The 54591-nt window shown below is 63.6% G+C and carries 59 protein-coding genes and 4 pseudogenes; 43 read left to right on the top strand and 20 right to left on the bottom strand.

Annotated features, from left to right (window positions below):
- Window positions 1-123 precede the first annotated feature (123 nt).
- The 5 genes from CRO48_RS07120 (at window position 124) to CRO48_RS07140 (ending at window position 4799) form a co-directional block, all read left to right on the top strand.
- Entirely contained in the window at window positions 124-2196 is a 2073-nt protein-coding gene (locus CRO48_RS07120; protein WP_097137716.1) for a ParB/RepB/Spo0J family partition protein, read from the top strand.
- A gap of 181 nt (window positions 2197-2377) precedes the next feature.
- Window positions 2378-2794: a hypothetical protein gene (locus CRO48_RS07125; RefSeq protein WP_025292346.1), complete on the top strand. Its 417-nt coding sequence runs from the start codon at window positions 2378-2380 to the stop codon at window positions 2792-2794.
- A gap of 97 nt (window positions 2795-2891) precedes the next feature.
- Window positions 2892-3227: a type II toxin-antitoxin system PrlF family antitoxin gene (locus tag CRO48_RS07130; RefSeq protein ID WP_025292345.1), complete on the top strand. Its 336-nt coding sequence runs from the start codon at window positions 2892-2894 to the stop codon at window positions 3225-3227.
- 1 nt (window position 3228) lies between these two features.
- On the top strand, window positions 3229-3720 hold the full coding sequence (locus CRO48_RS07135) for a type II toxin-antitoxin system YhaV family toxin (protein WP_025292344.1): 492 nt from the start codon (window positions 3229-3231) through the stop codon (window positions 3718-3720).
- A 761-nt stretch (window positions 3721-4481) separates the two neighbouring features.
- Window positions 4482-4799, top strand: a complete 318-nt coding sequence (locus CRO48_RS07140; protein ID WP_025292343.1) for a DUF736 domain-containing protein — start codon at window positions 4482-4484, stop codon at window positions 4797-4799.
- A gap of 230 nt (window positions 4800-5029) precedes the next feature.
- Here CRO48_RS07140 and CRO48_RS07145 read toward each other — a convergent pair whose 3' ends face one another.
- The 4 genes from CRO48_RS07145 to CRO48_RS07160 all read right to left on the bottom strand — a co-directional run bounded on the left by CRO48_RS07145 (window position 5030) and on the right by CRO48_RS07160 (window position 7393).
- Complete coding sequence (locus CRO48_RS07145) at window positions 5030-5917, bottom strand: LysR family transcriptional regulator (protein ID WP_025292342.1); 888 nt, start codon at window positions 5915-5917, stop codon at window positions 5030-5032.
- A gap of 136 nt (window positions 5918-6053) precedes the next feature.
- Window positions 6054-6677 (bottom strand): ATP-dependent Clp protease proteolytic subunit, encoded by a 624-nt coding sequence (locus tag CRO48_RS07150; RefSeq protein ID WP_025292341.1) that lies wholly within the window; start codon window positions 6675-6677, stop codon window positions 6054-6056.
- Between the two features lie 45 nt (window positions 6678-6722).
- Window positions 6723-7082 (bottom strand): SRPBCC family protein, encoded by a 360-nt coding sequence (locus tag CRO48_RS07155; RefSeq protein WP_097137719.1) that lies wholly within the window; start codon window positions 7080-7082, stop codon window positions 6723-6725.
- The gene (locus CRO48_RS07160) at window positions 7079-7393 is read right to left on the bottom strand and encodes an ArsR/SmtB family transcription factor (protein WP_025292337.1); all 315 of its coding nucleotides are present in this window, start codon (window positions 7391-7393) and stop codon (window positions 7079-7081) included. The genes CRO48_RS07155 and CRO48_RS07160 overlap by 4 nt, the downstream gene beginning before the upstream one ends.
- Window positions 7394-7789: 396 nt before the next feature.
- Between CRO48_RS07160 and CRO48_RS07165 the strand changes: the two genes are divergently transcribed.
- From CRO48_RS07165 to CRO48_RS07175, 3 genes are all read left to right on the top strand, one after another.
- Window positions 7790-8635, top strand: a complete 846-nt coding sequence (locus CRO48_RS07165) for a DUF932 domain-containing protein (RefSeq protein ID WP_097137721.1) — start codon at window positions 7790-7792, stop codon at window positions 8633-8635.
- Between the two features lie 303 nt (window positions 8636-8938).
- Window positions 8939-9154 carry a transcriptional regulator domain-containing protein gene (locus CRO48_RS07170; protein WP_084717725.1) on the top strand — a complete coding sequence of 72 codons (216 nt, stop codon included), beginning with the start codon at window positions 8939-8941 and terminating at the stop codon, window positions 9152-9154.
- Window positions 9155-9200: 46 nt separating this feature from the next.
- Window positions 9201-9722 carry a DUF2285 domain-containing protein gene (locus CRO48_RS07175; protein ID WP_025292336.1) on the top strand — a complete coding sequence of 174 codons (522 nt, stop codon included), beginning with the start codon at window positions 9201-9203 and terminating at the stop codon, window positions 9720-9722.
- A gap of 190 nt (window positions 9723-9912) precedes the next feature.
- On the opposite strand, the gene CRO48_RS07180 is transcribed toward CRO48_RS07175, so the two are convergent.
- The 5 genes from CRO48_RS07180 to CRO48_RS07195 form a co-directional block, all read right to left on the bottom strand.
- Window positions 9913-10578 carry a DMT family transporter gene (locus CRO48_RS07180; protein ID WP_210201979.1) on the bottom strand — a complete coding sequence of 222 codons (666 nt, stop codon included), beginning with the start codon at window positions 10576-10578 and terminating at the stop codon, window positions 9913-9915.
- Window positions 10579-10612: 34 nt separating this feature from the next.
- Entirely contained in the window at window positions 10613-10789 is a 177-nt protein-coding gene (locus CRO48_RS32640; RefSeq protein ID WP_210201980.1) for a hypothetical protein, read from the bottom strand.
- A 36-nt stretch (window positions 10790-10825) separates the two neighbouring features.
- Window positions 10826-11401 carry a biotin transporter BioY gene (locus CRO48_RS07185; RefSeq protein ID WP_039996549.1) on the bottom strand — a complete coding sequence of 192 codons (576 nt, stop codon included), beginning with the start codon at window positions 11399-11401 and terminating at the stop codon, window positions 10826-10828.
- A 97-nt stretch (window positions 11402-11498) separates the two neighbouring features.
- Window positions 11499-12155, bottom strand: a complete 657-nt coding sequence (locus tag CRO48_RS07190; protein ID WP_097137723.1) for a GntR family transcriptional regulator — start codon at window positions 12153-12155, stop codon at window positions 11499-11501.
- 105 nt (window positions 12156-12260) lie between these two features.
- Window positions 12261-12548: a hypothetical protein gene (locus CRO48_RS07195; RefSeq protein WP_025292333.1), complete on the bottom strand. Its 288-nt coding sequence runs from the start codon at window positions 12546-12548 to the stop codon at window positions 12261-12263.
- A 472-nt stretch (window positions 12549-13020) separates the two neighbouring features.
- On the opposite strand from CRO48_RS07195, the gene CRO48_RS07200 reads away from it, so the two are divergent.
- The 9 genes from CRO48_RS07200 to CRO48_RS32090 all read left to right on the top strand — a co-directional run bounded on the left by CRO48_RS07200 (window position 13021) and on the right by CRO48_RS32090 (window position 19954).
- Entirely contained in the window at window positions 13021-13293 is a 273-nt protein-coding gene (locus CRO48_RS07200) for a helix-turn-helix transcriptional regulator (protein WP_025292332.1), read from the top strand.
- Window positions 13294-14346: a replication initiator protein A gene (locus CRO48_RS07205; RefSeq protein WP_025292331.1), complete on the top strand. Its 1053-nt coding sequence runs from the start codon at window positions 13294-13296 to the stop codon at window positions 14344-14346. It abuts the gene before it with no gap.
- On the top strand, window positions 14343-14945 hold the full coding sequence (gene parA, locus CRO48_RS07210) for a ParA family partition ATPase (RefSeq protein ID WP_097137725.1): 603 nt from the start codon (window positions 14343-14345) through the stop codon (window positions 14943-14945). The genes CRO48_RS07205 and parA overlap by 4 nt, the downstream gene beginning before the upstream one ends.
- Complete coding sequence (locus CRO48_RS07215) at window positions 14942-15196, top strand: hypothetical protein (RefSeq protein WP_025292329.1); 255 nt, start codon at window positions 14942-14944, stop codon at window positions 15194-15196. The genes parA and CRO48_RS07215 overlap by 4 nt, the downstream gene beginning before the upstream one ends.
- Window positions 15193-15711, top strand: coding sequence for a DUF2840 domain-containing protein (locus CRO48_RS07220; protein ID WP_025292328.1), 519 nt, complete (start codon window positions 15193-15195; stop codon window positions 15709-15711). Before CRO48_RS07215 ends, CRO48_RS07220 begins: the two co-directional genes overlap by 4 nt.
- Entirely contained in the window at window positions 15708-16253 is a 546-nt protein-coding gene (locus CRO48_RS07225; RefSeq protein WP_025292327.1) for a S26 family signal peptidase, read from the top strand. Before CRO48_RS07220 ends, CRO48_RS07225 begins: the two co-directional genes overlap by 4 nt.
- Before the next feature lie 68 nt (window positions 16254-16321).
- A complete protein-coding gene (locus CRO48_RS07230) occupies window positions 16322-16657 on the top strand; it encodes a DUF736 domain-containing protein (protein WP_025292326.1) in 336 nt (111 codons plus the stop codon).
- A gap of 5 nt (window positions 16658-16662) precedes the next feature.
- On the top strand, window positions 16663-17586 hold the full coding sequence (locus CRO48_RS07235) for a lytic transglycosylase domain-containing protein (protein WP_025292325.1): 924 nt from the start codon (window positions 16663-16665) through the stop codon (window positions 17584-17586).
- Between the two features lie 1135 nt (window positions 17587-18721).
- Window positions 18722-19954 (top strand): DUF3363 domain-containing protein, encoded by a 1233-nt coding sequence (locus CRO48_RS32090; RefSeq protein WP_084718246.1) that lies wholly within the window; start codon window positions 18722-18724, stop codon window positions 19952-19954.
- Window positions 19955-19957: 3 nt separating this feature from the next.
- Here CRO48_RS32090 and CRO48_RS07245 read toward each other — a convergent pair whose 3' ends face one another.
- Complete coding sequence (locus CRO48_RS07245) at window positions 19958-20872, bottom strand: LysR family transcriptional regulator (RefSeq protein WP_025292323.1); 915 nt, start codon at window positions 20870-20872, stop codon at window positions 19958-19960.
- A gap of 297 nt (window positions 20873-21169) precedes the next feature.
- Between CRO48_RS07245 and CRO48_RS32840 the strand changes: the two genes are divergently transcribed.
- From CRO48_RS32840 to CRO48_RS31590, 3 genes and pseudogenes are all read left to right on the top strand, one after another.
- Window positions 21170-21547, top strand: coding sequence for a carboxymuconolactone decarboxylase family protein (locus CRO48_RS32840; protein WP_097137727.1), 378 nt, complete (start codon window positions 21170-21172; stop codon window positions 21545-21547).
- An 18-nt stretch (window positions 21548-21565) separates the two neighbouring features.
- Window positions 21566-21931, top strand: a complete 366-nt coding sequence (locus CRO48_RS07255; RefSeq protein ID WP_097137729.1) for a hypothetical protein — start codon at window positions 21566-21568, stop codon at window positions 21929-21931.
- A 60-nt stretch (window positions 21932-21991) separates the two neighbouring features.
- Window positions 21992-22120, top strand: a pseudogene (locus CRO48_RS31590) (IS3 family transposase); the annotation flags it as partial.
- 231 nt (window positions 22121-22351) lie between these two features.
- On the opposite strand, the gene CRO48_RS07260 reads toward CRO48_RS31590, so the two are convergent.
- Window positions 22352-23371 (bottom strand): IS110 family RNA-guided transposase, encoded by a 1020-nt coding sequence (locus CRO48_RS07260; protein WP_097137732.1) that lies wholly within the window; start codon window positions 23369-23371, stop codon window positions 22352-22354.
- A 67-nt stretch (window positions 23372-23438) separates the two neighbouring features.
- On the opposite strand from CRO48_RS07260, the pseudogene CRO48_RS07265 reads away from it, so the two are divergent.
- A pseudogene (locus CRO48_RS07265) lies at window positions 23439-23609 on the top strand (IS630 family transposase); the annotation flags it as partial.
- Window positions 23610-23756: 147 nt separating this feature from the next.
- Here CRO48_RS07265 and CRO48_RS07270 read toward each other — a convergent pair.
- The 6 genes from CRO48_RS07270 to CRO48_RS07295 are packed head-to-tail and all read right to left on the bottom strand — an operon-like array spanning window position 23757 to window position 32783.
- Window positions 23757-24215: a MaoC family dehydratase gene (locus tag CRO48_RS07270; protein WP_025292314.1), complete on the bottom strand. Its 459-nt coding sequence runs from the start codon at window positions 24213-24215 to the stop codon at window positions 23757-23759.
- Between the two features lie 7 nt (window positions 24216-24222).
- A complete protein-coding gene (locus CRO48_RS07275; RefSeq protein WP_097137734.1) occupies window positions 24223-25872 on the bottom strand; it encodes a long-chain-fatty-acid--CoA ligase in 1650 nt (549 codons plus the stop codon).
- A 27-nt stretch (window positions 25873-25899) separates the two neighbouring features.
- Complete coding sequence (locus CRO48_RS07280; RefSeq protein ID WP_025292312.1) at window positions 25900-27660, bottom strand: acyl-CoA dehydrogenase C-terminal domain-containing protein; 1761 nt, start codon at window positions 27658-27660, stop codon at window positions 25900-25902.
- Between the two features lie 21 nt (window positions 27661-27681).
- Window positions 27682-29979 (bottom strand): 3-hydroxyacyl-CoA dehydrogenase/enoyl-CoA hydratase family protein, encoded by a 2298-nt coding sequence (locus CRO48_RS07285; protein WP_097137736.1) that lies wholly within the window; start codon window positions 29977-29979, stop codon window positions 27682-27684.
- A 1-nt stretch (window position 29980) separates the two neighbouring features.
- The gene (locus CRO48_RS07290; protein WP_025292310.1) at window positions 29981-31102 is read right to left on the bottom strand and encodes a thiolase family protein; all 1122 of its coding nucleotides are present in this window, start codon (window positions 31100-31102) and stop codon (window positions 29981-29983) included.
- 28 nt (window positions 31103-31130) lie between these two features.
- Window positions 31131-32783 (bottom strand): electron transfer flavoprotein-ubiquinone oxidoreductase, encoded by a 1653-nt coding sequence (locus CRO48_RS07295; RefSeq protein WP_047100005.1) that lies wholly within the window; start codon window positions 32781-32783, stop codon window positions 31131-31133.
- 38 nt (window positions 32784-32821) lie between these two features.
- On the opposite strand from CRO48_RS07295, the gene CRO48_RS07300 reads away from it, so the two are divergent.
- Together CRO48_RS07300 and CRO48_RS07305 are read left to right on the top strand one after the other, a co-directional pair.
- On the top strand, window positions 32822-33628 hold the full coding sequence (locus CRO48_RS07300; protein WP_245423454.1) for a TetR/AcrR family transcriptional regulator: 807 nt from the start codon (window positions 32822-32824) through the stop codon (window positions 33626-33628).
- A 276-nt stretch (window positions 33629-33904) separates the two neighbouring features.
- On the top strand, window positions 33905-34606 hold the full coding sequence (locus tag CRO48_RS07305; RefSeq protein ID WP_025292307.1) for an IS6 family transposase: 702 nt from the start codon (window positions 33905-33907) through the stop codon (window positions 34604-34606).
- A gap of 47 nt (window positions 34607-34653) precedes the next feature.
- Here CRO48_RS07305 and CRO48_RS07310 read toward each other — a convergent pair whose 3' ends face one another.
- The gene (locus tag CRO48_RS07310; protein WP_025292306.1) at window positions 34654-35286 is read right to left on the bottom strand and encodes a hypothetical protein; all 633 of its coding nucleotides are present in this window, start codon (window positions 35284-35286) and stop codon (window positions 34654-34656) included.
- Between the two features lie 91 nt (window positions 35287-35377).
- A complete protein-coding gene (locus CRO48_RS07315) occupies window positions 35378-35695 on the bottom strand; it encodes a transposase (protein WP_183754373.1) in 318 nt (105 codons plus the stop codon).
- A gap of 69 nt (window positions 35696-35764) precedes the next feature.
- Between CRO48_RS07315 and CRO48_RS07320 the strand changes: the two are divergent.
- Together CRO48_RS07320 and CRO48_RS31740 are read left to right on the top strand one after the other, a co-directional pair.
- Window positions 35765-36810: pseudogene (locus tag CRO48_RS07320) on the top strand (IS3 family transposase); the annotation flags it as partial.
- A gap of 162 nt (window positions 36811-36972) precedes the next feature.
- Complete coding sequence (locus tag CRO48_RS31740; protein ID WP_141402019.1) at window positions 36973-37260, top strand: NHL repeat-containing protein; 288 nt, start codon at window positions 36973-36975, stop codon at window positions 37258-37260.
- Window positions 37261-37278: 18 nt separating this feature from the next.
- Here the strand turns inward: CRO48_RS31740 and CRO48_RS07325 are convergent, their stop codons facing one another.
- Complete coding sequence (locus tag CRO48_RS07325) at window positions 37279-38220, bottom strand: LysR family transcriptional regulator (protein WP_025292303.1); 942 nt, start codon at window positions 38218-38220, stop codon at window positions 37279-37281.
- A 46-nt stretch (window positions 38221-38266) separates the two neighbouring features.
- On the opposite strand from CRO48_RS07325, the gene CRO48_RS07330 reads away from it, so the two are divergent.
- The 18 genes and pseudogenes from CRO48_RS07330 to CRO48_RS07410 all read left to right on the top strand — a co-directional run bounded on the left by CRO48_RS07330 (window position 38267) and on the right by CRO48_RS07410 (window position 54474).
- Window positions 38267-39250, top strand: a complete 984-nt coding sequence (locus CRO48_RS07330) for an aldo/keto reductase (protein ID WP_025292302.1) — start codon at window positions 38267-38269, stop codon at window positions 39248-39250.
- Window positions 39247-40233: a quinone oxidoreductase family protein gene (locus CRO48_RS07335; protein ID WP_097137740.1), complete on the top strand. Its 987-nt coding sequence runs from the start codon at window positions 39247-39249 to the stop codon at window positions 40231-40233. Before CRO48_RS07330 ends, CRO48_RS07335 begins: the two co-directional genes overlap by 4 nt.
- A gap of 78 nt (window positions 40234-40311) precedes the next feature.
- Window positions 40312-40479: pseudogene (locus CRO48_RS32845) on the top strand (helix-turn-helix domain-containing protein); the annotation flags it as partial.
- Window positions 40480-40518: 39 nt separating this feature from the next.
- Window positions 40519-41211 (top strand): LysR family substrate-binding domain-containing protein, encoded by a 693-nt coding sequence (locus CRO48_RS07340; protein WP_245423462.1) that lies wholly within the window; start codon window positions 40519-40521, stop codon window positions 41209-41211.
- A gap of 154 nt (window positions 41212-41365) precedes the next feature.
- Window positions 41366-43351, top strand: coding sequence for a conjugal transfer protein TraG (locus tag CRO48_RS07345; protein WP_025292299.1), 1986 nt, complete (start codon window positions 41366-41368; stop codon window positions 43349-43351).
- 10 nt (window positions 43352-43361) lie between these two features.
- Window positions 43362-43808 carry a ribbon-helix-helix domain-containing protein gene (locus CRO48_RS07350; protein WP_097137742.1) on the top strand — a complete coding sequence of 149 codons (447 nt, stop codon included), beginning with the start codon at window positions 43362-43364 and terminating at the stop codon, window positions 43806-43808.
- Window positions 43809-43862: 54 nt separating this feature from the next.
- Window positions 43863-44696 carry an IS5 family transposase gene (locus tag CRO48_RS07355; RefSeq protein WP_097137744.1) on the top strand — a complete coding sequence of 278 codons (834 nt, stop codon included), beginning with the start codon at window positions 43863-43865 and terminating at the stop codon, window positions 44694-44696.
- A 205-nt stretch (window positions 44697-44901) separates the two neighbouring features.
- On the top strand, window positions 44902-45894 hold the full coding sequence (gene trbB / locus CRO48_RS07360; RefSeq protein ID WP_025292297.1) for a P-type conjugative transfer ATPase TrbB: 993 nt from the start codon (window positions 44902-44904) through the stop codon (window positions 45892-45894).
- A complete protein-coding gene (locus tag CRO48_RS07365) occupies window positions 45891-46223 on the top strand; it encodes a TrbC/VirB2 family protein (RefSeq protein WP_025292296.1) in 333 nt (110 codons plus the stop codon). Before trbB ends, CRO48_RS07365 begins: the two co-directional genes overlap by 4 nt.
- A complete protein-coding gene (locus CRO48_RS07370; RefSeq protein ID WP_025292295.1) occupies window positions 46223-46504 on the top strand; it encodes a VirB3 family type IV secretion system protein in 282 nt (93 codons plus the stop codon). The genes CRO48_RS07365 and CRO48_RS07370 overlap by 1 nt, the downstream gene beginning before the upstream one ends.
- An 11-nt stretch (window positions 46505-46515) precedes the next feature.
- Window positions 46516-48972 (top strand): conjugal transfer protein TrbE, encoded by a 2457-nt coding sequence (gene trbE / locus CRO48_RS07375; RefSeq protein WP_025292294.1) that lies wholly within the window; start codon window positions 46516-46518, stop codon window positions 48970-48972.
- Window positions 48969-49739: a P-type conjugative transfer protein TrbJ gene (trbJ, locus tag CRO48_RS07380; RefSeq protein ID WP_025292293.1), complete on the top strand. Its 771-nt coding sequence runs from the start codon at window positions 48969-48971 to the stop codon at window positions 49737-49739. The genes trbE and trbJ overlap by 4 nt, the downstream gene beginning before the upstream one ends.
- A 20-nt stretch (window positions 49740-49759) precedes the next feature.
- The gene (gene trbK-alt / locus CRO48_RS07385; RefSeq protein WP_025292292.1) at window positions 49760-50047 is read left to right on the top strand and encodes a putative entry exclusion protein TrbK-alt; all 288 of its coding nucleotides are present in this window, start codon (window positions 49760-49762) and stop codon (window positions 50045-50047) included.
- Between the two features lie 3 nt (window positions 50048-50050).
- Window positions 50051-51409, top strand: a complete 1359-nt coding sequence (trbL, locus tag CRO48_RS07390) for a P-type conjugative transfer protein TrbL (RefSeq protein WP_025292291.1) — start codon at window positions 50051-50053, stop codon at window positions 51407-51409.
- Complete coding sequence (gene trbF, locus CRO48_RS07395) at window positions 51406-52095, top strand: conjugal transfer protein TrbF (protein WP_025292290.1); 690 nt, start codon at window positions 51406-51408, stop codon at window positions 52093-52095. Before trbL ends, trbF begins: the two co-directional genes overlap by 4 nt.
- Window positions 52092-53108 carry a P-type conjugative transfer protein TrbG gene (gene trbG, locus CRO48_RS07400; protein WP_025292289.1) on the top strand — a complete coding sequence of 339 codons (1017 nt, stop codon included), beginning with the start codon at window positions 52092-52094 and terminating at the stop codon, window positions 53106-53108. Before trbF ends, trbG begins: the two co-directional genes overlap by 4 nt.
- Window positions 53105-54256, top strand: coding sequence for a TrbI/VirB10 family protein (locus tag CRO48_RS07405; RefSeq protein WP_228222505.1), 1152 nt, complete (start codon window positions 53105-53107; stop codon window positions 54254-54256). Before trbG ends, CRO48_RS07405 begins: the two co-directional genes overlap by 4 nt.
- A 2-nt stretch (window positions 54257-54258) precedes the next feature.
- The gene (locus tag CRO48_RS07410; RefSeq protein WP_025292287.1) at window positions 54259-54474 is read left to right on the top strand and encodes a DUF2274 domain-containing protein; all 216 of its coding nucleotides are present in this window, start codon (window positions 54259-54261) and stop codon (window positions 54472-54474) included.
- Window positions 54475-54591 lie beyond the last annotated feature (117 nt).

Raw genomic sequence — 54591 nt, forward strand, 5'->3', positions numbered from 1 at the left:
TGTGCAGGCCGGGTGATCCCCCTCCGCCCGTCCGCCCTTGCGCCTTGCACCCCCCGGTCTCGGCGACGGCCAGGGTTGCAGCGCAGCGCTGCGCTCCAACCCAGACCAATGAGGAAAAAGACCATGACGACCAATGCACAGATCACGACCGTTGCCGAACATGGCGAAACGGTTTTCATCCCGCTCAACAAGCTCAAGAAGCACCCGAAGAATGCCCGCAAGACCCCGCATAGCGAGGCGTCTATCGAGGGGAAAGCGGCGAGCATCGCCGCCAAGGGGATGCTGCAAAACCTTGTGGTGGAGCCGGAAGCGAACGCGGAGGGGGAGCCAACCGGCTTCTATCTGGTCAGCGTCGGAGAAGGCCGCAGGCTGGCGCAGCTTCTGCGCGTCAAGCGCAAGGAGATCAAGAAGACCGAGCCGATCCGCTGCGTTATCGACACCGCGAACGACGCGGCAGAGATCAGCCTTGATGAGAACGTCAACCGCGAGAACCTGCATCCCGCCGATGAATTTGAACGCTTCCGCGAGCTTTCGGAAAATCGCGGATGGGGCGCGGAGGAAATCGCGGCCCGGTTCGGTAAGTCCGCGCATGTGGTGAAGCAGCGGCTTCGCCTCGGCGCTGTCAGCCCCAAGCTGATTCAGGTTTACCGCGATGGCGGGCTGACCATGGACCAGTTGCAGGCGTTCGCCATCACCGACGACCACGACCGGCAGGAGCAGGTTTTTGAAAACCTGTCCCATAATCGCGAGCCGTGGATCATCCGCCGCGACCTGACCGCCTGCAATGTGGCGGCTTCGGATCGGCGGGCGGTGTTCGTCGGCGCGGAAGTCTATACCGAGGCGGGCGGCAACATCATCCGCGACCTGTTCACCGAGGATCGCGGCGGCTTCTACGAGGATGCCGCGCTGCTGGACCGGCTTGCGCTGGACAAGCTGGAAAGGACCGCCGCCGAGGTTCAGGAGGCAGAAGGGTGGAAATGGGCTTCGGCCTATATCGACTGGCCTCACGCCCACGGCATGCGCCGCACCTATCCGCAGCCGGTGGAGCTTTCCGAGGAACAGGAAGCCGCCTACGAAGCCGCGCAGGAGGAACTTGAGCGCCTGTCAGCGGAATGGCAGGACGCAGATGCGGACCTCCCGCCCGAAGTGGATCAGCGTCTTGCGGAGCTTGAAGCCGAGATCGAGCGGATCGACGGGCTGCGCTATGCCTACGATCCAGACGAGATCACGCGAGGCGGCGTTTTCGTGGTTCTGAACCATGATGGGGAAGCCCGCATCGAGCGCGGTTTCATCCGTGCCGAGGACGAGGCCCCGGAGCCGGAGGAAGCCGAAAGCGCAGACGGCGGCACCATCATCGACGGGGTGCGCGTCAACGCCGATGGCGAAATCATCGGGGAAGACGGCGAATATGACGAGGACGGGAACCACATTTCCGCGCTCGACGCCGAGGACGAGGAAGCGGAGGAAGACGGCAAGCCCCTGTCGGACTCGCTCATCCGCGACCTGACCGCCCATCGCACCCTTGCCTTGCGTCTCGCCCTTGGCGAGCAGCCGGACATGGCCTTGATCGCCGTTATCCATGCCCTTGCCGCGCAGACCTTCTATCGCGGTGGAGGGGATGCCCACGCCCTCGAAATCCGCCCGATCAGCGCCAGCCTTGGCGGACATGCGGACGGCATCGAGGACACGGCGGCGGCGAAGGCGCTGGCGGATCGTCATGCCGGATGGGCGGCGGACATGCCCCGCGACGTGGCCGATCTTTGGGGCTTCATCGCCGGTCTGGACCATGCCAGCGTCATGGCGCTGTTCGCCCATTGCGCCGCGCAGACCGTCAACGCCCTCAAGCTGCCATGGGAGCAGAACAAGCGTCACGCCCATGCAACGGCGGACAGGTTGGCGACGGCGGTTGCGCTCGACATGACGGCGCATTGGACGCCGACCGTTCGGGCCTATTTCGGGCGCGTCACCAAGGCCCATATCCTTGACGCCGTGCGGGAGGCGCTTGGCGACGAGGCGGCGGAACGCATCGCGGACAAGAAGAAGCCGGAAATGGCGGAAGCGGCTGAACAGCTTCTGGCCGGAACCGGCTGGCTCCCGCCGATCCTGCGCACCGAGCGGCCCGCATGGCTGGCGGTGGACGAGCAGCCGGAAGCTCCCGCCATGGAGGACGAGCCTTTCGCCGTGGCGGCGGAATGAAGGATGGGCCGGGATCGCATCAGCGGTCCCGGCCTGCCACCCGGAAAAATCCGGCCGCGCGGCTTCCCCGCGCGGCCGGATGACCTCGACAGAACAGGAACACATCGGCACATATCGGAACGTGCAGCGGCCATCATGGCGATTGCACGAAAGGCGGTGCCGTCAGCAAAGGTGAAACATCATGGTCGCCGTCATGTTCATGAGCGTTGCGCTGGTCGTGCTTCTCTGCGTCCTCGCCTACAATCTCGCCGTCTATGCGCTGCCCTTTTTCGTAGGACTGGCCGCGGCACAATTCGCCTACGAGACCGGCGCTGGCCTGATCGGTGCGGGACTCGTCGGCCTGTTCTCGGCGGGTGCCGCCTTTGGCATTCTGGCCGGGCTGTTCGAGACGATCCGTTCGCCTGTCATCCGCCTGATCGTCGCGCTGATCTTCGCAGCGCCCGCCGCCGTCGCGGGCTATGCTCTGGTCTATGGCGTCACCAAGGAAGCCGTCCCGTCCGACATCTGGCGGCAAATCTTCTGTATCGCTGGCGGCGGATTCGTCGGCTTCTCTGCCTTGGCGCGGCTGGTTAACGGTGTCGGCCAGCCCGCGAGATAAGGGCTTGGAACCGACTGGCAGACCAAGGCGACGGCCAATCTTGACATGATAAGGAATATTCCTTACATTCCACTCGACCGATTTATGGAGGCCCGCCATGGGAGCGCTGCTGAAAGAAGAAAGCACCATCACCGCCAAGGGACAGACCACCGTGCCGAAGTCCGTTCGGCAGGCGCTGGGCGTTGACTATGGTGGACGCATTGCCTTTCTCATTGATGAGCAGCATCGCGTCTATGTCCAGAAGGCCGAGATTGAAGAAACCGCCGATCCCGTGATCGATCGCTTTCTCGAATTTCTCGCGCGGGACATGGCGAAGCACCCCGAGAAGTCTGTTCTTCCGTTCCCGCAATCCTTGCTCGACCGGGCTGTTACCCTGACGGCGGGCATGACGGTCGATCTCGATGCCGAGATCAAGGGGGACGTTTCGATCTGACATGCCGACGATCAATGGCTGGACGGTCCTCGCACACCCTCTCTTTCTCGATCAGTGGGAAAAGCTGATCGAGGCGGTCGACGCGCTCAAGGCGAAGAAACCGGACGATTATCAGAAATCCGCCGACGCCAAGTTGCTTGCGTCCTTGGTCCAGCTCGTCACCGTCAATGTGCCATCGGACCCGACAGCATCCATCTATCGGCAAGGCGCGACTCTTGGCGATGACCGCAAGCACTGGTTTCGCGCCAAGTTCGGCAATGGTCGTTTCCGGCTCTTTTTCCGCTACAGCAGCACCAGCAAGGTCATCATCTTCGCCTGGGTGAACGACGAAAACAGCTTGCGGACCTACGGCTCCAAAACGGATGCCTATAAGGTCTTCAAGGGGATGCTGGATGACGGCAATCCCCCCGACGATTGGGACGCGCTGCACAAAGAGGCTTCCGACGCCAAGGCCGTTGCACGGCTGGAAAAAGCCTCGCCCCCGAATCCATGACGAATGCTGTTGAACGTCACAGAATTGGGCGTTGCCCTCCGGGCCGGGCTTTCGGCTGCGCCGGAACCACGCCAAGGGCGCGTTTCCGCCATTCGGCTTCAATCCCATAACGCAAGGGGTGGCGGCGGACATTTCGCGGGAAGCTCCCATCCGGTTGGTGAGGCGGTCTCGGGAGCCGGTCACTGTCGCCACGGCAGCCCCATGATGACGTTAGGCTTTCCGTCCGCTTCGACGGGCGGGGCGGATCAGCGCCAGAAAGCTCGGATCATCCGCTTGGCGAGGGAGTGCGTGTCGCCCCGCAAACGGTTTTCCGGCCACACCGAGCACGCCAGCACCGGCGAAGGTCAGACGAAGCCGTGCCCGCCGACGCCCCGTTGGTATCATACGAACTTGGCCTTGACGTTGAGGGTCAGGGTGGAAAGGACCGCACCCAAGGCGACCGGCGCAGCGTCCCCGATCCCGGCGAGGCGCAGGACGGCCGCCATTGCCGTATTCCCGCGATTTCCTGAAACGGGCGCTCCATTCGCGTCCTCGATTGGCACGGTCTGACCGAAGACCGGCTTCGCCTCGCTCGTCTTCCCGCAACGTCCGTCGCCAACTTTTTTCCGCCGCCTTCGGCTTTGCATCGCGAACCAAAAAAGCCGTCGTCGGCCGCCTTCCACGTTGTTCCAGCCCCGAGGGGTGCGGGGCCGATCGTCCCCGGTCTCACGACCACCATCGAGGTCGCAATGGTGCGGCCCGACAGGAAAAGGAATACGACAATGGCGACCATCGGCACCTTCACCCAGAACGAGAACGGCGCGGGCTTCACCGGCGCGGTCAAGACCCTGACCCTCAACGTCAAGGCCAAGTTCGTCCTCAGCGAGGCCGACAGCGAGCGCGGCCCCGACTTCCGCATCTTCGCCGGCGCTACCGAGTTCGGCGCGGCCTGGAGGAAGACCGCCCGCGAGACACAGCGCGAATACCTCTCCGTCAAGCTGGACGATCCGAGCTTCCCCGCACCGATCTACGCCAGCCTGGTCGAAGCCGAGGACGGAAAGTCCCACAACCTCATCTGGTCCCGCCGCAACGGCGACTAAGACCGGCCCCCCGGAATTGCCCCGCTCAACCGAGCGGGGCTTCTTTTTGCTCATCTCCGCCGTCTTTCAGGAAACAAGGAGATCAGGATACACGGCTTTCCGGTTTTCAGGATTTGCGTATCCCGATTGGATCTTCTCCCCGTCCTCCGCTTTGCTCTGGCCGGGCGGATTGCTTGGGGGCGCTGCCCCCTGGCTTCGCCATGAACAAAGGAGAATGGCCCGCTTGGGGCTCAGCCATCCGGTTGGCGAAGTACCAGGCTCGCAAGAGCCAGCAGGTTGCGGAGAGGCTGACTCTGATTTCGCGGCGACCACACGGCCGAAAAGGGGATGGTTTCCGGCTCGTCGCGGATCGGCAGAAAGGCGACATTGGCGGTGTTCGCCGCAGCGCCTTCCTCGACGAAAATCGAGACGCCATGCCCGGCCGCGATCATCGACAGCAGCGCGCTACGTCCGACATCGACGCGGCGGATTGTTGGCGTCGGCCATTTTCCGGCCGAGCGCAGCACGATCAGATCGTGGACCTGCGGGCCGGTGCCGCCATGGCGGACAAGGAAGGTTTCACCCGCAAGCTGCCGCCATTCGACATCCTGCATTGCGGTCAATGCATGCCCTGCCGGCAACGCCACCATCAGGCGGTCGCGCCAGATCACGCGGGAATTTAGATCGGGGATTTCGTGGGTGCGGGCCATGAAAGCGAGATCGAGCCTGCTTTCGCGCACCATGAGTTGCGCGTCGCGCGCGGTGCCTTCGGTGATGTGCAGGCCGACGCCCGGATGGTCGGCGTGGAAGCGCTCCAGCAGCCGGTCGAGGCAGCAGCCGGGCGTGAGCGCATGGAGGCCGATGCGAAGCTCTCCGTCCTCGCCGCGCCCCTGCATCCCGGCGGTCTGGATGGCGCGATCAAGGATGCCGATGGCGTCTTCGACCTGATCGACGAAACGGCGTCCGGCTTCGGTAAGGCGTACCCCGCGCGTGTTGCGGTCGAAGAGAATGATGCCAAGGTCTTTCTCTAGTGTCTTGATCCGAGTGCTGACGCTCGACTGGCTGACGCCGAGCGCCAGGGCGGCGCGGTGAAAGCTGAGATACTCGGCAACCGCGAGAGTTTGAATCAATGCGGTCATAGGAATACGCCCGCGAAGCAATGTGGTTGGTTGAGTCGAATCGGTGCTCTTGTGAATCCGCCTCCTCATCGCCCATACTTCGGTCAGGAAGTGACGGTTATCGCGTCGGCTGCCGCGCGAGTTCCCCAACGCGCGGTCATGCGGTGATTTCTGGTGCTGAAACGATGTCGCGTTCCGTCAGGATGCGATCAATCAGACCCCATTCAAGCGCTTCCTCAGCGGTCATAAAGCGGTCGCGGTCCATCCCTTGCTCAAAATCCTCATAGGAGCGTTTGCAATGTTGGGCATAGAGTCGGGTCATGCGCTGCTTGGTTTTCAGGATTTCTTCGGCATGGATCAGCATGTCCGATGCCTGTCCTTGGAAGCCGCCTGACGGTTGATGAATGAGAATGCTGGCGTTCGGTAATGCGGCGCGCTCGCCGGGTTGGCCTGCCATAAGCAGGAAAGACCCCATTGAGCGGGCTGTTCCCATGCAGAGCGTATGAACCGGTGCTCGGATGTATCGCATGGTGTCATACATGGCGAGGCCGCTGGTGACGACGCCACCGGGGGAATTGATATAGAGTTGAATCGGCCTTTTGGGATGCTCGGCTTCCAGGAACAGCAACTGCGCGCAGACGAGCGCGGAAACGGTGTCGTTGACCTCGCCGTTCAGGAAAATGATCCTCTCGCGGAGAAGACGGGAATAGATGTCGAAAGAGCGTTCTCCACGGCTGGATTGCTCGATGACCATAGGGACGAGTTGCATCGCTTCGCGCATGGGCGAACTCCTGTAGGTTAGGATTTAAGGTGGCTGGCTAAAGCGTCAGGCAGCCAGCATCATCAACGACGCATTGCTGTTCGCCGCTGGCGGAATCTTCGGAGCCAGCCTCGTATCAGTCAGACCGTGAACGATCCTGAGTATCGTGCCGCCGTTGGCGTCGGGCCTGACCTGAAATGTAACGATGCTCATAAGGAAGGGCGGCTCATCGTCCCGCATCCTGTAGCTGACTTCCTCGCCCGGTGCCGTGGAGATCGGCGCGGCATCCGCCAGTTCCTGCCCGGGCAGCCATTTATCCCGAAAGGCGGGAATACTGATCGCCCGCCAGACTTTTTCCGGAGGAGCGTCGAGTTCGCATTCAAGCACCAGATCTTTTTCCTGCCTTTCGGCCTCCGTCTCGCTCATTGGTCCATGTCCTTTAGTAAAGCCTTCAACGCATCAATCCGGGCTGGCCAGTAAGCCCGATACTTCGCCAGCCACCCGGCTATCAGCGCGAGGCCGTCTGGATCGACCTCGTAGTTCACGAAGCGCCCCCGCCGTTCTTCGCGGACCAGCCGCGCACTGCGCAGGACGGAAAGGTGCTGGGACATGGCCGGTTGGCTGATGTCCATGCCGTCACGCAGAGCGCTGGCGTTCATGCTGCCGCTCGCCAGCTTCTCGAAGATCGCGCGGCGAGTCGGGTCGGCCAGAGCTTTGAAAATCTCGTTCTCGATCATACCAACAGATAAGCACAAACTTATCTGATTCGCAACGCTTCATCTCGTTACTGCTGAATTTTCCGCAAATAGGGAGATCAGGAAACACATCTCTCCAGCTTTCAGGTTTTGCGTATCCTGATCGGATCTTCTCCCCGGCCTCCGCTTTGCTCCGGCCGGGCGGTTTGCTTGGGGGCGCTGCCCCCTGGCGCGGCACAAGGGCGGCCGGGCGGTATCCCCAGCCTTCCGCGCGGGTATGTGCTTCCGCACCTTCGTCATGACTTCGATCCGCTTCGTGCAGGCCGGGTGATCCCCCTCCGCCCGTCCGCCCTTGCGCCTTGCACCCCCCGGTCTCGGCGACGGCCAGGGTTGCAGCGCAGCGCTGCGCTCCAACCCAGACCCATAAGGATCAAGATCATGACCTATCATCACCTTGCTACCCGGTTCGGCCGCAACAGCCATCAGATCAGCGGGCGCGAAGCGCTCGACAATGAGGCGCTTTATCGGCATGTCCCGTCCATCTTCGCCCGCGAGGCCCATGACAGCCGGTCGGAGCGTTACGTCTATGTCCCCACCATCGACATCGTGGAGGGGCTGCGCCGGGAAGGATGGTTCCCGTTTTTCGCCGTGCAGTCGGTTCCGCGCGACGGCAGCCGCCACGGCCACGCCAAGCATATGCTGCGCCTGCGCCGGGATGACGGCATCGGCAAGGAGGAGGCGGCGGAAGTCATCATCGTCAATTCGCACGACGGAACGAGCAGCTACCAGATGTTTGCGGGAATGCTCCGTTTCGTCTGCACCAACAGCCTTGTGGCGGGAGAGCGGTTCGATGACGTGCGCGTTCCCCACAAGGGCAATATCCAGCATGACATTATCGAAGGCGTCTATACCGTCGCGGAGGACTTCCCCCGGCTGATAGACGCCAGCGAAACCATGAAGGAAATCCAGCTTGGTGAAGATGAGCGCCGCGTTCTGGCCGAGGCCAGCCTTGTCGCCCGCTATGGCAAGGAAGAAAGCCCGATCCGCCCGGATCAGATCATCCAGCCGCGCCGCCGCGAGGATGCCGGACAAAACCTCTGGATGACCTACAACACCATTCAGGAGAACATGATACGCGGCGGATTGCACGGACAGCGGCGCAACGCCGAAGGCCGCATCCGTCGCAGCCAGACACGCCCCATCAACGGCATCGACCAGAACGTGACCCTTAATCGCGCCCTTTGGACGCTTGCCGAGGGGATGCAGCGCCTCAAGACCCGATGACCGCCAAACCGTAGAGCCGGAAAACCGGCTCTACGGTTTTCCGGCTTTTAGGTTCCTAGATTTTTGCGCCGATCCGGCGCAGCGGATCGGCGGCGCGGCCATACCCGAAACACGGCCGCCGCTCGCCGGGCTATGCCCGGCTCGCGAATCCAGATAAGCACGTTTAAGACAAAAATAACCAAATAATATATCGAGTTACTGACACCAGTTATATGTTTGGTGCAGCTACAGCCGCTTCCCGAAATCCCGCAGGCTTCCAGTTCGGGTCTCTCTTGGACGGCCCCGAAATTCGGAGGTAGCGCCATGCTTAGCATCGACTGGCGTGCTCCGGCGGCTTACGCGCACACCAAGTCTCTACCTGCCGCCGGTTTCGCCTGGGAATATCTTCGTCGCAACGACGAATATCGTCATGATTTCCAGATCATCACCCTGACCGGACGGCTCGGTGAAAGGCAATTGGAGCGCTTCGCGCAGCGCTGGGGGTTGCGATTTCCCAAGCGACCCCGACGCATCGCCTGATCGCCAGCCCCCATTTTGGTCTCCGCGCCTTCAGCCGCAGGCGGTCATGCTGTCGCCTGTTGAACAGGAGGCCGCGGAAACCGAGCTGCTGGTCGCTCTCGCCCATCTCGATGGTCTCGATCTGCGCCGCGCGGCCGATGGCTGGCATGGCGTCTGGCAGGTCGGCGACATCGCACACCAATTCTGGCTGCCGGACGCGGTGCCTGACGCCGCAGCCTTCTATGCCGTGACCTTGCCGATGGATTCGTTTCTGGAGCTTCGCGTCCATGCGGCGCGTCGCCTCTGGCGATCCCTGACGCGGCGCTCGCCGGGGCCGCCCATCGGCATTCTGCCCGAACAGCTCCGGCAATGGCACATCCTGTCCCTGCGCGCGCTGGATGCGCGACTGCGCGGCGAGAGTTACCGCACCATTGCTGAAGTCCTGCTTGGATTTCAGGGAACGAAAGAGGATTTCGAGGGCGACCCAAGCAAGAACAAGGCTCGCCGCCTGGTCGCGCACGGCGTCAGGATGATGCGGGGCGGGTATCGGATGCTGCTTCACTACCCAATCAAGCCTGACAAGCGTTGAGGGGCAATCAAACGCAAACTGCTGCAAGCCATGTCGCGCGCTTTCTGACTCCCAAACAGGGAGCGCGGCGGCCCGGAATCCTCGCCGCGAAGTGTCGTAAATATCTGTCGCAAAACCTCGACTTTTGCACGAGACATTTGCGACAGGTTTTTCCCTGTAAATTCAGCGCTGGCCTGTCCTGATGCGAAAATCAGGATTTTCGCGACAACCGCACACCCTGCACCATGGAAACACCCGCTAGCGTGACGACGAAGCCGGCGAGCTGCGCGGCGGTCAGCGTCTCACCAAAGAAGACATAGGCTTGCAGGGCCGCAGCGGGCGGCACCAGCAGCATAAGCGCCGTGATCCGGGTCACGTCGCCATGCCGGATCATCCAGACGAACAGGGCCGTGCCGCCGAGGGAGAGCGCACCCGCCGACCAGATCAGGGCGAACCAGAGCGCCGGTGCGTTGTCCCATTGCAAGGTGCCAACTGTGATCGCGAGCGTCCCGGCCACGATGGCAGCGCCAAGATGCTGGACCGCGCCGGCCGCGCGTAGATCGGCGGTCGCCAGCGACGACTTTTGCACCATCGTCCCGACCGTCAGGGCAAGGATGCTGAACAGCCCGAGCGCGATGGGAAGCGCCGGCAGCCCCTCGATGCCGACACCGGCCAGACGTGGCGACAGCACGAGCGCAACGCCCGCAAAGCCGATCACCAGTCCCAACACCGTCCTACGACTGATAGGACCGCGCAGGATGAGGACGACAATCAAGGCGGTGAACAGCGGTTGCAGCGCGCCGATGAGCGCCATCACGCCAGCCGCGAGGCCGTTGGCGACCGCCCACCAGCTCGCCCCGAGATAGACGCCGTTCATCACCATGCCGGCAAGAAGATGCCCGACGAACTGCTTACCTTTCCGGCCACGGCACATTGCGCACCAGAATGGTGAAGCCGACGACAGCGATCAGGAAGCGGAAGGTCAGGAACAGATTCGGGTCTGCATGGGGCGCGACGGCGCGCGCGGCAATGAAGCCGGTCGACCAGATCAGGATGAGAAGTGCAGGAGCGCCAACGGCTTGCAGCATAGGAGACGGCCCCGCATTGCGCGGGGCCGGATCGTCTTAGCGCATGACGCGCCGGATAGCCGGCACGAGCACCAGCGCCAGAACGATCTTGAGAATGTCACCGAGAATAAACGGCGTCAGGCCAAACGCGATGCTCTTTTCCGCACCGAACAGGACAGCCAGCCAAGCGATGCCCGGCACATAGACGGCCACGGTCGCCAGCAGGATCGCGCCAAGGGCGGTCGGCAAGCGGTTCAGCGCGCCGCGTTCGGCAAAATAGCCTGCGACGACAGCGGCAAGGAAGAATCCGAGCAGATAGCCGCCGGTCGGTCCCGCCATGTAGGCAATGCCCGCCCCGCTCTGGAAAACAGGCAGGCCGAGAGCACCTTCGACAATGTAGGCAAGAATGGTCGCCCCGCCGAGCCGAGCGCCGTAGGCCATGCCGATGACGATGGCGACGAAACTCTGCATGGAGAGCTTTACCGGCCAGAACGGCACCTGAATATGAGCGGCGATCGCCATAAGGGCACTGCCGATCAGGATGAGGGCAGCGGCGCGCGCCATGCTGTTGCCAGCGGTTTGCGGCCAGAGGCGGCCGATGAGGGTTGGTTGTGCGGCGGATAGGACGGTCATGGGCGCTCCTTTGCGATATTATCTATAATTTCTAGATTCTATCGCTAATTAGTCCACGGAATTGATGACAAGGCAAGAGCCGACCCACACGGCAGCGTCAGCGCGCCCCCGTTGCCGGCAAGGATGGCGATGGTCCCGGCTTCTTTCCTACCCATTGGACATGGCGGGCCAGCACCGAGGCGGCAGCTTCTACCTGCCCCGCCCGCAACGCATCGAGGATGGCCCGATGATCGCGGTCGGTCGGCGCTTCCCATTCCGCCCGCCAGCCGGAGAACAGAAAGCGGGCGCTGGCCGTATGCAGATCGTCAATCGCCTTCAGGAGTCGGGGCATGGCGCAAGGCGTCAGGATCAGCCGATGAAAGGCGCGGTTTGCTTCTTCCCACGCCTGCACGTCGCCGGCCTTGTCGCCCGCCCTGGTGGCGTCCTCGGCCTGATCCAGTATCGCCTTGGTCAGATGCGGCGCGGCATGGCGCAAAGCGAGCACCTCAAGGGCGGCGCGCATCTCCGCCACTTCCTTGATTTCATCCATGCTGAAACCGGCGACCCGAACGCCCCGGCGTGGCGCGCTGACCACCAGCCCCTGCGATTCCAGACGCCGGAACGCCTCGCGCACCGGCACATGGCTCGCGCCAAATTCTTCGGCAATATGATCCTGGCCCAGCCGGGAACCCGGTTCGAGCGCGCCCGAAATGATGCGCTCGGCAAGCGCCTTGCTGATCCGCACCGCGATTGTGTCGTCTTTAGCGTCTGTCATGAATTATAGATAATTCCGACACCGCCAGCCGTCGAGCGGCTAAATACTGCGTCGCAAAACTCCCAAAACCCGCGACAGGAAGCGAGATGAATACAGCCGTCATCTTCAGGCTTTGTTCGCAGCCGCCTGTTCGAGTATCCGCTTGTAGCCTTCGCGTGAAAGCCACTGCGCGCGTTCGAGGTGGCTTTGCCAGCATCGATAGGTCCGCAGTTCTTCAAAGCTCGGATCACGGTGCAGTACGATCTGCGCCACTTCCTTCCAGTCCGCATCTTCGGCCTTGGCGTCGAGAAGGCGCATATAGGTCACGAAATGCCGCTCGTCATAGGTGGTGATCTCGTCTCCTGTCGGCGCGATGTCATCCACATCGGGATCAAGTTCGACCGGAACCCGCATCGTCATTCCCCTTCATCCTGGGAGAGCGATGGCTTGCGGTGCGCCCCCGCAAACAAAACTCTCTGACTCCTGGTGATCGGGGAGTTAGTAACCGTGTTGGACGGCCCCATGGCCTTTAGCTGGAAAGCCTGTTGCATACGCCACAGGCTCCCCGACCATAGGGTCAAGGAGTGTGGTGCCGTCACGGCCGGCACCAACCGCCAACAGGGGTTACTACGCCCCAGAGCAGCGCGTCTGCTCCGCCTGTATTCTTAGCCGAACCGCGCGCGAATGTCTTTGGCAATTCTGTGCGACAGGCATTGAACCGCTGAAATCTCTCGCCTTTTCCGGCTGACGATCACACGTCAGGGGGGTGCCGCCAGCGCATAGGCGCAACTGCGGCACGCTACAGGCCGCCGATCCCTCGCCATCGTCCGCCACAGCCCGCTGTCGCTGCGACAGCCGCCTGTCTGACGAACCGGAGAGAGATTCCATGGCCATCCGCCCCAATGCGGACCTGCCGCCGCGCTTGCTGCGCACAAAAGAAGCCGCGCGCTTCCTCGGCCTGTCCATCCGCACCCTTGAGAAGCATCGCACCTATGGCACCGGTCCGACCTACCGCAAGGTCGGAGGCCGCGTCCTCTACGCCGTCCGCGATCTGGAGGCGTGGAGCGCGATCGGCACCCGCAAATCCACCAGCGACAAGAACGCCGGCACGGTCTTCGCCGCCCGCCCGCTGACGCCAAAAGAGCGGGACGAACTGTAAATGCTGCGCGACGACGATCCCAGACCCGCGCCGCCGAACGAAGATAGCGAGCGCACTCGCCTGGACCCGTTCATCGTGGCGACCGGCGACGCCGCTCCGCGCGACCAGCGCGATTTGATGGAGCGGCCGTTCTTCTCGCTGGCGAAGCGACCGCGCACCACGCCGATCCTCTACCGGGCCGCCGATGTCGAGGTGCAGGTCTTCGCCATGCCCGAACATGGCATGGCGACGATCTGGGATGCTGATGTGCTGATCTGGGCCGCAAGCCAGATCGTGGCGGCCGAGAACAACGGCATCGCCACGTCGCGGTTCTTCCGTTTCATGCCCTATCAGCTTTTGCGCTCGATCGGGCGAGCCACCGGAAACCGCGACTATCTGTTGCTCAAGGCCGCGCTGGCGCGCCTGCAGTCGACCGTCATCGCCACCACCATCCGTAACGGCAAGCATTGGCGGCGGCGGCAATTCTCATGGATCAACGAATGGGAGGAAATGACCACCCACTCCGGCCGGGTGGAGGGCATGGAGTTCGTCCTGCCCGAATGGTTCTACAACAGCGTCATCGACCGCTCGCTGGTCCTGACCATCGACCCGGCCTATTTCCGGCTGACCGGCGGCATCGAGCGCTGGCTCTACCGCGTCGCCCGCAAGCACGCCGGACGCCAGCCTGAGGGCTGGGCGTTCGAGGTTTCCCACCTTCACAAGAAATCCGGCAGTGCGGCGCGGCCGTCCGATTTCGCGCTCGACCTGCGCCGGATTGCAGCCCGCCAATCGCTGCCCGGATACCTGCTCCAGAGTGAATGGGAAGATGGGCGCGAACTGCTGCGGTTTCTGCCCGAAAATCTATCCACAGTGCCTGTGGATAACCATGTGAATCCTATCGGGACATTAGGCGCACGCAGTATCGGGACATTAGGCGCAAATCTCGCGCCGGACTCTATAGAAGAATCTAACAAAGAATCTAACTCTTCTTCTTTGACGCGCGCGCACGCGATCCGTGGTGCCGGTGCCAGTGCCGATAGTCGTGCTGCTTCCAGCCGACGAGGTGCGCCATGATCGTCGCGCTTCTCAACCAGAAGGGCGGCGTCGGCAAGACCACGCTGGCGCTGCATCTCGCCGGAGCCTGGGCGCAGCGGGGTCAGCGCGTCATCCTGATCGACGCCGATCCGCAAGGCTCCGCGCTCGACTGGTCGCAGACGCGCAGCCATGAGGGCCTGCCAAGGCTGTTCAGCACCATCGGCCTGGCCCGTGACACCTTGCACCGGGAAGCCCCGGAACTGGTCCGTGACGCCGATCACGTCGTCATAGACGGGCCACCCCGCGTCGCCGCTCTGATGCGCTCGGCGCTGCTCGCCGCCGACCTGGTGCTGATCCCGGTGCAGCCGTCCCCCTTCGACGGTTGGGCCTCGGCCGAGATGCTGGCGCTTCTGAAGGAGGCGCGCATCTACCGGCCCGACCTCGCCGCCCGTTTCGTGCTCAACCGTTGCGGCGCGCGCACCGTCATCGCCCGCGAGACGGCCGAGACGCTTGCCGACCACGACCCGCCCTTGCTCGCCACCGCCATCGGCCAGCGTGTCGTCTTCGCCGATGCTGCGCAGTCCGGCCGCCTCGCATCCGAGATCGACCGGCTGCGGGTCGGAGGGATCGAACCATGACCGGACGTACCCGCAAACCCGGCTTCGCGTCCCGGCCGGGCGATCTTGAAAGCTGGATCAAGGCGGCGGACATGCCGCCTGCCAGCAAGGCCGCCGGCGAAGCATTCACCGCCCGCCTGACCATCGACATCACGCCGGAACTGCGCGGGCGCATCAAGGTCGCCGCCTTCCGGCGCGGCATCACCGTCGCCGACATGCTGCGCGACCTGCTCGCCCGCGAATTTCCATCCACCGAAGGAGATCCGATATGACCGGCAACGCGGCCCGCCGCATGCACGGCCGTCCGCTGCCGGACGGGCCTGCGCCCTTCACCACATTGGTCGAACTGACCTTCGACAAGCGCAAGGTCGAGCGCTGGATACGGTTCGGCCGCAAGAGCTACGAACAGATCATCGACCGCCGCCGCAGTATCGTCGGCTTCGCGCCGGAGAGCGTCTTCGCCTTCGTCCGCTGGGCGGCCGGCGAACACGGCACCGTGATTTCACGCATCGACATCGTGCGCGCGGTTCGCCGCGGCGAACCCTTCCAGACGCTGCCCTTCGTGCGCCCCGGAGGCGACATCCTGCTGCGCCTCGATAGCTGGGCGAAAGTGCAGCGCGCGCTTGTCGCCATAGACGCGGTGGAAGCACTCGGCCTCGATCCGGCCGACGCCGCGCCGGATCACTGGCGGCATGTCCACAACCGCCTTATCGCCGGTCTGGAGCCACGCGATTACACGCCGGAACGTCATGCCGCCTGGCTCCATCGTCGGAGGATCGAGCCATGACGCGGTTCGGCTACGTCATGGTGACGTATTTCGCGGCGATGGGCGTCGCCATCGCGGCGTTCATCCCGACGCCCACGAAACTGATCTGGAACGCCACGGCCAGCGCGCCCATCGGCTTCTACACCATCGAGCCGGCTGACCGCATCGGGGTGCCCGAGCTGGTCGCCGTTATGCCGCCCGAACCGCTCGCCGCCTTCATGATCGAGCGCGGCTATGTCGGGCGCGGCGTGCCGCTCCTGAAGCGCGTCCTCGGCCTGCCGGGACAGCGGGTTTGCCGCACCGGCAGCACCATCACCGTCGATGGCGTCGAGATGGGGGAGGCGCTGGAGCGCGACCGGATCGGCCGCGATCTGCCCGTCTGGCAGGGCTGCCGCGTCATCGGCGACGGTGAAATCTTCCTCATGAATTGGGAAGTCCGCGACAGCCTCGACGGCCGCTACTTCGGACCCATCCCCGCAAGTTCCGTCATCGGTCGGGCGCTGCCGCTCTGGACCGATGAGGAAGGCGACGGCCGCTACGAATGGCGTGCGCCGACGCAATGACCGCTTTCCCATCAGCGGGAGCGGTGCCCGCCGATGGTGTTTCCAACCTCACCGCCAAGGAGATTGTCATGCCCCAGATCGGTCAATTCACCGTCGAAAACGAAACCTTCGTTGGCCGTGTTCATACGCTCACCCTTTACCGCGAGCTGACCATCGTTCCTGCCGAACCATCGGATGCGGAGAACGCGCCCGCCTATCGCGTCCACCACGGCGCCGAGGACGGCCCGGAGGTCGGTGCAGGCTGGAAGGAGGTCGGCGAAAAGGCCGGCGACTACATTTCGCTGATGATCGACGATCCCGCTTTGCCGCAGCCGATCCGCGCCAACCTCTTCCAGAACAGCAACGACAAGACAGCCTGGTCGCTGCACTGGAGCCGCCCGAAGCCGCGCGGCGGGCGGGGCTGAAAGCCATGCGATCCCGCGTCATCCCCGCGTTCAAAACCCTCATCCCGTTGTTCGCGGAAAAGCCGTCTCATCCCGTCGTCCCGCTCGGCCACCGGACGGCCGGCGCGCGCAGCGAAGGTCAGGGGCGGCCTCTGGCCGGCGCTCGCGCCTTGCCCTTGACCGCAGCGAGCACGCTGGCAGACTGGAGGTCGAACGGAGGCAGGGAGATCACGCGATATGCCGGTCTGCTGCTGGCTGGCGTGCTCGCGGTCGCAGCCTGTCCGGTCGCCTTATCGGCGCAGGCCGCACCCGTCACGCGCGCGAATCCTGCCGATCCCTATGCCGGCTTCATCACCGAAGCCTCGCAGCGCTTCGGTATTCCCGAGCACTGGATTCGCGCCGTGCTGCGCGTCGAGAGCGCGGGCGACGTGCGCGCGATCTCGTCGGCCGGAGCCATGGGATTGATGCAGGTCATGCCCGATACCTGGGCGGGCCTGCGCGTCCGTCATGGCCTCGGCCGCGATCCTTACGACCCACGCGACAACATCATGGCGGGCGCGGCTTACCTGCGCGAAATGTGGGATCGCTACGGCAATGTCGCGGCAACGCTCGCGGCCTACAATGCCGGTCCCGGCCGCTACGACGAACATCGCGCGACCGGCCGGAGATTGCCCGCCGAGACCCGCGCCTATGTCGCCGCCATCGCGCCGGTGATCGGCGGCCCGGTCGGCACTGAAACACCCGCAACAGCACCGCCACCGCCGCCCGACTGGCGCGACGCTCCGCTGTTCGTCACACGCTCGGCCGACACGCGGACCGTCGCCGCGCCGTCATCCGAAGTGCAGTCCAGCGACACTCGCGCGACCGTTCCGGTGCGCGATGCCGCCGACACGGAGCCGTCAACCGGCAGAATTTTCGTGGCTCGCGCCGATGGCGGGGGAGCGCCATGAGGGGTGCGTTCCCACAGTCGGCGCGAGCCGTTCCGGTGTCCAGTCATGCGGGGTTTCGCCTGGCTGGATTCCGGGCAGGAAGGGCAGGAAGTGCGGAGGGCAAGATAAAGGAACATGGCACCACGTCGCCAATGTTCTGGAAATTGTTATTGTCTGCACACTGGTTAGGGGAGCCGCGAGCGGCACCCTGTTTTTGGAACGCGCGAGCCGCGATTTTGCGCAAAGCCTTGGATTTGCTGGATTTCGTCCGGCACCATGGCCGCAGATTGCCCGATTTTCTTGGATTTCGGCCGGTGGCGCGTCCATGAGCGCCGACGACGAGAACCGCTTCCGGCCCAGGCCGGGCCGCATCCGTTCCGATGCGCCGAAGCTCGGCAAGGCCAAGAGCTTTCTCACCCAGGCGAAGAAGCTCGCCCGCCAGCACAGCAACACCCATCCCAAATATTCGCCGCGCGTGTCGGCGAAGTCGGCCGCCAAGGGGAGCATGGGGGGCGGCAAGGCCCCGCGCGCGCCCGGCGGTCCCGGCGTGCGGCGCGGACGTGGCGCGTCCTTCGTCCTCGCCCGCACCCTGTCCGGCGGCTGGAAGCACAGCACTTCCGGTATGCGCCGCGTCGTCGTCAAGACCCGTTATGTCCAGAGCGCCGGCAAGAACGGCAAGGCCGCCGCCCATCTGCGCTACATCCAGCGCGACGGAACCTCGCGCGACGGCGAGCGCGGCCCGCTTTATTCCGCCACCGAGGATCGCGCCGATGGCGATGCCTTCCTCGATCGCGGCAGGGAGGATCGGCACCAGTTTCGGTTCATCCTCTCGCCGGAAGACGGGGCTGACCTGACCGACCTGAAGGCGCACACCCGCGACCTCTTGCGCCATATCGAAACCGACCTCGGCACCCAGCTCGATTGGGTCGCGGTCAACCACTACAACACCGGCCATCCCCATGTGCATGTCATCGTGCGCGGCAAGGATGACCTGGGAGAGAATCTGGTCATCAACGGCGACTATCTCGCCAACGGCATTCGCGAGCGGGCGAGCGAGTTGACCACGCTGGAGCTTGGCCCCGTCACCGAGATCGAGCAGAACCGCAAGCTCTCGGCCGAAGTCGATCAGGACCGCTTCACCCGCATTGACCGGACGATGACTGAGGAAGCCGATGAACGGTTCCTCGACCTGCGCCATGAACCCGACGATCCGCGTCGCCCGTTTGACCGGACGCTGCGCCTGCGCCGCCTGGGCAAACTTGAGCAGATGGGCCTCGTCACCGAACATGCACCCGGCGTTTGGGAGTTGAGCGAGCGGATGGAACCGACCCTGCGCGAGCTGGGCGAGCGCGGCGACATCATCCGCAACATGCACAAGGCGCTGAAGGCCGATGGCCTGGAGCGTGACCCGATGACCTTCCATATCCATGACGGGCCGCCCGAGACGCCGATCGTTGGTCGCGTCGTTGACAAATATCTGACCGACGAGATGGGCGAGAACCTGACCGTCGTGGTGGACGGCATCGACGGCCGCACCCACCATGTCCCCGGCATCGACCCGGCCCGCGTTGAGGACGCCCGGATTGGCAGCGTCATCGAGATCGGCCCGGCCGAAACCACGCAACGACCGTCTGACCGAACGATCGCCGCCATCGCCGAGGATGGCTTCTATCGGCCGAGCCGCCATCTGGAGCAGGCGAAGTTCGAGGGCCGCGTTCCCGGCGGCGACTATGAGGGCTATGTCAATGCTCATGTGCGCCGGCTGGAGGCGTTGCGCCGCGCCGGCATCACCGAGAGGATCGACGCCGATCAATGGCGCGTCCCAGAGGATTTCGAGAGCCGAGCCGCTGCCTATGATGCAGGCCGCAATCGGCAGGCCAGCATCCGCATCATCTCGGCCTTCAATCTGGAAAGCCAGATCGGGTCCGTTGGGGCGACCTGGCTCGACCGCCGGCTGGTATCGCCCGACGCATCGGATCTCGCTCCGGCCGGGTTCGGCCTACAGGTGCGGGAGGCCATGGACCAGCGCCGCGAGCATCATATCGAACAGGGGGACGCCACCCGATCAAGGGATGGCCGCATCTTCTACCGGCGCAGCCTCCTCGCCACGCTGCGCGAGCGGGAGGTGGCCCACGTCGGCGCGGAGATGGCCGAAAACAAAGCGCTGCCATTCCGGGCGGCGGCGGACGGCGAGAAGATCAGCGGCAAGTTCACCGGGACTGTCCAGCTATCTAGCGGCAAGTTCGCCATCGTGGAGCAGAGCCACGAGTTCACCCTCGTCCCGTGGCGGCCGGTCATCGACCGCCATCTCGGCCGCGAGGTCATGGGCGTCGTGCAGGGTGGCTCCGTGTCGTGGCAACTGGGGCGGCAAAGGGGATTGGGGCTTTAAGCGTTACGCCCATTGCCCCACTTCGCGCAGCACGCGCCGCAGCCATTGATGCCCTGGATCGGCATCATGTCGAGCGTGCCAAGTCTGCACCACCCGGAATGTGGGAATGTCGAGAGGCGGCGGAAAGAGCCGGAGCGGCAGCCGCCCGGCGAGCGGTGCGAACAATCGACGGGGTTCCGTCGCCACCAGATCGGAAGCATCGACCAGCATCGGAGCCATCAGGAAATGGCCGACCGTCACGGCGACATTGCGCTTCAGGCCCTTTTCGGCGAGCACGGCATCGACATAGCCTCGCGGATTGCCCTTCATCGAGACCTGAAGGTGCCGAAGCGAAAGATAGCGGTCGAGATCGACCATCCCGTCGAGGCCGGAATGATCGCCCCGACCGGCGCAGATGAAGTCCTCCTCATAGAGCAGTTCTTCGCGCATATGCGTGGGTGGGTCTGGGAAGTTGCCCGCGATCAGTTCGGCCCCACCATCTTCCAGCATGGGAAGCCCGACGCTGCGACTGGTGTTGCGAACGACAAGGGAAACGCCCGGCGCTTCCCGATCGAGGCGCGCGGTGAGGCGTGGCAGCAGCACGAAGGCTGCGTAGTCGGATAGCCCAAGCGTGAATTGCCGCGTGCTCGATGCCGGATCGAAGGTGCGACCGCCGAGCAGGATGCCTTCCACCTGTTCGAGAATGGACCGCACACCGGGAGCGATGTCCTGCGCCAGCGGTGTCGCCACCATGCCGCGCGGTGAACGAACAAAGAGCGGATCACCGAACAAAGCCCGCAGGCGGTTGAGCGCGTGGCTGACCGCCGGCTGGGTCAATCCGATCCGTTCGGCGGCGCGCGTGGCGTGCCCTTCCGCAACCAGCGCGTCGAAGACGACGAGCAGATTGAGGTCGATGCTGGCGAGATGAACCGTCTTCATGACGGAAATACTAATAATGAATTGGATTTATCGCAAGGCAACGATGATCAAATAGGTGCATTTCAATCAATCGCGCAACTGGCTCAACGCCGGTGTCATGGAGGTAGTGTGAGCAATTCAGAACGTCAGGAAACGCCCGCGGAAGCCAGCGCTCTTGCAGAGTCGCAGGTTGAGACCTCGCATCTGACACGTAGAACCGCCCTGGGGAGCCTTGGGGTGCTCGCCGTGGGCTCGTCTGCTCTCGCGTCCACAGCAACGGCACAGACCGGAGACAATCCTGTCCCTCAAGCTGGCGCGGTGCGTGATCGCTATGCCATCGGCCTGGAAAGACTGTCCGCGATTGATGGGAGAGATGGTCATGCCGTCGTGGAGAGCCTGAAGGAGATCTCGCCCGATTTCGCGCGCTACCTCATCGAATTTCCGTTTGGCGACATCTATGCGCGACCCGGCCTTGACCTTCGCCCGCGGGAAATTGCGACGATTGCCGCGCTTACAGCACTCGGAAATGCACGCCCGCAACTAGAAGTTCACATTGCGGCGGGTCTGAACGTCGGCCTCTCACAGCAAGAGATCATCGAGATTGTCATGCAGATGGCGGTCTATGCCGGCTTCCCCGCAGCGATCAACGGTCTCAACGCAGCGAAGACAGTCTTCGACCGACACCCGACATCCTGAACAGATAAGGAAAAGATAATGTTCAATCGTCGCACCATGTTGTCACATCTCACTCTTATCGCCGCAGCCGCCATGGTCTCCGGCATCGTCACGAAAGCCAATGCTGCCGAGCCCGTGCGCCTTTGGACCGGCTTCAGTTCGCCGGTGGGTATGGCGTTCGACGCCAATAGAAATCTCTTTATCGCCGAATGGGGGGCGGGCCGTGTCTCCCGCATAGCGCCCGACGGCTCCCGAACGACTTTCGCCGAGGGGCTTTCCGGCCCTTCCGGTCTGACCATCGATAAGGACGGTTCGATATATGTCGCGTCATATTCTCGCGACGAAATCTATCGCTTCACTTCCTCCGGTGACAGGGAAACGATCATCACCGGCCTTGCGACCTGATCTGCCCCCCGCTGAGTGGCCCAGAGACTATGATAGTCTGGACCACGAAAGGGACATTGAATGCCGAGCAAGAAGCACAAGCCGGAAGAGATTATTGGCAAGCTGCGTGAAGTTGAGATTGTGCTGTCGCAGGGAGCGAGCACGGCTGAAGCCTGCCGCCGGATCGCGGTCAGCGAGCAGACATACTATCTCTATGGACGGCTCTCCCTTTGCAAGCGGCATTGAAACGTTCTGCGTGGATCAGTTGCAAACATCTATCCGGCGTCAGCTGGTTGTCCAGAGCGCCCAAATGGGAAATCCGCACACGCGCACCTCTACAGCTGGTAGGCCTCAAGGGCCTCGATAATAGTCAGGCTCGTCGCGCGTCGGCTCGATCAGTGCAGTCCATTTCTCCGTCTACTCGCAAACTGGTTCGGTTCTTCAGGCGGCGGCGCGGTATTGATCGCCCGTTCGAAGCACGGCCCAGATTATCCGTGCATTCTTGTTGGCGATGGCAACCGTTGCGCGGTTGAACCCGCGTCGCTCCCGAAGCTGGTTGGCCCATTGGCTGATGGGATCATTTTTATTGGGTGCCGTTCTCACGACGGCACGCGCGCCGTGAACCAATAGGCTGCGCAAATGCTGGCTTCCTCGTTTAGAGATGCCCATAAGCACCGCCTTATCACCGCTCGAGAACTGGCGCGGTACTAATCCAAGCCAGGCCGCCATGTGGCGCCCATTCCTGAAGTCCGAACCATCGCCGACCGCCGCGACAATCGCTGTTGCCGTTTTGGGCCCAACGCCTTTGATCCTGGCGACACGCTGACAGGGCTCGCTCGATTTGAAGACGGCTTCGATTTTCTTGTCGAAATGCTCGATGCGGCGTTCGAGATCGCAGAAGAAATCCCAGAGCTCGGCAATGGTCTCACGGGCCATAGTCGAGAGGCCGGAGTCGGCGCGTGCGAGTATCTCCGGAATCATGCGTCTCACCCGGGTAATCGACTTGGCAAAGGCAATGCCACGATCAAGCAGCAGCCCGCGCATCTGGCTGACCAGGGCCGTTCGGTGGTTCACAAGACGCTGGCGGGCGCGGTGTAGAGCCTGGATATCCTGTTGCTCAACGCTTTTCTTAGGCACCAGCGGAATGTGGGGTTGACGCACAGCCGTACAGATCGCCTCGGCATCGTTGCCGTCGTTCTTCTGCCTCTTCACGTAAGGCTTCACATAGGACGGCGGCATCAGCCGAACGTCATGCCCCATCTCCTGAAGCCTGCGGCCCCAGTCATGAGAACCTGCGCAAGCCTCCATGCCGATCAGGCATCGTGGACGCTTCTGGAAAAACGCGAGCAATTGGCCGCGGCGAAGCTGGCGGCGCACGAGAACTTGTCCACTCTCGTCTACACCATGGATCTGAAAGACGCTCTTTGCGAGATCGATACCGACTGTGGCAAGCTCGGACATGGATGGCTCCTCTTATACGGGATGATGACTTCCCGACTATGGCGCAATGCGACGCCGGGAGCAGGAGCCATCCATCCCATCAATCGAGAACGCCTTTGCCAAGCTGAAGGCAATGCTCAGGGCAAAGGCCGAGCGCTCCATAGAAGGTCTATGGAACACGGTTGGCGAAATCGTCAACATCTTCACCGCCCAAGAATGCGAAAATTACTTCGCTGCCTGCGGCTATGACCCGGATTAAAGTGGACGGGCTCTAGCACCTGTAAGGCGGGTGGTTGATTGCAGCTTCAAGGTCTGTGCAAAGACCGAGATCATGCACGAAGCGGGCAGCCGCGTATAGAGACTGACCTGAGACGCTGAGCTGTCTTCCAGATTTTGGTGGAGTCCGTCAAAGCAGGGTTCGCCGCCATGCGACGATCTTCGGCGTGAAGACCTGCACCACCTCGTCGTGCTGATTGACCGTCTCGCAACGCATGTTGACCATGCCGCGCTCAGGGCGCGAGCGGGATGGCGTGACCGCTGTGACCTCGCTGCGCAGACGGATGGCGTCTCCCGGTCGCGTCGCGCGTGGCCAGGAGATCTCGCCGCCGGCGCCGATCAGCCCGCCGAAGAAGGGCACACTTTCGACCAGCAGGCGCATCGTCGTCGCGGCGGTGTGCCAGCCGCTGGCGGCGAGGCCGCCGAACAGGCTCTCCCGCGCCGCCTCGTCGTCGAGATGGAAGAATTGCGGGTCGTAGCGGCCCGCGAAATCCTTGATTTCCTCGACCGTCAGGACATGCGGAGCGCTTTCGAAGGTCTGGCCGACCGCAATGTCCTCGAGGTAAAGGCTCTGAACATCGTTCGTCATGGCGCGCCTAGCCGATGATGCTGTCGTCGGGGGTGACGCTGGCATATTCCTTGAGCACGATATCGCGGATCGCGGTTTTCAGGAGCTTGCCGGTCGCCGTGTGCGGCAGTTCGTCGACGATGATCACGTCGTCGGGGATGCTCCATTTGGAGATCCTGCCGGTATAGTGCTCGACCATCTCGTGGCGGCCGAAGCTCTCGCCGGGCTTCAGGACGACGACGAGGACCGGGCGCTCGCCCCAGCGCGCATCGGGCTTGGCGACGACCGCCGCCTCCTTCACCGCCGGATGGGCCTGAGCGATGTTCTCCAGTTCGATCGAACTGATCCATTCGCCGCCGGATTTGACGACGTCCTTGGTGCGGTCGACGATCTGGACGAAGCCGTCCTCGTCCATGGTGACGACGTCGCCGGTGTTGAACCAGCCGGGAACTTCGTGTGCGGCACTTTCCGAAGTGTTGTAGTAGCCGGCGGCGACCCACGGACCGCGCACCATCATCGCACCGAAGGCCTTGCCGTCTCGGGTGATCGGCTTGCCGTCGGCGCCGTCGACGCGGAACTCCATGCCGTAGACCGGGCGGCCCTGCTTGGCCTCGAGCATCAGCCTCTGTTCGGGCGTGAGCGACTGATGCTTCGGCATCAGGCAGGCGGCGAGGCCGATCGGGCTGGTCTCGGTCATACCCCAGGCATGGCGGACCTTGACGCCCATGTTGTGGAAGCGGCTGATCATGATCGGCGGTGAGGCCGAGCCGCCGATCGCCACCCGCTTCAGGCTGGTGAAGCGCTGGCCGTGGGCGTCCATCCAGTCGAGCAGGCCGAGCCAGACGGTCGGAACGCCGGCGGTGCAGGTGACGCCTTCGGCTTCGAACAGGGCATGCAGGCTGGCGCCGTCGAGGTTCGGACCGGGCATGACGAGCTTGGCGCCGGCCATCGGGCCGGAGAAGGGGACGCCCCAGGCATTGACATGGAACATCGGCACGATCGGCGAGAGCACGTCGTTGGCCGACAGGCCGAGCACATCCGGCATCGAACTCGACATTGCGTGGAGCACGCTGGAGCGATGGCTGTAGAGAACGCCCTTCGGGTCCCCGGTCGTGCCGGAGGTGTAGCACAGGCCGGAGGCGGTGTTCTCGTCGAATACCGGCCAGTCGTATTCGTCGGACTCACCGGCGATCAGGGTCTCGTAGCAGGCAAGGTTCGGCAGGGCTTCCGACTTCGGCATGTGCGCCTCGTCGGTCATCATCACGATCGCCTTCATGCCGGAGAGCCGGTCGGCGAGTGCCTCCAGGATCGGCAGGAAGGTGAGATCGGCGAAGATCACGCTGTCGCCCGCATGCTCGATGATGTAGCCGATCTGCTCGCGGAAGAGCCGCGGATTGATCGTGTGGCAGACGAGGCCCGAACCGGAGACGCCGTAGTAGAGTTCCAGATAGCGGTAGCCGTTCCAGGCGAGTGTGCCGACGCGGTCGCCGAATTCGAGGCCGAGCCGCTTCAGCGCGTTGGCGAGCTTCTGGCTGCGCTTCGACAGATCGGCGTAGGTATAGCGGTGGATCGGTCCTTCGACCGTCTTCGACACGATTTCGGTCGTGCCGTGATAGGTCGCCGCGTGGCGCAGGATGGTCGACACCAGCAGCGGCGAGTTCATCATCATTCCGAGCATGCTACTTCCTCCCTTGGAGTATACGGATCAGAAAAGGTCTTGGTTCAGGGCAATGATCGAGGTCGCTCCGTTGGCGATCGCGGTTTCGAGGCCGAGGGTCTGCGGCAGCATGCGATCGGCGAAGAAATCGGCGACGGCGCATTTGCGGACCTTCGGCGGCGTATCGGCCGCCGCGGCGCTGGCGGCCATCTTCGCCCACATCCAGCCGAAGGCGGTGAGCGCGAAGAGGCGAAGATAGTCGGTTGCGGCCGAGCCGGCCACGGCCGGATCGCCGCTGCCGGCGAGCAGCAACTCGGTCGTGCGTTCGAGGCGGTCGAGCGCCGAGGCGGTGGCGGCGACGATCCGCTCTGTGGCGGGAACGAGTGACGCCGCCTGCAGATCCTGCTTGACCAGATCGAAGAAACGTCCGGCGAGTTCCCCGCCTTCCATCGGCAGCTTGCGGCCGACGAGATCCATGGCCTGGACGCCGTTGGTGCCCTCGTAGATCTGGGTGATGCGGGCATCGCGCACGAACTGCTCCATGCCCCATTCGCGGATATAGCCGTGGCCGCCGAAGACCTGTTGCGAAATCACCGCGGTCTCGAAGCCGAAATCGGTGAAGGCTGCCTTGACCACCGGCGTTAGCAGGGCGACGAAACCGTCGGCGCGCCGGCGTTCGGCGGGATCGGGATGGCGGGCGGCGATATCCATCTGCATGGCGGTCCAGATCGCCAGCGCCCGGGCGGCGTCGATGAAGGAACGGCCGGTCAGCAGCATCTTGCGTACGTCGGGATGCTCGATGATCGGGACGGGTCCGCGGCTGCCGTCGAGCGAACGACCCTGCAGGCGTTCGCGGGCGTAGCTGGCGGCCTTCTGATTGGCGGCTTCGGCGATGCCGAGACCCTGAATGCCGACGAACAGGCGTTCCGCATTCATCATCGTGAACATCGCATTCAGGCCGCGGCCCGGTTCGCCGACGAGCCAGCCGATAGCGCCGTCATAGTTCATGACGCAGGTCGGTTGGGCATGGATGCCCATCTTGTGCTCGAGCGAGCCGACCGACATGCCGTTGCGGGCGCCGAGGGAACCGTCGTCTTCGACGAGGAATTTCGGCGAGAGGAACAGGCTAATGCCCTTAACGCCCTTCGGTGCGTCGGGCAGGCGGGCGAGCACCAGATGGATGATGTTGCCGCCGAAATCCTGGTCGCCGGAAGAGATGAAGATCTTGGTGCCCTTGATCTTGTAGGAGCCGTCGCCGACGGGCTCGGCGCGGGCCGTGAGCAGACCGAGATCGGTGCCGGCGGAAGATTCCGTCAGCGCCATGGCCCCGGTCCATTCGCCGGAAATCATCTTCGGCAGGTATTTCGCCTTCAACTCGTCGCTGGCGTGATGCTCGATCGCCTCGACGGCGCCGCGCGTCAGGCCCGGGAAAAGGCCGAAGGAGAGATTGGCGGAAGACAGCATCTCGTCGAGCAGGATCTGGGTTGCGCGCGGCAGGCCCTGGCCGCCGAATTCCGGCGCGCCGGACAGCCCGGCCCAACCGGCCTCGACAAAGGCCTTGTAGGCGTCTGCGATGCCCTTCGGGGTGGAGACGAGGCCGTTTTCGAGCTTGCAGCCTTCTTCGTCGGCCGGGCGGTTCAAGGGTTCCAGCACGCCGGCGCAAAACTTGCCGCCTTCCTCGAGCACAGAGACGGCGAGTTCGGCGCTCACTTCCTCGTAGCCCGGCAGCGTCTGCATCTGGCCGTCGAAATCCAGCACGTCGTTCAGCAGGAAGGCGATGTCGTCGATCGGGGGATTGTAGGATGCCATGTCGTTGTTCTTCCTTGGCGATCAGTTGCGCAGCGGTTTGCCGGTGGTGAGCATGTGCTTCACCCGGTCCACGGTTTCCGGCGTCTCGAAGAGGGCAATGAAGGCCCGGCGTTCGAGGGCGATGATCTCGTCCTCGGTCGTCGGCTTCAACGGGTCGGCGTTCGGTCCGCCGCTCAAGACATCGATCAGCGCCGCGCCGACGACCTTGTCGTGGGCGGTGGCGCGGCCCGCGAGCGCTTCGCTCTCGACGATGTTGCGCATTGCCGAGGCGCCGGACGGACCGGACAGCGGTAATTGCGGCGGTTCCGGCGCGACGTAGCCGTCCACCAGCGACAGGGCTTTCTCTTTGGCGTCGGCCAGAAGGCGGTCACGGTTCATCGTGACACCATCGGTCGCCCTGAGGAAGCCGAGGCCGCGGGCCTCGAAGGCGCTGCCGGAGACCTGAGCCGGGGCGATGAGGTTGAAGGTGGCGATCGCGGGCGCGACCGGTCCCTTGGTGCCGCCGGCGAGCCCATATTGGCGGACCAGCATTTCCTTGCAGCCGCCCCAGCCCGGCACGACGCCGATGCGGGTTTCGACGAGGCCGATCGAGAGTTCGGCATGGGCCTGGATCGCGTCGCAATGGAGCAGGATCTCGCAGCCGCCGCCGAAGGCGAGCCCGGAGGGAGCGCCGACGACCGGGAAGGGCGCGTATTTGACAGCCATGAAGGTCCGGTGCCCCTTGTCGATGAACTTGCCGAGTGCTTCGGAACCGCCGGTCTCGACGGTTTCGAGGAAGACCCGGAGATCCGCGCCGGCGCTGTAGACGGGCGAATCCGAACCGATCACCAGTGCCTTGAAGCTCCTGCCGACCTCACCGAGCGCCGCATCGATCGCGTCGAGCAGGGCTTCGGAGAAGGTGTTCATCTTGGTGCGGAACTCGAGGCAGGCGACACCGTCGCCGAGATCCCAGAGCGCGGCGCAGCCATAGTCGACCACCGGCTTGCTCGAAAGCTTCACGTCGGCGATGGTGATGACGCCCTCGCCGCGCATGACCGGGCGAACGGCGCCATCGGGCAACAGGCAGCTCCGCCTGCCATCGACGACGCTGTAGAATCCGCCCTTTGCGGCGGCGAGCGCCAGATAGGCGGGAACAGTGAGACCGCGCGCCTCGAGCCGGTCCACCAGCCAGCCGGCGCCGAGGCGGTCGATCAGTTCGAACGGTCCCTGCTTCCAGCCATAGCCGGTGCGCATGGCGTCATCCACCGCGTCGGGGCGATCGGCGATTTCCGGAACGAGGGCGGCGGCATAGGCCAGCGATTTTTCCATGACGACGGAGGCGTAGCATCCGCCGGGGCCGGGATGTTCCATCAAGGCGCGCGCATCGCCCTTCGCGGCATCCAGGCTTTCGGAGGCGACCTTCTTCATCGGCCGGTAGTCGCCGGTCTTAAGGTCGGTGATGTCGCGGGTCTTGCGGTCGGCCGAAAGACGGACGAAACCGGCGCCGCTCTTTCGGCCGAGACGGTTTTCCGCGATCATTTTCGCGATCAGCGCCGGCTCGGCGTCATAGTCGTGGATCGCGTCGGTCTTCGGCAGGGCGTTCTGCAGGCTGCGCAGGATGGTCGGCATCAGGTCGATGCCGACGAGATCGAGCAGGCCGAAGATTCCGGTCGAGGGAATGCCGAAAGGCTTGCCGATGATGGCATCGGCTTCCTCGACGTCGAGGCCCATGGCGATCGCCTCGTTCTGGGCGACGACCATCCAGTAATTGCCGATGCGGTTGCCGATGAAGCCGGGCGTGTCCTTGCAGACGACGACCGTCTTGCCGAGGCCGCGATCGGCGAAGTCATGGATTTTCGCGGTCACGTCCGGCCGGGTCTTCGGGCCGGAGACAAGTTCCAGAAGCCGCATGATGCGCGGCGGATTGAAGAAGTGGGTGATGAGGAAATCGGCGGCGAAGCTTTCCGGCAGGCCGTCCGTCAACGCGGCGAGCGGGATGGTCGAGGTGTTGGAGGAGACGATCGAACCGGGTTTGCGCACCGCGTCGATCGCCTTGTAGAGGGCCTGCTTGATCTCCAGCCGTTCGGCGACGGCCTCGACGATCCAGTCGGCGTCGGCGAGCAGGCCCATATCGTCGCCGGTCGATCCGGTGGTGATGCGGCCGGCAAAGCTCTTGTCCATGAAGCCGTTCGCCTTCAGCTGGCGGGCGACGCCGCCGTCGGCGAATTTCTTTTCGATGTCGAGCAGCACGACCTCGATGCCGGCATTGGCGAGATGGGCGGCGATGCCGGAACCCATGACACCGGCGCCGATGACGCCGGCCTTGGTGATCTTCGTCATCTCACGCGGCCTCCACGACCATGGCGATGCCTTGACCGCCGCCGATGCATTGGGTGGCGAGGCCGTAGCGGCCACCATCACGTTTCAGCAGGGTGGATGCCTTGCCGACGAGGCGGGCGCCGGTGGCGCCGAGCGGATGGCCGAGCGCGATCGCGCCGCCGTCGCGGTTGAGGCTTTTGGGATCGATGTCGAGGTCGCGGCAGCAGGCGAGAACCTGCGAAGCGAAGGCCTCGTTCATCTCGATGACGTCGAGATCCGTGTTCCTGATACCGGCGCGAGAAAGCGCCTTGCGAGTCGCCTCGACCGGGCCGATGCCCATGATCTCGGGCGCGCAACCCGCGACCGCGTAGCCGGCGATCCGGGCGAGCGGCTTGAGGCCGTGCCTGTTGACGAAGGCCTCGGAGCAAATCAGCGTCGCCGAGGCACCGTCGGTCAACGGCGAGGAATTGCCGGCGGTGACCGAGCCACCGGCCTTGAAGGCGGTCTTGAGGCCGGCGAGCTTCGCCGCGTCGGTCTCGCGCGGGCAGCCATCGGCGGTCACGTCGCCGACCGGCGCGATCTCGGCCGCAAGCCTGCCGTCGGCGCGGGCGGCGAGCGCCTTCTTCTGGCTTTCCAGCGAATAGGCGTCCTGCTCCTCGCGCGAGAGCGAATAGCGGTCGGCGAGGTTTTCCGCCGTCAGGCCCATGTTGAGGAAGGCGAGGCGCTGCACGTCGCTCCAGCCGGGATTGGGCATGGGGTTGAAGCCCATCATCGGCACGCGGCTCATGTTCTCGACCCCGCCCGCCACGAAGACGTCGCCGGCGCCCATGGCAATCGCGCCGGCGGCCATCTGGATCGCCTGCATGGAAGAGCCGCACCAGCGGTTGACGGTGGAGCCGCCGACCGATTGCGGCAGGCCGGCGATCAGCGCCGCGCAGCGGGCGATGTTCAGGCCCTGCTCGCCCTCGGGGAAGGCGCAGCCGAGGTTCACATCCTCGATTTCCGCCGGATCGACGCCGGACCGGTCGACAAGCGCCTTGATGACGCCGGCGACGAGGTCGTCCGGCCGGGTGCCGGCGAGGGCGCCGCGATAGGCGGGTGTGAACGGGCTTCTGAGGTAATCGACGATATAGGCCGTGCTCATTCAGATCTTCCTTTTCATGACGGGGGCGTCACATGTTCGGATAGTTCGGTCCGCCGCCGCCTTCGGGCGGGACCCAGGTAATGTTCTGCGCGGGATCCTTGATGTCGCAGGTCTTGCAGTGAACGCAGTTCTGCGCGTTGATGACGAAGCGCGGTTCGGCGTGGTTTTCCGCGTCGTCGTGGACCACCTCGTAGACGCCGGCCGGACAGTAGAGCCGGGCGGGCTCGCCATAGAGCGGCAGGTTGCGGCCGATCGGGATCGACGGATCGGCGAGCCGCAAATGAACCGGCTGATCCTCGACGTGGTTCGTGTTCGACAGGAACACGGAGGACAGCCGGTCGAAGGTCAGGACGCCGTCCGGCTTGGGATAACGGATCGGGGTGACCTCCGAGATCGGTTTCAGGCTTTCGAAATCGGCCTTCCTGTGCCTGAGCGTGCCGAAGGGCGAGAGGCCGGTCAGCGTCTGCAGCCACATGTCGATGCCGCCCAGCGCGACGCCGAGGGCCGTGCCGAAGCGGGACCAGAGCGGCTTGACGTTGCGCACCGGCTTCAGGTCGCGGCCGATGACGGAGGCGCGCCAGCCGTTTTCGTAGTCGTCCAGCGCATCGGCAGCACGGCCGAATTTCAGCGCGGCGAAGGCCGCCTCCGCCGCCTGGATGCCGGAATGGATGGCGTTGTGGCTGCCCTTGATGCGCGGCACGTTCATGAAGCCGGCAGCGCAGCCGACCAGCGCGCCGCCCGGAAAGGCGAGCCTGGGCACCGACTGCCAGCCGCCCTCGGTCAGGGCGCGGGCGCCATAGGCGATGCGTTTGCCGCCCTCGAAGGTTTCGCGGATCAGGGGGTGGGTCTTGAAACGCTGGAATTCCTCGAAGGGAGAGAGCGTGGGGTTCTTGTAATCGAGATGCAGCACGAAGCCGACGGTCACGAGATTGTCTTCGAAGTGATAGAGGAAGGAGCCGCCGCCCGTCTTCAGGTCGAGCGGCCAGCCGAAGGAATGCTGGACGAGGCCGGGGCGGAACTTCTGCGGGTCGATCTGCCAGAGTTCCTTGATGCCGATGCCGAATTTCTGCGGCGAGCGGCCCTCCATCAGATCGAAGCGGGCCAGAAGCTGCTTGGTCAGGCTGCCGCGCGCGCCCTCGGCGAAGAGGGTGTATTTCGCCCGCAATTCCATGCCCGGCGTATGGTCGTCCTTGGCCTTGCCGTCGCGATCGATGCCCATGTCGCCGGTGGCGATGCCGGCGACCGCGCCGTTTTCGTCGTAGAGCACTTCGGTCGCGGCGAAGCCCGGATAGATCTCCACGCCAAGGGCTTCCGCATGCGCCGCCAGATAGCGGGCGACATTGCCGAGCGAGCCGATGAAATTGCCATGATTGCTCATCAGCGGCGGCATGAAGGCATTCGGAAGGCGGATATGGCCGGCCGGCCCGAGAAAATAGAAACGGTCGTCGGAAACCTCGGTCTTCAGCGGGCGTTCCGGATCCTTTCGCCATTCGGGCAGAAGCCGGTCGAGGCCGGAGGGATCGATGACCGCGCCAGAGAGGATATGCGCGCCGACCTCGGAGCCCTTCTCCACGACGACCACGGAGAGATCCGCGCCCTTTTCATCGGCGAGCTGTTTGAGGCGGATCGCGGCGGCAAGCCCGGCGGGTCCGGCACCGACGATGACGATGTCGAAATCCATCGATTCGCGCAGATTGTCGCTCACCCGGTCTCCTCCTCTTGACGCTGTCAATCCTGTATCAAACGATTGTTACATTTGGCAAGCTGAATCTTTACCGGCATGATGCCGGTGAGGTAAGGCTTGTGAAACGATGTCGGTCGGCGCTTCGCGCGGCCGGCCTACAAGTGAAACGGGAAGCGAGAACCAGAATGAAGGACGCGGGAGGTGGGGTCTCTACCCTGCGTGACAGTCTTGCCGCCGCAATGGCCGGCGGCGAGTTGAGCGAGCGGCATTGTGAAATCCTCGAGGCCGCCGCCGGCTTGTTCGCCGAAAGGGGCTATGCGGCGACCTCCGTGCGCGATATCGGCGAGAAGGTCGGCCTGCTGGGCGGTTCGCTCTATCACTACATCAAGTCCAAGGAAGCCTTGTTCGTTCGCATCCACGACATGGCGCTGCAGGTGGCCGGGGACCGGATAGCGACGGCCATGGCGGGCAAGACAGATCCGTGGGAGCGTCTCGAGGCGGCTTGCGTCACGATGCTGGAAATCCAGCTCGATCCGCACTCTCTGACCATGCCGTTGATGAATGATTTCGCTTCCGCGCCGCCGGAAATACGCGAGCGGCTGGTGGCGAAGCGCGATGCCTTCGAAGCGATATTCCGTGAGCTGATCCCGGGGTTGCCGCTCGACCCGGCGCTCGACCGCGGCGTCTACCGTCTGCTGCTGCTGACATTGCTCAACAATGTCAGCAGCTGGTACCGCCAGGGCGGCATGAGCCCGGAGGATATCGGCCGGCAGATCGTGAGGATCTTCCGCCACGATGTTAAGGAAAAAGAGGGCGTAGAGCGAGTATCTCCGGCGAGATGAAACCCCGTCGCCGACAAGCTATCACGAGATGAGACAGAAATCCGGACCGCAAACAACAACGGTTTAAGAGACCATCAAGAGCATCCGCCGGGCGAGGTGCAAGCATCACTCGGTCGAGAACCAAAGCCCGGTGATCGTATTTTGGTAGATCCTGCTCCTCCTCGGTTCTCCGCAACTGCGACCGCGGTCAACGGATCTCGCTCTTGGCCTCCAGAAGCTCCTTCGACGGCATCGTAAACTTAACGGAATTTGGAGCTTGTTGGGCGATGCTGGGGCATGACAGACCGTGATCCCCTCTACCGACGCCATCGCTTTCCAGCCGAAATCATTGCCCACGCTGTGTGGCTCTATTTCCGCTTCCCACTGAGCTTGCGAATGGTCGAGGACATGCTGGCGGCCCGTGGCATCATCGTTTCACATCAGACGGTCCGACTATGGGCGGAGAAGTTCGGTCGCGCCTTCGCCAACGACATCCGCGGACGGGTGTCCGGCCGGTTCGGCGACAAATGGTATCTCGACGAGGTCGTCATTTCGATCCGTGGCAAAAAGCATTGGCTGTGGCGCGCCGTCAATCAGGATGGTTTCGTTCTCGATGTTCTGGTGCAAAGTCGCCGCAACGCCAAGGCGGCAACGCGCCTGATGCGCAAGCTGTTGAGGGGCCAGGGCCGGGCGCCACGGGTAATGATCACCGACAAGCTTCGATCCTATGACGCGGCAAGGCGAGAGATCATGCCGGGTGTGGAGCATCGTTCCCACAAAGGCCTGAACAATCGGGCGGAAAATTCCCATCAACCGATCCGACGACGAGAGCGGATCATGAAGCGGTTCAAATCGACCCGACATTTGCAGCGCTTCGTCTCTATCCACGATCCGATTGCAAACCTCTTTCATATTCCCCGTCACGACATCTCCTCCGGCCATCATCGCGAATTGCACGCCGCTGCAATGGACCAATGGGCAAAAATCGCTCGACTATAACCTGCCGCAGATACCCTGCATCCCAGCTCGCCTCGCAACGGTTAAGTTTACGATGCAATCACATGCCCTGATAGGTCCGTTGTGACGCAACCCATGATGTGGAGATATCGCAGCAGCGAGCGAAGCCGCTCCGCGACAGACTTCAGCGAGCCGCGCGTCAGTTTCGGCGCGCGCAGATCCATGTAACGGTCTATGTCAACGATGCTCAGACCCGCCAAGCCGCCGCTTCCGCAATCGATCTGCCAGGCAAGAAAGTTCCGGGCTTCCCACATCAGCGCTGCGACGCTGGAGCGAGCCAACCCGCGTTCCTCACGCAGCCAGATTTCGTATTCGTCGCAAACTGCAAATCGGGCCACATCGGCCGCGCAGATAGGCTCGATTGCTGGCGGCCATTGACCGTGAGCAAGTCGCAACAACGCATGAATCCCGGAACGCGGAACCTTGTACCAGCGTGCGCTGGGACGTCGACCACGCTCCTTTTCGAACTTTACGATCGCGTGCCGCAGGTATTGCTCTACCTGCACGTCGATCACGTCTGCGACCGGGACGCCCCGCAGTACCAGATAATCGAGAAATCCAGATGCGTAGGTGCAGTAATTCCTCACCACGACCGGGCTGTATCCCTGACTGAGAAGCGAGGAATTGAGTGCGGAAATAAGTTCGTGATGGTTATCGAGCATTGGCGGGTCCTCTGTTGGTCAATTGACCCGCAGAGGTTCGGCACCAAATAATGCAAAGCAAGCCCATCCGAAAACGGCGAAAATCCGCCGATCAGGCCGCGTTCCTCCGCATTATGGAGACCTCGTGATTAGTCCGCTTATGGCGAGGTGACCATAATTTGACAAATGGCTTCACATATTGAGGACTCACGATCTTCACGTTGTGGCCCAACTCTTCAAATTGGCGGGCCCAGCAAAATGCTCCTGTGCAGGCTTCGATCGCGACGGTGCAGGGCTCAATCCCGGCCAGCACCGAAAGTAGTTGGTCGCGCATGACCCGCCGTTTGAAAATCGCATTGCCCTTGCGATCAACGCCATGCAGCTGGAAGACATTCTTCGCCAGATCAATACCAAGTACATCGATGGTCATCATTCCTCTCCTTCGACTGCCGGTTGCACAACGATGCTCCGGGGTGGGAGAGCCGTCCATCCCATTAGCTGGCGCAAGGAATATGGCGGTCTGAAGACCGATCAGGCGCGGCGGATGAAGGATCTGGAGAAGGAGAACCAGCGGCTGCGCCGCGCGATCTCCGACCTGACGCTGGACAAGCTGATATTGCAGGAGGCGGCACGGGGAAACTTCTGAGCCCCGCGCGGCGGCGGCGCTGCATCGATCATATACGACGGGATCTGCCCGTCCGGGTATCCGAGCGACGGATATGCCGGGTTCTGGGGCAGCATCGATCGACACAGCGTAAAGTGCCGCGCGGGGCGGATGACGAACAGGCGCTGACGGAGGACATTATCGCTTTGGCGAAGCAATATGGTCGTTACGGCTATCGCCGGGTGACGGCGTTGCTGTGCCATGCGGGATGGACGGTGAACCATAAACGGGTCGAGCGGATATGGCGGCGCGAAGGGCTCAAAGTGCCGCAGCGCCAGCCAAAGCGCGGGCGTCTGTGGCTCAACGACGGATCATGCATCCGCCTGCGGCCTGAGTATCCGGGGCATGTGTGGGCCTACGACTTCGTCGAGGGTCGCACGCATGATGGCCGCAAGTTCCGCATCCTGACCATCATCGACGAGGCCAGCAGGGAGTGCTTAGCGCTCATCGTTGCACGGCAACTCAAGCATGAGGATGTTCTGGCGGCTCTGGCTGACCTGTTCATCTCGCGTGGCCCGCCAGCGCATATACGGTCGGACAACGGCAGCGAATTTATCGCGACCGCTGTCCAGAAATGGTTGGGGCAAATCGGCGTGAAGACGCTCTACATCGCGCCGGGATCACCATGGGAGAATGGCTATAACGAAAGCTTCAACGGGTCGCTTCGCGACGAACTGCTCAACGGCGAGATTTTCTACAGCCTCGCCGAGGCCAGGGTGCTGATCGAAGCCTGGCGGCGGCATTACAACACCGTCCGCCCGCACAGCAGCCTTGGATACCGACCACCGGCCCCGGAAACGGCGACACCGCTATATCCGGCCTCCGGTTCCGCTTCGCTCCACCTCCGTCCGGATATGGCGGCGATGGGCTTAATCCACTAACAAACCAACCGGCCCACTCGCTGGGGGCAGATCAGTCTTCTCGTCGCCAATCGGCGAACAAACGAAATCCTGGCGTTCGACAAAGACTGGAACCGAAGTGTCGCCGTCTCAGGTCTGCGCACCCCCGTCGGTGCCGTTCATAGGCCAGATGGTGGATTCATTGTGTCGAATATCGGTGGCGGTATCACGATCCTGCGCGGAGATGGCAGACGCATCGAAACCGGCGAAGCCCTTCGCACGCCCGGTCCGGGCATCGCACAAACGCCGGAGGGGCGCGTCTTCGTCGTCGATTACGGGGGGACATCCATACACGAAGTCTTTGATGACGGCCGGACCGTTCTCCTCGCTGACGGCCTATCCAGTCCTGTTGGACTTACTGTATCCCCGATGGGCAATCTCTATTCGGCGGATTGGGGGAACGGTGCCGTTTACCGCATTCCGCTCGCATGACAGCAACCTGAGCCACGCTTATTGCGCAGGCGTTTCGAGCGCCACTCGGCTTTCTCGCACCAGCTCGACAAGAAACTCGCTGACCACGCGAACCCGGCGCGACTGCGCCAGATCGGAATGGACGGCGAGCCATATCTCTTGGTCGATGCCGATGTCGGCTTGCAGGCAAACGAGATCGTTCTGCCGCCCAAGGAAATGCGGCAACACGGCCAGGCCGACACCTGCGATTGCCGCCGATAGCTGCGCCGAGAGGGTGGTGGTCGCCACAACCGGCGGATGCCCACGTAGAGCACGCTCGATCCATTGTGCGGCGGGAAGATGGGCATAGGTCTCGCACCATGTAATGAAGCGGTCGGTCTCAAGCCTCGCCGCTTCATCTCTCTGCCCGGCATAGGTCCGCGAAGCATAGAGGCCGAAACCAAGCGTGCCGAGGCGCCGGATCGTGACATTGCCCCGTTGGGGCTTGATCAATCGAACAGCGAGATCGGCATCACGCCGATGCAAATTGACCGTCTGAACATCGGTGACAATTTCAAGCGTGAGGTCGGGATACTGGTCGGTCAGCTTCGGCATGGCCGGGATGATGACATGGTTTGCCAGCGTCTCGGCCGTAGCCAGACGGACGCGCCCTGCGATTTCAGCCTGCACGGCCGATCCTTCGGCGAAAGCGTCAGCCGCCTGCTCCAGCGCCTCGGCACGCTCCAGCAACGCCGCGCCATCATCGGTCAGCCGGTAGCCATTCTGGTGACGGCTGAAGAGCGTCAGGTTGAGAGCGACTTCCAACCGTTCGATCTGGCGCGAGACGGTGGCGAGACCGACCCCGAGGTGTGCCGCCGCACCGCTCAGCGATCCGTTGCGCGCAATGGCGAGGAATACGCGCGCATCGTCCCATCGCAGGCGGTTTGCGTCATGCTTTCCGATTTCGGAAATCTGATTACGACTATTGGCGGCTTTTCCCATCAAAAAAGAAAACCATCTTTAGCCTGCACAAACAAGGAGCAAAGCAATGCAACAAAGAATGCTCGGGCCTGATCTTTCGGTATCCGCCATCGGTCTGGGCTGCATGGGAATGAGTGAGTTCTACGGTCCACGCGACGACGCGGAATCTTTGACGGTCCTGCGTCGTGCCGTCGATCTGGGCGTCAACTTCCTCGATACCGCCGACACCTATGGCCCGCACCACAATGAGGAGCTGATCGGCCGTTTCCTTGCCGACAGCCACGCGGATGTGAAGATTGCCACCAAGTTCGGCATCGTTCGCAAACCCGGCGAATACACACGCACCATCGACAACAGCACAGATTATATGCGCCGCGCCTGCGAAGCCTCGCTCAAACGGCTCGGTGTCGAGCGAATTGATCTCTACTATGTTCACCGCATCAATCGCGAACGTCCAATCGAGGAGACGATGGAGGGTTTGGCCGCGCTGAAACGCGAGGGCAAGATTGGCCATATCGGGCTTTGCGAGGTCAGCGCCGAGACGTTGCGCCGTGCCCATGTCGTTCATCCTGTAACGGCCGTGCAGACAGAATACTCGCTCTGGACGCGCGACGTGGAAACCGAGATCCTGCCGACCTGCCGCGAATTGGGCATTGGTTTCGTCGCCTATTCTCCGCTTGGGCGCGGGTTTCTCACCGGCCGATTTCAGGCCGGATCGCAGTTCGAAGACGGCGATTTCCGGGCCAGCTTGCCGCGTTTTGCATCGGAGAATGCCGAGACCAACGGTGCGCTGGTCGAACTCGTGCGCGGCATTGCAGCCGAACAAGGCTGCACCCCGGCGCAGGTGGCGTTGGCATGGCTGCTGGCCAAGGGCGACGACATCGTGCCGATCCCCGGCACCAAGCGGGTCAAGTATCTCGAAGAAAACGTCGCCGCCACCGCCGTCACTCTCAGCGAGACAGCACGCTCCATTCTTGAAAAGGCATTGTCCAGCCTGCCTGTTTCCGGAGAGCGCTACACCGCCGAAGGCATGAAGGGCGTCAACGCATGAACCCCTCCGAACAGAAGACTATCGTGCGCATGATCGGCATCGGTGGCGTTGAGAACCTTGAAGTCGCGCAGCTTCCATCGGAGCAACCTGTCTCCGGCATGGTTCGCGTCCGCCACCTCGCTATTGGGGTAAATTTTATCGACATCTATCACCGGACTGGTCTTTACCCGCTCTCTCTACCTGCCATTCTCGGTGTTGAGGGTGCCGGTGTAGTCGAAGCCCTTGGCGATGACGTTTCCGGCTTTTCTATCGGGGATCGTGTAGCCTATGCGGGTGCGCCGGCCGGTGCCTATACAACGGCGCGGTCTTTGCCGGTTTCGCGGCTCATCAAGCTACCGGATGGAATTGAGTTTCGCAGCGCGGCCGCGTCGATGCTCAAAGGGCTGACGGCCCATATGCTGTTGACGCGCACCTACGCGGTTAAACCGGGAACGACCTCGCTAATCCACGGGGCCGCGGGCGGCCTGGGTTCGATTCTCGTGCGTTGGGGGAAGCACCTCGGAGCGACCGTTATCGGCACGGCGGGATCGGCCACAAAGGCCGACATCGCGCGAGGCTATGGTGCGGATCACGTTATCGTCGGACGTGATGCCGATCTGGTATCGGAGGTCGGATCGCTTACCCACGGCATCGGCGTGGACTATACTATCGACGGCATCGGCGGTGATACGCTGCTCAAAAGCTTGGCCTGCACCCGGCGCTTCGGCACGGTCGCAAGCATTGGTCAGGCGGCCGGGCCTATTCCGTTGCTCGCTGTCGAGGAAATCGGCCCCATCCGTTCGCTATCGCTCGCCCGGCCGAGTGTGATGGCATATGCCGCCGATCTACCGTCCTATCACCAGGCGGCCGAAGCCTTGCTCGACGTGATGCAGAAGGGCGTCTCCGCAGAAATTGGCCGCGAGTATCCATTGAGCGATGCGGCGCAAGCCCAATCGGATCTGGAGGCTGGCCGCACAACCGGAAGCCTCTTGCTGATTCCGTAGGGCAACGGAATGCGCAGGAGGCGGGGCAATAGTCATGGTGCAGAAGGGGTGATCGCGATTCCCGGCGGTCGCATCCCGATGATCGCTCTGGTCCAGACGCTCGCTGTCGCGGAATATCTCAGCTTCCATCGCGCCGCTCTGGCGCTCGGCACCAGTCAGTCGAGCGTCAGCACACGGATCAAAGCGCTGGAGGAAGACCTGGGCATCACCCTCTTCGACCGCAATACGCGCGGCGTCCGCCTTACCGAAGCCGGACGCCGCTTCGTCGATCAGGTTCATGATGCCATGGGCATTCTGGACAGGGCAATTCAGACGGCCGGAATGCAGTCACGGGGCGAGGATGGCGAGATTCGGATCGGCGTTCATGCCATCACGCCGGGCTGTTTCCTTAACCGCCTGTTGGAAAGCTTCCAGACCGAGCATCCGGGTGTCCGCCCCAGTATTACCGAAGGCACGGCACGCGACACCCAGCTCATGGTTCGCGAAGGCCAACTGGATGCCGCTTTCATGGCCGGAAACTACGAAATCCCCGACCTCAATTGTCGCGTGATCTGGCATGACCGCCTGATGGTGGCGCTGCCAGCACGACACGCATTGGCTGCGCAGCAGAATCTCGAATGGCGGCAGCTCGCAGAGGAAACCTTCCTCGTTCGCCATAATGGCACCGGCCCGCAGGTGCATGATCTGATCGTTGCCCGTTCGGCAGGAAAACGGCTGACACCAGCAATCCAGCGCGTTGATGTCGAGCGCAGCACGCTGATGTCGATGATTGCCGCAGGGCATGGCATTTCGCTTTTCGTCAAGGAAAGCACCGCTGCCGCTATGGCAAATGTCGTTTTTCTGCCGATCCTTGACGAGCCTGAAACCATCCCGTTCTCGGCGGTCTGGTCGCCGCGAAATCGCGATCCCCTGCTGTCGAACCTTCTCGCCCTGGCGACGAAAATGGGCCGCTCGCATCCAAAATCCGATTCGCGATAGATCGGGACGCACAGTGCTGAAATAGTGCCGCTCTCACCCGTCCTATTTGCCGCCGATCGTATCCCGTAGCCCTACGTCCGAACCTTTGCTGTTGCCTCTCGCGGAAACACCTATTCTCTGATCGGCTCCGTCTCTCTTGCCGATTGGAGCCTGTATGCGTGGAGGCCGAATACTCTGGGGGCAGATTGCCGTCGTCTTCATCATTGTTCTGGTGATGACCTGGGCGGCGACGCAATGGGTGGCGTTCCGGCTCGGCTTCCAGCCCCAACTCGGAAGCCCCTGGTTCGATCTGGCCGGTTGGCCGTTCTACCATCCGCCCGCCTTCTTCTGGTGGTGGTTCTCCTTTGACGCCTATGCGCCCACGATCTTCATGGAGGGCGCGGCCATCGCCACGTCCGGCGGTATCCTCGCCATTGCCGCCGCCATCCTCATGTCGATCATCCGGGCGCGGGAGGCCCGCAATGTCGCCACCTACGGTTCGGCTCGATGGGCGGAAGATAGGGAAATCCGTGCGGCCGGCTTGCTCGGCCCCGATGGCGTCCTGCTCGGCCGTTATACCCACGACTATCTGCGCCATGACGGTCCCGAGCATGTCCTTTGCTTTGCACCGACCCGCAGCGGCAAGGGCGTCGGCCTCGTGGTGCCTACGCTGCTGACCTGGCCGGGAAGCTGCATCGTTCACGACATCAAGGGCGAGAACTGGACCCTGACAGCCGGCTTCCGCGCGAAGCACGGGCGCGTCCTGCTGTTCGATCCGACCAATACCAGATCATCCGCCTATAACCCGTTGCTGGAGGTGCGGCAGGGCGAATGGGAAGTCCGCGACGTGCAGAATATCGCGGATATTCTGGTCGATCCCGAAGGCAGCCTCGACAAGCGTAACCATTGGGAAAAGACCAGTCACAGCCTGCTTGTCGGCGCGATCCTGCACGTTCTCTATGCCGAGCAGGACAAGACCCTGTCGGGCGTCGCCAACTTCTTGTCCGATCCCCGCCGTCCGGTCGAAGCGACCTTGCGCGCGATGATGGACACGACGCATTTGGGCGAAGCCGGCGTTCATCCTGTCATCGCCTCGTCGGCGCGCGAACTGCTGAACAAGAGCGAGAACGAACGATCGGGCGTGCTGTCCACCGCCATGTCGTTCCTCGGCCTCTACCGCGATCCGGTCGTGGCGCGCGTCACGGACCGCTGCGACTGGCGCATTGCCGATCTGGTCGGCAGCCGGAAGCCGGTGACGCTCTATTTCGTCGTTCCGCCGTCCGACATCAACCGGACGAAACCGCTGATCCGCCTGATCCTCAACCAGATCGGCCGCAGGCTGACCGAGGAGCTGACGCTATCCGGCAAGCGGCATCGCCTGCTCATGATGCTGGACGAGTTTCCGGCATTGGGCAGGCTCGATTTCTTTGAATCGGCATTGGCCTTCATGGCTGGCTACGGCCTCAAGTCCTTCCTGATCGCCCAATCGCTCAACCAGATCGAGCGCGCCTATGGGCCGAACAACAGCATTCTCGACAACTGCCATGTGCGCGTCGCCTTCGCCACGAACGACGAGCGCACCGCCAAGCGCGTGTCGGACTCGCTCGGCACAGCAACCGAGATGCGCGACTCCACCAACTATGCCGGCCATCGCCTCGCGCCCTGGCTCGGGCATCTGATGGTATCGCGGCAGGAGACGGCGCGGCCGCTAATGACTCCCGGCGAGATCATGCAACTCCCGCCCGCCGACGAAATCGTGATGGTCGCGGGAACGCCACCGATCCGGGCGAAGAAGGCCCGCTATTTCGAGGACGTGCGATTGCAGGAGCGCATCCTGCCGCCGCCCGAGTTGCCATCCGCACCAGCGGCGAAGCCGGCAACGGACGACTGGACGAGCCGCGTCATCGTCTCGGCGGACAGGCCAGCTTCGACCGCTGCCCGTGACGCCGAGGGCGATCCCGACAATGCCGGCATCCGCCGCGAGCCGGAATTGCCCGAGCATGAGGAGATCATCCCGCCGCCACCAATGCCCGCCCAGGAGTTCGACATTCTGGACGACGAGCCGGACGTGGACGCGGCCAAGGCCCGCGCGCTGCGCTCGCGGATGCGAATGATCGCCCGGCAAGCGTCGATGAACCCCGATGACGGCATAGAGCTTTGAGAGGCCGCCCATGACAGCCCGCACCCGCATGAATGTCTATTTCGACCCGGAACTGCTCAAACAGGTCGAGGCGCTATCGCTGCGCCGGCAGGTCTCGAAGTCCGCTATCGTCGAGGCGGCGGTCGCATCCTTCCTGTCGGGCGACACATCGGATCGGCTGGAAGCGGCCATGTCGCGCCGCCTCGACAAGATCGGCCGGCAGATCGGCACGCTGGACGAAGATCTCGCCGTGCTCGGCGAGACCCTCTCCTTGTTCGTTCACTTCTGGCTGACGATGACCCCGCCATTGCCGGATAGCGCCAAACAGTCCGCACGGATCAAGGGCAACGAGCGGTTCGAGGGCTTCATGCAGAATCTCGGCCGCAGGCTAGCGACCGGCGATAGGTTCCTGAAAGAGTTGTCGCGCGACATGGATTCGCTTCATGACAGTCTAAGAGCCCGCCCCGAAAGTTGTTGAGCAATACCAGGCATTTATGATTCACGCCGTCCTTGCGAAGAGATGGAGTGATCGATGGCATGGACTGGTATTGCCCGGCAGGAGCATAGCCGCAAAGGACTGCGCTATTCCAGTGATATGACGGACAAGGAATGGCAGTTGACGGCACCTTTCATTCCTCCAGCCAAGTGGGGCGGGCGGCGGCGGACCACCGACATGCGTGAAGTCCTGAACGCCTTGCTTTACATCGCCGCTAGCGGCTGTGCCTGGAGGCTGCTGCCGAAGTGCTTTCCGCCCGTCTCGACGGTTCAGCGGTATTTCTACGCCTGGCGCAACGCGGGCCTTCTTGACGGGATGAACACGGTGCTCGTGATGAACCTGCGCGAGATCGAGGGGCGCGAAGCCTCACCCAGTGCCGGTGTCATCGACAGCCAATCGGTGAAAACCACAGAAAGCGGCGGTCCTTGCGGTTATGACGCGGGCAAGAAGATCAAAGGCAGGAAGCGGCACATCCTGACGGACACCTGCGGATTTCTGATCTTCATCCTCGTGCATACCGCCGATATCCAGGATCGTGACGGCGCCATCGATGTCCTCAAGGCCGTGCGCCGTCGCTTCCCCTGGCTGCGCCATGTTTTCGCCGATGGAGGTTATGCCGGTGACAAGCTCAGGGATGCGCTGGCCGGATCGGGAGGCTGGACGATCGAGATCATCAAACGCTCCGACAAGGCCAAAGGCTTCCAGGTCCTCCCCCGCCGATGGGTCGTCGAACGGACTTTCGCATGGCTCGGCCGATGCCGTCGGCTCGCCAAGGACTGGGAAACGACCGTTGCTTCATCAACGGCATGGGCGACCATCGCCTCGATACGCATGCTTACCCGCCGAACCGCAAGATATTGCTATGCCTGAATATCTTCTGAGTCAGGCACTAACGGAAGGTGAGCCCGAGGCTGATGACGACCACGCTTAGATTTTCAACCCATCCTATTTGCCGCCGATGGCCGCCGATCACCGCTTTCGCTTAGATAGTTGTTGAAGCAGCCCAATTTCGGGCTTTCTTAATCGACCCGATGCGGGGACCGTCTGTCGCGCCCCGCGAGAAATCGGGGCCGACATGACTGCACATCATCAGAAACCGGAGGCGATAGCGCGTGGCGCGCGGATGCTGCGCACGGCGCTCGGCGCGTCCATCGCCCGGTTTCTCGAAGACCCCGCCGTCATCGAGGTGATGCTGAACCCGGACGGTCGCATCTGGATCGACCGGCTGTCCGAAGGTTTGGCCGATACCGGCGAGATGCTGTCCGCCGCCGATGGCGAGCGTATCGTCCGGTTGGTCGCGCACCATGTCGGCGCGGAGGTCCACGCCCGATCCCCGCGCGTGTCGGCGGAACTACCCGAAACCGGCGAGCGGTTTGAAGGCTTGTTGCCGCCGGTCGTCGCCGCACCCGCCTTCGCCATCCGCAAGCCCGCCGTCGCGGTGTTCACGCTCGACGATTACGTGGTGGCGGGCATCATGTCCGCCGATCAGGCCGCGACGTTACGCGCGGCAGTTTCCTCCCGCGCAAACATCCTCGTCGCGGGCGGCACCAGCACCGGCAAGACCACGCTGACCAATGCGCTGCTCGCGGAGGTGGCGAAGACGCAGGATCGCGTCGTCATCATCGAGGACACGCGCGAACTGCAATGCGCCGCGCCCAACCTCGTCGCCATGCGGACCAAGGACGGCGTGGCGACGCTTTCCGATCTGGTGCGCTCCTCGCTGCGCCTGCGCCCCGACCGCATCCCCATCGGCGAGGTGCGCGGCTCCGAAGCTCTCGACCTTCTGAAAGCATGGGGCACGGGGCACCCCGGCGGCATCGGCACCATCCATGCCGGCACGGGCATCGGTGCGCTGCGCCGCCTCGAACAGCTCATTCAAGAGGCTGTTGTCACCGTCCCGCGCGCGCTGATCGCCGAGACTATCGACCTTGTTGCCGTCCTTTCCGGGCGCGGTTCCGCGCGCCGGCTGGCCGAACTCGCCCGCGTCGAGGGGCTGGGACCGGACGGCGACTACCGCATCACGCATCCCATCACTTCGGCAACCAACCCAAAAGGAGACTCTTCATGATCCGCACGCTTTCGCGCGGCTGCCGCACCATGGCGACCGCAGCCGCCACCGTTTCCATCAGCCTGATGCTCGCCCCGGCGGCCCATGCTTCCGGCTCGTCGATGCCGTGGGAGGCTCCGCTTCAGAGCATCCTTCAGTCGATCGAGGGGCCGGTCGCCAAGATCATCGCCGTGATCGTCATCATCGCGACGGGCCTCGCGCTGGCTTTTGGGGATACGTCGGGCGGTTTCCGCCGCCTGATCCAGATCGTGTTCGGCCTGTCCATCGCCTTTGCCGCCAGCTCGTTCTTCCTGTCGTTCTTCTCGTTCGGCGGCGGGGCGCTCGTCTGATGGCGGGCGGCCTCGAACAACTCGACGCGGTGCCGGGATTTTCCGTCCCGGTCCACAGGGCGCTGACCGAGCATATCCTGCTCGGCGGCGCTCCGCGCTCCATCGCCATCCTGAACGGAACGCTGGCCGGGGCCGTGGGTCTCGGCCTGCGTCTCTGGCTGGTCGGACTCGCCATCTGGGTCGTCGGCCACTTCGCCGCCGTGTGGATGGCCAAGCGCGACCCGCTTTTTGTCGAGGTGGGCCGCAGGCATCTGCGCATCCCCGGTCATCTGTCGGTCTGACGGAGGCGCACATGATGAATCTCGCCGAATACCGCCGCACATCCAGCCGCCTCGCGGATTTCCTGCCCTGGGCCGCACTTGTCGGCTCCGGCGTCGTGCTGAACAAGGATGGAAGTTTCCAGAGGACGGCGAAGTTCCGCGGTCCCGATCTGGATTCCGCCGTCGCTGCCGAGCTGGTCGCGGTCGCAGGACGCATCAACAACGCCGTCCGCCGTCTCGGGTCGGGCTGGAGCCTTTTCGTGGAGGCACAGCGCAGCGAAGCCGCGACCTATCCCGACAGTCAATTTCCCGAAGCCGCATCCGCGCTGCTCGACGCCGAGCGCAAGGCCGGTTTCGAGGAAGCCGGGACGCATTTCGTGTCCGGCTATTTCCTGACCTTCCTCTGGCTGCCTCCCGCCGAGGACGCCGCCCGCACTGAGGCCTGGCTCTACGAGGGCCGCGAGCAATCCGGAGTGGACCCATGGGAATTGCTGCGCGGCTTCATCGACCGCACCGACCGCGTTCTGGCGTTGCTCGATGGCTTCATGCCGGAATGCCGCTGGCTCGATGACGCCGGCACGCTGACCTATCTCCATTCGACCATCTCGACCAACCGGCATCGTGTGCGCGTGCCCGAGGTGCCGATGCACCTCGATGCGCTGCTCGCTGATCAGCCGCTGACCGGCGGCCTGGAGCCGCGCCTTGGCGACCAGCATCTGCGCGTCCTGACCATCATCGGCTTTCCGACCGCGACGACGCCCGGCCTGCTCGACGAGATGAACCGGCTGCCGTTCCCGTATCGCTGGAGCACGCGAGCGATCCTGCTCGACAAGACCGATGCAACCCGGCTGCTGACTCGCATCCGCCGTCAGTGGTTCGCCAAGCGCAAGAGCATCGCGGCGATTCTGAAAGAGGTGATGACCAACGAGCAATCCGCGCTCGTGGACACCGACGCTGCGAACAAGGCGCTCGACGCCGACATGGCCTTGCAGGAGCTGGGCGCGGACATGGCGGGGATCGCCTATGTCACGGCCACCATCACCGTCTGGGATGCCGATCCGCGCATTGCCGACGAGAAGCTCCGCCTCGCGGAAAAGATCATTCAGGGCCGCGACTTCACCGCGATGCCTGAAACCGTCAACGCCGTCGATGCCTGGCTCGGTTCGATCCCCGGACATGCCTATGCGAATGTCCGCCAGCCGCCCATATCGACGCTCAACCTCGCCCATATGATCCCGCTTTCGGCGGTGTGGGCGGGGCCGGAACGGGATGAGCATTTCAGCGCGCCCCCGCTGTTCTTCGGCAAGACCGAAGGCTCGACCCCGTTCCGGTTTTCCCTTCATGTCGGCGATGTCGGCCACACCCTCGTCGTCGGCCCGACCGGCGCGGGCAAGTCCGTGCTGCTGGCGCTCATGGCCTTGCAGTTCCGTCGCTATGAGCAAGCGCAGGTATTCGCCTTCGACTTCGGTGGCAGCATCCGGGTCGCATCGCTCGCCATGGGGGGCGACTGGCACGACCTTGGCGGTGGCCTGACGGAAGGGGACGAGGCGTCCGTCTCGCTCCAGCCGCTCGCCCGGATCGACGATACCTATGAACGCGCCTGGGCCGCCGACTGGATCGCCGCCATTCTCGGTCGTGAAGGTGTCCCGATCACACCCGAAACCAAGGAATATATCTGGACGGCGCTGACATCGCTTAGCACCGCTCCGGTCGGCGAGCGCACCATCACCGGCTTCACGGTCCTCCTTCAATCCAACGATCTGAAACAGGCATTGCGCCCTTACTGCATCGGCGGCGCTTACGGACGGTTGCTCGACGCAGAAGCCGAGCATCTCGGTTCGGCTTCGGTGCAGGCGTTCGAGATCGAGGGGCTGGTCGGGACCGGCGCGGCCCCGGCCGTGCTCGCCTATCTGTTCCATCGCATCGGCGACCGGCTCGATGGACGGCCGACCCTGCTCATCATCGACGAGGGCTGGCTGGCGTTGGACGATGAAGGCTTCGCCAGCCAGCTCCGCGAATGGCTGAAGACGCTACGCAAGAAAAACGCTTCCGTCATCTTCGCTACGCAGTCGCTATCGGACATCGATGGCAGCAACATCGCGCCCGCCATTATCGAAAGCTGCCCGACGCGGCTGCTTCTCCCGAACGAACGCGCCATCGAACCGCAGATCACGGCCATCTATCGGCGCTTCGGCCTCAATGACCGGCAGATCGAAATCCTCGCGCGGGCCACGCCCAAGCGGGACTACTACTGCCAGAGCCGCAGGGGCAATCGCCTGTTCGAGCTTGGCCTGTCCGAAGTCGGCCTCGCGCTCTGCACCGCGTCCGCGAAATCCGACCACAAACGCATCGCCGGACTGATCGCCGAGCATGGCCGCGAAGGCTTCCTCGCCGCCTGGTTGCGCCTGCGCGGCGTCGATTGGGCGGCCGACCTGATCCCCGACCTCACCAATCTCATCCTACAGACCGAGAAGGAGTCCCAACCATGACCATTCGCCGTTCCCGCTCGCGCGCCATTTTCATGGCTGCGACCATGCTTGCCGCACCGCTCGCGCTGTCGCCCATCCTCACAAGCCCGGCCCATGCGCAATGGACGGTCTTCGATCCGTCCAACTATGCGCAGAATGTGCTGACAGCCGCGCGCACGCTTCAGCAGATCAACAACCAGATCACCTCGCTTCAGAACGAAGCGACCATGCTCATCAATCAGGCGAAGAATCTGGCGAGCCTGCCATATTCATCGCTTCAGCAGCTCCAGCAGAACGTCCAGCGCACGCAGCAGCTTTTGAGCCAGGCGCAGAACATCGCGTTCGACGTGCAGAACATCGACCAGGCGTTTCAGCAGAAATACGGCAGCATCTCCCTGTCCGCCACCGATACGCAGCTCGTCACCGATGCCCGCTCGCGCTGGCAGAACACCGTGGGCAGCTTGCAGGACGCCATGCGCGTGCAGGCCGGCGTCGTCGGCAACATAGACACCAACCGCACGCAGATGTCCGAACTGGTCGGCCAGAGCCAGGGCGCGACCGGCGCGCTGCAAGCCACGCAGGCCGGCAATCAGCTTCTCGCCCTGCAATCGCAGCAGCTTTCCGACCTGATCGCGCTGATGTCTGCCAATGGCCGGTCGGAAGCACTGATCGAGGCAGAGCGCGCCACCGCCGCCGAACAGGGCCGCGTCCAGCGTGAACGCTTCCTGACGCCGGGATCGGGCTACCAACCCGGCAACGCGCAAATGTTCGGCAACGGCAACAACTGACCTGACAGGAGGGGCGCGACATGGACGGCAAGATGCTGGCCCGGCTGGGCGCGATCATATTCGTCGCCATCGCCATCACCGCCACGGTGATCGAGATGACCCGGCAGGACGAGCCGCCGCGCGGCAGGCCCGCGCCGGAACTACAGCGTCCCACCGATCCGCTGCGCCAGAGCCTGCGCGATTGCCAGCGGCTTGGCGAGGCGGCCGCGAGCGATCCCGACTGCCTTGCCGCCTGGGCCGAGAACCGTGATCGGTTTCTCGGCCGGACGCCGGTGCCCGCCACCCCGCATCAGAACGGGGGACAGTGAACCATGGGCGGCACCGGCGTCATCGACTCGTTTCTAGGCGTATTCACCTCATACATCGACAGCGGCTTCGGCCTGCTCGGCGGCGAGGTGGCGTTCATCGCCACAACGCTCATCGTCATCGACGTGGTGCTGGCGGCACTGTTCTGGTCGTGGGGCGCCGATGACGACATCATCGCCCGGCTGGTGAAGAAGACCCTGTTCGTCGGCGCGTTCGCCTACATCATCGGCAACTGGAACAATCTGGCGCGCATCGTCTTCGAGAGCTTCGCCGGTCTCGGCCTCAAAGCCTCCGGCACCAGCTTTTCCACCGCCGATCTGATGCGCCCCGGCAAGGTGGCGCAGACCGGCCTCGACGCGGGCCGCCCGCTGCTCGACTCCATCTCCGATCTGATGGGTTACTGGTCGTTCTTCGAGAACTTCATCCAGATCGCCTGCCTGATGTTCGCCTGGGCGCTGGTGCTGCTCGCCTTCTTCATCCTCGCCATCCAGCTTTTCGTGACGCTTATCGAGTTCAAGCTGACCACGCTCGCCGGCTTCGTGCTGATCCCGTTCGGTCTCTTCGGCAAGACTGCCTTCATGGCCGAGCGCGTGCTGGGCAACGTCATCTCGTCGGGGATCAAAGTCCTCGTGCTGGCCGTCATCATCGGCATCGGCTCGACGCTGTTCTCGCAGTTCACCGCAGGCTTCGGCGGCGCAACGCCGACCATCGACGACGCCATGGCGATCGTGCTCGCCGCCTTGTCGCTGCTCGGCCTTGGCATCTTCGGTCCCGGCATCGCCTCCGGTCTCGTTTCGGGCGGCCCGCAGCTTGGCGCGGGTGCGGCGATCGGCACCGGCCTTGCCGTAGGAGGCGCAGCCCTTGCCGCAGGCGGTGCAGCCGGTCTCGCCGTCAAGGGAGGTGCTACCGCCATGTCCGGTGGCGCCGCGGCCGTTCGGGGCGGCGCTGCCGCCTCCGGAGGGGCCGCAGCGACCTACAGCATGGCTTCGCTCGGCCAATCTGGTGCGGCGGGCGTTGCTTCCGGTCTCGGCGGGGTTGCCCGCGCGGCAGGCTCCGCCGCCGTATCGCCTCTGAAACGCGCCGCCTCGAAAGCAACGGAAAGCGTCAAATCCAGCTTTTCGGATGGCGCACGCGCAGCCTTCGGGGTGACAGGGGGATCATCCACCGCAGGCACGGCCGGAGGCAGCAGCGCAGCCCCCGCAGCAGCGTCTTCCCCCGCTGGCAGTCCCCCGGCCTGGGCGCAGCGGATGCAGCGTTCCCAAGCCGTGAATCACGGCGCCACCATGGCCGCCCATGCGGTGCGTTCCGGCGACAGCCACGGTGGCGGCTCCTCCGTCAATCTCTCTGAAAGTGACCGCTCATGAGCATCTTCAAACGACCATCGACCCATTACGGCAAATCGCCCGAACCCGAGACGCCTTACCAGAAGGCTGCTCAAGCCTGGGATGAGCGCATCGGCTCGGCCCGCGTGCAGGCGAAGAACTGGCGCTATATGGCCTTCGGATCGCTGATCCTCTCGGCCGGTTTCGCCGCCGCGCTCGTCTGGCAATCAGCGCGCGGGACCGTGGTGCCGTGGGTGGTGCAGGTCGATAATCTCGGCCAGGCGCAGACTGTCGCACCCGCTAACGCCGATTATCGCCCGACTGACCCGCAGATCGCGTTCCATCTGGGCCGCTTCATCGAACAGGTCCGGGCGATCCCGGCAGACGCCATCATCGTCCGCCAGAATTGGCTCCGCGCCTATGAGTGGACCACGGATCGCGGCGCAGCGGCCTTGAACGACTACGCCCGCAGCAACGACCCGTTCACGAAGGTCGGTCGGCAGCAGGTCGCCGTCGAGGTTTCCAGCGTCATCCGAGCATCGAACGACAGCTTCCGCGTGGCGTGGACCGAGCGCCACTATGAGAACGGCCAGCTTTCCACGACCGAACGATGGACCGCGATCCTGACCATCGTGATCCAGACCCCGCGTGACTCCGAGCGCCTGCGCGCCAATCCGCTCGGCATCTATGTCAACGCAATCTCATGGTCGCGGGAGATGAGCCAATGACCCGCACGACGCTCCGCAAAGCCCCATTTCAGGATTTCCGTAAACCCGCCTTCGCGGCTTTGATGCTGTCGGCCACGATGCTCGCCGGCTGCGCGACCAACCGCACGCCGCAATTCAGCTACGACGCCGACGTGCCGTCATCGCCCGTTGTGCCGGCCGCCGTCACCGATGACCGGCCCCGGCCGCTGCATACGCCACCGGCCTGGACCGTGGCGCGCGGCGGGACCTCCGCCGGAACACCGGCAGGCCGTGTCGAGAACGCCAATGCCGCCGCGCGCGTCGAGCCGCGCCGCGAGGGCTACTATAACGCCATCCAGATTTATCCCTGGTCGGAAGGCGCGCTCTATCAAGTCTATGCCGCACCGGGACAGATCACGACCATTGCGCTCGAACCCGGCGAGGGCCTGACCGGCGCGGGGCCGATTGCAGCCGGCGACACCGCCCGCTGGATCATCGGCGATACCGAGAGCGGATCGGGGACAACACGCCGCGTCCATATCCTCGTGAAGCCGACGCGCCCGGACATCATGACAAACCTCGTCGTGACGACCGACCGGCGCACCTACATGATCGAGTTGCGCGCCCGCGAAGCCCTCTATATGCCCTCCGTCGCCTGGGCCTATCCCGCACCACCAGCGGGCCAGCGCCAGACCGTTCCGGCCGCTCCGGTCATCCCGGCCGAGGCCGCGCGCAAATATCGCTATGGCCTGACCGGCGACAGCCCGCCATGGCGGCCCATCTCTGTCTTCGACGATGGTCGCCGCATCTATGTCGTCTTCCCTCGCGGCATCGTGCAGGGCGAGATGCCCCCGATCTTCGTCATCGGCTCGGATGGCGAAACCCAGATCGTCAACAGCCGCATCCACCAGAACATCCTGATCGTGGATCGCCTGTTCGGCGCGGCCGAATTGCGCCTTGGCAGCGGCGAGCGCCAGCAGACGGTCAGGATCGTCCGCATTGAGCAACGGCAGGCTGCACAGCCGGCAAAAGCGACCGGAGAATCCCCGTCATGACTGAAGACACGCCCCCTGTAGAAGCTGCAGCGGACACCACCACACCCATGCGGCTGCGCACTGAGCCGCCGCGCGTCACCCGTCTGTCCCGCAAGATGCTGGCCGGCGTCGGCGCAGTTGCTTTGCTCGGCATCGGCGGGGCGCTGATCTACGCGCTCCAGACTCGCGATGCAGGGCCGGGAGGCGAAGAACTCTATTCGACCGAGAACCGGCCCACGGCGGACGGCCTGTCCGGCCTGCCGCGCGATTATACCGGCCCGGTCCTCGGACCGGCATTGCCCGGCGATCTGGGCGGCCCGATCCTCGACGCGCAGAACAGGGGCCAGCCAGTTGCGCCGCCGGCTATGGCAACACCAGTTCGCGATCCTGCCGAGGAGCGCCGCCTCGCCGAAGAGGAAGCTGCACGTCTCAGCACGGTGTTTTTCCAGTCCGGGCAGAGAACGGCAACAGCCCCCGGTTCCAATATACCGGGCCTTGCAGGTCTTGGCGTCGGCGGTCAGCCAGCCACGCGAGACCGGCATACGGCCTTTCTCAATGGCCCGGTGGATCGGCAGACGGTCGCCCTGGATCGCATCATGGCTCCGGCATCGCCCTACATCCTTCAGGCCGGGGCCGTTATCCCGGCGGCGATGATTACCGGCATCCGTTCCGATCTTCCCGGCCAGATCACCGCGCAGGTCACGGAAAACGTCTACGACAGCCCGACCGGCAGCCTGCTGCTGATCCCGCAGGGAACGCGCATCATCGGCCAGTATGATGCCGGCGTGACCTTCGGCCAGCGCCGCGTGCTGCTCGTCTGGAACCGACTGATCCTGCCCAATGGCCGTTCCATAGTGCTGGAGCGCCAGCCGGGAGCGGACGCTTCCGGCTATGCCGGCCTTGAGGATGGCGTCGATTATCATTGGTGGGATCTGATGAAGGCAGCCGGCCTCTCGACGCTGCTCGGCATCGGCACCGAACTGGCGACCGATGACGAGGACCGCCTGATCCGGGCTATCCGCGACGGGGCGCAGGACACCATCAATCAGGCCGGACAGCAGATCGTCCAGCGGCAGTTGCAGGTCGCGCCGACGCTGACCATCCGGCCCGGCTTCCCGGTCAGGGTCATCGTCACAAGGGATTTAGTCCTCGAACCCTACAGGAATTGACCATGGCAAAGCTGAAACTCGGCCCGCTGGCCGACGACAAGCCGGTGAAGGTGGCAGTGGAACTTCCCGCGCAGCTCCACCGCGACCTGATCGACTATGCCGCTCTGTTGGCCGATGGCGGTGCGCCGATCGAGCCTGCCAGACTTATCGTGCCGATGCTGGAGCGGTTCATCGCCACGGATCGCGGTTTCGCCAAGGCGCGGCGGCAACCCTCCTGATCCATCGCGGTAGGGGTGCCGCCGGCGCACAGGTGCGAATGCGGCACGCTACACTCCGCCGGTCCCCCTCCATGCTTCGCTTAATTCCGGGGCCTGATGCGCCCCTGAATCCACCAG

It is taken from the genome of Rhizobium subbaraonis (assembly GCF_900220975.1).
GTDB classification, from domain to species: Bacteria; Pseudomonadota; Alphaproteobacteria; order Rhizobiales; family Rhizobiaceae; genus Mycoplana; species Mycoplana subbaraonis.

Coding starts and splice junctions, on each gene's coding strand:
- CRO48_RS07290 (WP_025292310.1), bottom strand. CDS start 31,102: ATGAGCACGGCCTATATCGTCGATTACCTCAGAAGCCCGTTCACACCC.
- CRO48_RS07175 (WP_025292336.1), top strand. CDS start 9,201: ATGCTGTCGCCTGTTGAACAGGAGGCCGCGGAAACCGAGCTGCTGGTC.
- CRO48_RS07120 (WP_097137716.1), top strand. CDS start 124: ATGACGACCAATGCACAGATCACGACCGTTGCCGAACATGGCGAAACG.
- CRO48_RS32640 (WP_210201980.1), bottom strand. CDS start 10,789: ATGCTGCAAGCCGTTGGCGCTCCTGCACTTCTCATCCTGATCTGGTCG.
- CRO48_RS07220 (WP_025292328.1), top strand. CDS start 15,193: ATGACCGGCAACGCGGCCCGCCGCATGCACGGCCGTCCGCTGCCGGAC.
- CRO48_RS07160 (WP_025292337.1), bottom strand. CDS start 7,393: ATGATCGAGAACGAGATTTTCAAAGCTCTGGCCGACCCGACTCGCCGC.
- trbK-alt (WP_025292292.1), top strand. CDS start 49,760: ATGGACGGCAAGATGCTGGCCCGGCTGGGCGCGATCATATTCGTCGCC.
- parA (WP_097137725.1), top strand. CDS start 14,343: ATGATCGTCGCGCTTCTCAACCAGAAGGGCGGCGTCGGCAAGACCACG.
- CRO48_RS07275 (WP_097137734.1), bottom strand. CDS start 25,872: ATGCTCGGAATGATGATGAACTCGCCGCTGCTGGTGTCGACCATCCTG.
- CRO48_RS07260 (WP_097137732.1), bottom strand. CDS start 23,371: ATGTCCGAGCTTGCCACAGTCGGTATCGATCTCGCAAAGAGCGTCTTT.
- trbJ (WP_025292293.1), top strand. CDS start 48,969: ATGACCATTCGCCGTTCCCGCTCGCGCGCCATTTTCATGGCTGCGACC.
- trbF (WP_025292290.1), top strand. CDS start 51,406: ATGAGCATCTTCAAACGACCATCGACCCATTACGGCAAATCGCCCGAA.
- CRO48_RS07325 (WP_025292303.1), bottom strand. CDS start 38,220: ATGGGAAAAGCCGCCAATAGTCGTAATCAGATTTCCGAAATCGGAAAG.
- CRO48_RS07130 (WP_025292345.1), top strand. CDS start 2,892: ATGGGAGCGCTGCTGAAAGAAGAAAGCACCATCACCGCCAAGGGACAG.
- CRO48_RS07230 (WP_025292326.1), top strand. CDS start 16,322: ATGCCCCAGATCGGTCAATTCACCGTCGAAAACGAAACCTTCGTTGGC.
- CRO48_RS07365 (WP_025292296.1), top strand. CDS start 45,891: ATGATCCGCACGCTTTCGCGCGGCTGCCGCACCATGGCGACCGCAGCC.
- CRO48_RS07190 (WP_097137723.1), bottom strand. CDS start 12,155: ATGACAGACGCTAAAGACGACACAATCGCGGTGCGGATCAGCAAGGCG.
- CRO48_RS07350 (WP_097137742.1), top strand. CDS start 43,362: ATGACAGCCCGCACCCGCATGAATGTCTATTTCGACCCGGAACTGCTC.
- CRO48_RS07335 (WP_097137740.1), top strand. CDS start 39,247: ATGAACCCCTCCGAACAGAAGACTATCGTGCGCATGATCGGCATCGGT.
- CRO48_RS07205 (WP_025292331.1), top strand. CDS start 13,294: ATGCTGCGCGACGACGATCCCAGACCCGCGCCGCCGAACGAAGATAGC.
- CRO48_RS07280 (WP_025292312.1), bottom strand. CDS start 27,660: ATGGCATCCTACAATCCCCCGATCGACGACATCGCCTTCCTGCTGAAC.
- CRO48_RS07215 (WP_025292329.1), top strand. CDS start 14,942: ATGACCGGACGTACCCGCAAACCCGGCTTCGCGTCCCGGCCGGGCGAT.
- CRO48_RS07225 (WP_025292327.1), top strand. CDS start 15,708: ATGACGCGGTTCGGCTACGTCATGGTGACGTATTTCGCGGCGATGGGC.
- CRO48_RS07295 (WP_047100005.1), bottom strand. CDS start 32,783: ATGGATTTCGACATCGTCATCGTCGGTGCCGGACCCGCCGGGCTTGCC.
- CRO48_RS07310 (WP_025292306.1), bottom strand. CDS start 35,286: ATGCTCGATAACCATCACGAACTTATTTCCGCACTCAATTCCTCGCTT.
- CRO48_RS07305 (WP_025292307.1), top strand. CDS start 33,905: ATGACAGACCGTGATCCCCTCTACCGACGCCATCGCTTTCCAGCCGAA.
- CRO48_RS07255 (WP_097137729.1), top strand. CDS start 21,566: ATGTTCAATCGTCGCACCATGTTGTCACATCTCACTCTTATCGCCGCA.
- CRO48_RS07180 (WP_210201979.1), bottom strand. CDS start 10,578: ATGAACGGCGTCTATCTCGGGGCGAGCTGGTGGGCGGTCGCCAACGGC.
- CRO48_RS07405 (WP_228222505.1), top strand. CDS start 53,105: ATGACTGAAGACACGCCCCCTGTAGAAGCTGCAGCGGACACCACCACA.
- CRO48_RS32090 (WP_084718246.1), top strand. CDS start 18,722: ATGACTGAGGAAGCCGATGAACGGTTCCTCGACCTGCGCCATGAACCC.
- CRO48_RS07345 (WP_025292299.1), top strand. CDS start 41,366: ATGCGTGGAGGCCGAATACTCTGGGGGCAGATTGCCGTCGTCTTCATC.
- trbE (WP_025292294.1), top strand. CDS start 46,516: ATGATGAATCTCGCCGAATACCGCCGCACATCCAGCCGCCTCGCGGAT.
- CRO48_RS07195 (WP_025292333.1), bottom strand. CDS start 12,548: ATGCGGGTTCCGGTCGAACTTGATCCCGATGTGGATGACATCGCGCCG.
- CRO48_RS07370 (WP_025292295.1), top strand. CDS start 46,223: ATGGCGGGCGGCCTCGAACAACTCGACGCGGTGCCGGGATTTTCCGTC.
- CRO48_RS07245 (WP_025292323.1), bottom strand. CDS start 20,872: ATGAAGACGGTTCATCTCGCCAGCATCGACCTCAATCTGCTCGTCGTC.
- CRO48_RS07165 (WP_097137721.1), top strand. CDS start 7,790: ATGACCTATCATCACCTTGCTACCCGGTTCGGCCGCAACAGCCATCAG.
- CRO48_RS07170 (WP_084717725.1), top strand. CDS start 8,939: ATGCTTAGCATCGACTGGCGTGCTCCGGCGGCTTACGCGCACACCAAG.
- CRO48_RS07200 (WP_025292332.1), top strand. CDS start 13,021: ATGGCCATCCGCCCCAATGCGGACCTGCCGCCGCGCTTGCTGCGCACA.
- CRO48_RS07315 (WP_183754373.1), bottom strand. CDS start 35,695: ATGACCATCGATGTACTTGGTATTGATCTGGCGAAGAATGTCTTCCAG.
- CRO48_RS07355 (WP_097137744.1), top strand. CDS start 43,863: ATGGCATGGACTGGTATTGCCCGGCAGGAGCATAGCCGCAAAGGACTG.
- CRO48_RS07140 (WP_025292343.1), top strand. CDS start 4,482: ATGGCGACCATCGGCACCTTCACCCAGAACGAGAACGGCGCGGGCTTC.
- CRO48_RS07185 (WP_039996549.1), bottom strand. CDS start 11,401: ATGACCGTCCTATCCGCCGCACAACCAACCCTCATCGGCCGCCTCTGG.
- CRO48_RS07145 (WP_025292342.1), bottom strand. CDS start 5,917: ATGACCGCATTGATTCAAACTCTCGCGGTTGCCGAGTATCTCAGCTTT.
- CRO48_RS07125 (WP_025292346.1), top strand. CDS start 2,378: ATGGTCGCCGTCATGTTCATGAGCGTTGCGCTGGTCGTGCTTCTCTGC.
- CRO48_RS07270 (WP_025292314.1), bottom strand. CDS start 24,215: ATGACGAACGATGTTCAGAGCCTTTACCTCGAGGACATTGCGGTCGGC.
- CRO48_RS07155 (WP_097137719.1), bottom strand. CDS start 7,082: ATGAGCGAGACGGAGGCCGAAAGGCAGGAAAAAGATCTGGTGCTTGAA.
- CRO48_RS07150 (WP_025292341.1), bottom strand. CDS start 6,677: ATGCGCGAAGCGATGCAACTCGTCCCTATGGTCATCGAGCAATCCAGC.
- trbG (WP_025292289.1), top strand. CDS start 52,092: ATGACCCGCACGACGCTCCGCAAAGCCCCATTTCAGGATTTCCGTAAA.
- CRO48_RS07285 (WP_097137736.1), bottom strand. CDS start 29,979: ATGACGAAGATCACCAAGGCCGGCGTCATCGGCGCCGGTGTCATGGGT.
- CRO48_RS07135 (WP_025292344.1), top strand. CDS start 3,229: ATGCCGACGATCAATGGCTGGACGGTCCTCGCACACCCTCTCTTTCTC.
- CRO48_RS07340 (WP_245423462.1), top strand. CDS start 40,519: ATGGGCATTCTGGACAGGGCAATTCAGACGGCCGGAATGCAGTCACGG.
- CRO48_RS07330 (WP_025292302.1), top strand. CDS start 38,267: ATGCAACAAAGAATGCTCGGGCCTGATCTTTCGGTATCCGCCATCGGT.
- CRO48_RS07410 (WP_025292287.1), top strand. CDS start 54,259: ATGGCAAAGCTGAAACTCGGCCCGCTGGCCGACGACAAGCCGGTGAAG.
- CRO48_RS07235 (WP_025292325.1), top strand. CDS start 16,663: ATGCGATCCCGCGTCATCCCCGCGTTCAAAACCCTCATCCCGTTGTTC.
- trbB (WP_025292297.1), top strand. CDS start 44,902: ATGACTGCACATCATCAGAAACCGGAGGCGATAGCGCGTGGCGCGCGG.
- trbL (WP_025292291.1), top strand. CDS start 50,051: ATGGGCGGCACCGGCGTCATCGACTCGTTTCTAGGCGTATTCACCTCA.